Below are 54,887 nucleotides of genomic sequence, written 5' to 3'. Positions count from 1 at the left end.
GCCAGGAGGCGACCGCGGGCGGACGGCAAGAGGCCGTCGCGAGCGGATCGGCAAGAGGCGACCGCGACCACTGGCCCTGCTGCCCCGTTCCGTGAGACAATGACGGCGCGGCGGGGGAGGTGACAGGTGTCGACCCGGCTTGGCTATTTCCTCATCGCCGACATTACCGGCTACACCCAGTATCTGGGGGCGTCGGAGTTGGAGCATGCGCAGCAGACGCTGACGGCGCTGCTCAACCTCCTGATCCACGACACGCGGCCGCCGCTGGTGATCTCGCGGCTCGCCGGCGATGCGGTGATCAGCTACGGGCTGAGCGACAATTTCCTCACCGGCCAGACCTTCGCCGAGACCATCGAGGACACCTATGTCGATTTCCGCAGGGCGATCGAGCGGATGGTGCACAACACCACATGCCCCTGCAATGCCTGCCGCAATATCGGCACGCTGGATCTGAAGTTCTTCGTCCATCATGGCGAATTCGCCGTGCAGAAGCTCGATGCACATGACGAGTTGGTGGGCTCGGAGGTGATCCTGATCCACCGGCTGCTGAAGAACCACGTGACCGAGGCGACCGGCTTCCGGGCCTATACGCTGTTCACCGATGCGGCGCTGACCCGGCTCGGGCTGGGGACCGCGGGGCTGGTGGCGCATCAGGAGAGCTACGAGAATTTCGGCCCGGTCGCAGTGTGGATCGAGGACATGCATCCGGTGTGGGAAGCGAAGCGCCGGCTGACCCGAGTGAGCATCCCGGGGGACAGCGAGCTGCTGCGGGTGAGCGCCGAGATCGCGCTGCCGCGCGAGCGGGTGTGGGACTATGTGGTGCAGCCCGAGCACTACCGGGTGCTGCTGGCGGCGACGCATCTCGATATCAACGGCAAAAGCGCCGGACGGGTGGCGGTGGGCAGCGTGTTCCAGTGCTACCACGGCGATGCGATCATTCCGCTGACGGTGCTCGAATGGCAGCCATTCGAGCAGATGCTGGTCGAGTATGTGTCGCCGGTACCGATCCGTGGGGTGTCGGGGCTGACCGAGCTGCGGCTCGAAGACTCCGGGACCGGCACCCGGCTGACGCAGATCTTCAGCAAATCGAGTGGCCCGTTGCTGGGCCGGATGATGTCGGATGCCGGGCTGAAGTCGTCGGCGAAACAGTTCCAGCACGATATCGAGCAGTTCGCGAGGCATATCGAGGCCGACCATGCGCAGCATCCGCCGGAGGACGCGATGCCGACGATCGCTGCGGCGGAGATCGGCGCGGCGGCGCGCCAGAGCCTTGGCGAGATCGGCGCCTAGAGCCTTTCACCGCCGATCCGACGAGCGTTAATCCCAGCTCTTGACGCTGCGCAGCTTCTTGGTGGCGCCGCGCTGCGACTTGCCTTCGAGGCGGCGTTGCTTCGAGCCGAGGGTAGGGCGGGTCGGGCGCCGGGGTTTTGGCGGGACCAGGGCCTCGCGCAGGATGGCGACGAGGCGGTCGATGGCGTCGTCGCGATTCATCGGCTGGCTGCGCAGGCGGTTGGCGGTGATGACGATGACGCCCTCGGTGGTGAGCCGGCTGCCGGCGAGAACGGCGGCGCGGTGCTTCAGCGGCTCGGGCAGGGAGGGGGAACCCATCAGGTCGAAGCGGAGCTGCGCCGCGCTCGACACCTTGTTGACGTTCTGGCCGCCCGGGCCGGGGCTGCGGATATAGTCGATCGAAATCTCCGACAGCGGGAGATGCACGGCGCCGCCGATGTGGAGAGAGTCGGGAATGGGGGAGGGCTCCGCAGGTTGGAGGCGGAGGTTAGCACGGACGCCTGAGCGTGTGGCCACCCCCACCCTTGATCCCTCCCCACAAGGGGGAGGGAGAAGCAGAACTGAGATCGTGCCGTTAGCGCCTCCCTCCCCTTGTGGGGAGGGCCGGGGTGGGGGTGGCCACACGCTCGAACTAGTCCGCGTCCAGCACCGAGCCGCAGGTGAGGTTCATGATGGCGCCTGATATCGCGGTGGCGCGGTCGGAGGCGGCGAAGGCGGCGGCGCTGGCGACTTCGGCGAGGGTAGGCATGCGGCCGAGAATGGTGCCGGCTGTCATGTAGGCCTTGATCTCGCGAACCAGCTCGGCGTGCTCTGGGGCGGAGGGCCAGGTCTCCGGGATGGCTTCGGAGCGGAGGCAGACAACGCGAACCCCTTTGGGGCCGAGTTCGGCGGCGAGGGTGCGCGACAGCGCTTCGATGGCGGTGCAGGCGATGCCGAAGCCGCCGGCGCTGTGCTCCATCTGGTCGCGGCCCGAGAGGTGGGCGCCGGTGGACGACAGGGTGAGAATGACGCCGGAGCCCTGCTTGACCATATGGCGGGCGGCGGCGAGGCCGGTGAACAGGTGCGTGCGGACGCCGGCAGTGATCGGGGTGAGCACGTCCGCGCTGTTCATGTCGATGAGGCGCGTGCCCTGCAGGTGGCCGAAGATCGAGATGGCATTGAAGGTGATGTCGATGCGGCCGGCTTTGGCGGCGATGGCATCGGCATGGGCGCCAACCGCGGCTTCGTCGAGGGCATCGACTTCGGCGGCCTCCGCCTCGCCGCCCGCGGCGTTGATGGCGTCGGCGACGGCCTGGACTTTGGCGAGTGTGCGGCCGGCGAGGAACAGGCGGGCGCCATCGGCAGCGAACTGCCGGGCGGTGGCGGAGCCGATCCTGCCGGCGGCACCGTGGATGATGGCGGTCTTGTTGGCGAGCATGGGAGGCCTTTCCGGTTGAGAGGCTGGTGCGTGCTGACCCCCACCCCTGTGAGGGAGACCAAAACACAATGTCCGTGCGGGCGTCTCCCTCCCCCTTGCGGGGAGGGATCAAGGGTGGGGGTGCACAGCCACCGGCGCTGGTGATGAGGTCATGTCAGCTGTTGCAGCTGGATGCCCTTGGCCAAGGCCGCGGCGTATTGCTCTTCCTTATTGAAGAGCGAGTTCCAGCCGCCGACATGGCTGTCGCGCGAGGCGACGGAGGTGAAGGGGGTCTGGTGGAAATGCTGGGTGGTGCGGCCGGCGCGTTCCTCGAACTGCACCGTGATGGTGGTCGGCACGGTTTCGCCGGCCCCTTCGTCCCAGGCGAAGCTGAGGACGATGCGCTTATGCGGCTCGATCTCGAGATACTCGCCACCCGACCAGCTCTTGGGGAACATCGACGAGGTCATGCCGACCCGCCAGGCGCCGCCGGGGCGGAAGTCGGAGCTGAGGTCGGTGACGGTGAAGCCTTCCGGGCCCCACCAGCGGATCATGTGCTGGGGTTCCTGCCACATGCGCCAGACGATCGACAGCGGCGCATCGAAACTGCGGGTGATGAACAGCTCGTCGTCGCGCAGCTTCAGGGCCTCAGTGCGCATTTCAGTTCTTTGAGCCATTGTCATCTCCCTTGGTGATCTCGTCGAGATAGGCGCCCATCTTGTCGAAGCTGCCTTCCCAGAACATGCGGTAGCGGGCGAGCCAGCCATCGACTTCTTGCAGCCGGGCGGTTTCGAGTTTGCAGGGCCGCCACTGCGCCTCGCGGCCGCGGCTGATCAGGCCGGCGGTTTCGAGCACCTTCAAATGCCGCGACACGGCCTGCAGCGTAATGTCGAATGGTTCGGCCAGCTCGTTGACCGTCGCCTCGCCTTGGCTCAGCCGGGCCAGCAGGGCCCGGCGGGTCGGATCGGCGAGGGCCGACAACGTGGTGCTGAGCGGGTCGGTGGCGGAGTACATATTCAACACTTTCGTTGATTAACGTTTGTGTTGAATATGCCCTCCGTTGTCGGCTGTCAAGCGGCGCCGCGGCGGCGGCGGAGCAGCAGGATGAAGAAGCCGCCACCGACCAGCCCGGTGATGATGCCGATCGGCAGATCCTGCGGCGGGATGATGGTGCGGGCCAGCATATCGGCGAGAACGAGGAAGATGGCGCCGAGCAGAGCCGACAGCGGCAGCACCCGGCGATAGTCGCCGCCGACCACCAGGCGGACGATGTGCGGGATCATCAGCCCGACAAAAGCGATGACGCCGGAGAAGGCCACGGCGGCGCCGGTCAGCAGGGCCGAGACGATGAACACCAGCATGCGGAAGCGCCCGGCCGGGATGCCGAGCGTGGTGGCGCTTTCGTCGCCGAGAGTCATGGCGTTGAGGTGGCGCGCGTTGGCGATGAGGTAAGCGCCGCAGGCGAGGAGCGCGACGAGCGGGTAGGGCAGTTGCGCCCAGGTTGAGAGCCCGAGGCCGCCGAGCATCCAGAAGATCACGGTGTGGGCGGCGCGCGGATCGCCGAGAAAGATGGCGAGGCTGCCGCCGGAGGTGATGATGAAGCTGACGGCGACGCCGGCGAGGATCAGCCTGCTGGCATCGGTGGAGCGGGTGAGATTGGCGACGCTGACCACGATGGCGGTGCTCAGGAGCGCGCCGCCGAAGGCGAAGAGCGGCACGGTGGCGAGGCCGAGGAACATGCCGGTATGCAGCAGCACGATGATGGCGCCAAGCGCCGCGCCCGAGGAAATGCCGAGCAGGTGCGGATCGGCGAGCGGGTTGCGAGTCACCGATTGCAGCGCCGCGCCGACCAGCGCCAGGCTGGCGCCGACGGCGGCGCCGAGGATGACGCGGGGCAGGCGGACCTCCCAGACGATGTTGTCACGACCGGCCGACCAGCTGACCTCGACGCTGCCGGGGGCGAGATGGTGGGCGACGACCGACCACACGGTATCGAGCGGAATGGCGATGGCGCCGACGCTGACGGCGACCAGCGCGGTGACGAGGAGCAGCGCGGCGAGCGCCAGCACCAGCGCCGGGGTGGCGTGGACGAGGGCGTGGCGCGGGCCGGAGAGGTGGCGGTGGGACATGGGGGCTTGCTTGCTAACTTGGACCGCCGGCGCGGGCCGACCCCCACCCCTGTCCCCTCCCCCTCAAACAGGGGGAGGGAGACGCTGTCCTCGATATCTGTGGGAGGGTCTCCCTCCCCCTTGCGGGGAGGGGACAGGGGCGGGGTCAGCCCGCGCCGGCTTCGCCTACTCCGCGAACGCCGCCGCCAGGTGCTTGATCGCCGCGATGTTGCGCGGGCCCGGGGTGGCCTCGACATATTGAAGCGTAACGAAGCGGTTATGCCTTACCGCCGGAATGTCCTTGAAGGCCGGGTTGTTGCGCATGAAGTCGGCCTTCTGCTCGGCGGTGACTTCGCCGTAGTTGATGATGACGATGACGTCGGGGTTGCGCTCGATCACCGGCTCCCAGCCGATCTCGACCCAGCTCGAGTTCACGTCGTCCATGATGTTGGCGCCGCCGGCGGCTTCGATCAGTGCGGTGGGGATGGCGTAGCGGCCCGCAGTGAAGGGCTTTTCCTCGCCCGAGTCATAGATGAAGACCTTTGGCGGGGTGTCGCGCCTGGGTAGCGTCGCGGTGAAGGCGGCGAGCTCGGACTGGTAACCGGCAACCAGCGCTTCGGCGCGTTCGGAGACGCCGAAGATTTTTCCCAGATTGAGCAGGTCGACATAGAGGTCGTCGATCGCGGCCTTGGGCTTGTCCATGATGTGGATGCAGCTTTCGGTCAGCTCGTAGACCTTGATGCCGAAGGCACCGAGGGTCTCCGGGGTGATTTCGCCGCCGACCTTCATGCCGTAGTTCCAGCCGGCGAAATAGAAGTCGGCATCGGCGCCGAGCAGCACTTCCTTGGTGGGATAGTCAGGCGACAGCTCGGGCAGTTCGGCGACGCCGGCGCGCAGCGTTTCGTCGAGCGTCTTCCATTCCGACACTCCGGTATAGCCGGCCATCGAGCCGGTGAGGCCGAGGGCCAGCATCATTTCGGTGAGGTTGACGTCGTTGGAGACGGCGCGGCTCGGGGCGGCCTCAAAGGTAACGTCACGGTTACAGCTTTTGACGGTGACCGGGAAGCCGGAGGCGAAGGCGCTGGTCGCGGCGAGCGCGACAAGCGGGGCGGCGAGGAGGCTGAGGCGCATGGAATTCTCCCTTAGCGGCGCGGGTCGAGATGGAAGGAAAAGCGGGGGCGGCCGGTAGCCGGATGGCTGTCGATGGCGGTCTCGACGGCAAAGGTCTCCCGGATGGCCTGAGGCGTCAGCGTCTCCAGCGGCGGGCCGAGCGCCGCCTGCCGGCCATCGGCGATGACCAGCACGCGATCGGCATGGGCCGAGGCGAGCGCCAGGTCGTGCAGCGAGACGATGATGGTGGTGGGTAGCGCCGCCAGCAGCGCCAGCACCTCAAGCTGATGGCGGATATCGAGGTGGTTGGTGGGCTCGTCGAGGATCAGCAGATCCGGTTTCTGCACCAGGGCGCGGGCAAGCATGACGCGCTGCTTCTCGCCGCCAGAAAGCGAGGCAAAATCGCGGGCAGCCAGCGGCGCGAGGCCGAGCAGATCGAGGGCGGCTTCGACTGACGCGTAACCGCGCGGTGACCCATCATGCTGATGCGGGGTGAGGCCGAGCTCGATGATTTCGGCGACGCTGAGACCGAAATCCGAGGCCGGCTCCTGCAGCACGGTGGCGATGCGGCGGGCGGTGGCGCGGGGCGGCAGCGACCAGAGGTCGGCGCCATCGAGGCGGACCGTACCGGCGGTGGGGCGGTGGTAGCGGTAGAGGCAGCGCAGCAGGCTGGATTTGCCGGCACCGTTGGGGCCGACCAGCGCCAGCATCTCGCCGGGCGCGACGACAAAGCTCAGATCGCGGACGATCGGGACGCGATGCGACGGCCCCCAGCTCAGGCCTTCGACCGAGAGGGCGGCCGGGCTAGAGCCGACCAGGGATCGGGCAAGCTCCATGGGAGGCCTCCGCGCATAGGCGAGGGCTGACGGGCGAACCGATCAAAATGCGAGCTGCGATGCGTAGTCGTAGCGCCATCGACGTTCCCCTCGGCACACCCCGGCCGGGTTACAGTGAGCTGTCGAGGCAGGTCTCCTGGCTCGCGGGTCACAGCGCCTCCGAACCTTCCCAACCCGTCGGGTCAGTGGTGTCTACGGAAGAGCTCGCCGCTTACAGTTGCGGGGGCAGCCACGGTTTTGCGCCCTGATGGGTACGTCGCACCGTGTTCCCTTTTAATCCCCGTTGGCTTGGCGGCCGCCGAGGAACCTTGAACGGGCGCATAGAGCGTGGACTCGGGGGCGATGTCAATTGGCAGGGAGGTGGTCTCAGAGCATGGCGCTCCGGCGGTGCAGTGATCGCCTTCTCCCCTTGTGGGAGAAGGTGCCCGAAGGGCGGATGAGGGGTTCTCTCCGCGGGCTCCGTCGCTCGTCGCCTACGCTCCGATCGCGCTACACTTCGTTGCGCGGACCCCTCATCCGGCGCTGCGCGCCACCTTCTCCCACAAGGGGAGAAGGCAAGAGGGTGGCCATCGCTGACATGCGTGCATTGGCACTGCCGGGAAGTGGCAATCCAAAAGGGATCGCGGACCCGACACCGTGCGGCGGGCCGGGTCCGCGTCGTGAGGGAGGGGAGGCGCCCCGCCTCACGGGCTATCGAGCGTCGCAGCCCGATGGGAGAAATGAACTGAGATGTGCCCCCTCAGTGCCACCGACTCGGCAGCTTAGGAGCAGTGCATCACAGCCCAGCTGACAGAGCGCTGAACGTCGGTTGCAGAAATGGTTCAGAAACCGCATCCGACCGTCCGTTCCCCGGCAAGGCGATTGTGCGGGCAAAAAAAGCTCACGAACCCAGCGATCGGCGCAAAGCCATCAGTCGACATTGTATATTGAATTAGTAGGCTAAAGTCTCATTGCCGAGCATGGAGCGCGGCACCGGGGACCGATGTCGAAATGACCACCGAGGACAGACAGCTCAAACTCGGCGCCTTCATTATGGCGACCGGGCATCATATCGCGGCGTGGCGGCACCCGGATTCGGACGCCGACGCCGGACACAGCATCGACCACTATCGCGGCCTCGCCGAGACGGCCGAGCGCGGCAAGTTCGACCTGGTGTTCGTTGCTGATAGTCCCGCTGGCTGGGATGGCGACAAGGATGCCGAGACGCGCAGCCGGGTCAGCCATTCGGCGCATTTCGAGCCGGTGACGCTGTGGTCGGCGCTGTCGCAGGTGACCGAGCGGATCGGCTTCGTCGCCACCGCGTCGACCACCTATGAGGATCCCTATCTCCTCGCCCGCAAATTCGCCTCGCTCGACCATATCTCGAAAGGCCGCGCCGCCTGGAATGTGGTGACGACCGGCGCCGACGTGTCGAAGAACTTCTCGATTGCTGGCCATCCGGCGCATGCCAACCGCTACGAGCGGGCCGAGGAAGTCGTCGATCTGGTGCTCGACCTGTGGGATTCCTACGAGGATGATGCGCTGATCCGCGACAAAGCGAGCGGGATCTTTCTCGACCCTGACAAGGTCCACAAGGTCAATCACCACGGCAAGTTCTTCGATGTCGCCGGGCCGTTGAACGTCGCCCGCTCGCCGCAGGGCAGGCCGGTGGTGGTGCAGGCCGGCGCCTCGGAGCCGGGTCGCGAACTGGCGGCGCGCACCGCCGAGGTGATCTTCACCGCCAACCAGACGCTGGAAGATGCGCAGGAGTTCTATTCCGACATCAAGGGGCGGCTCGCCAAATTCGGCCGCCGGCCGGAACAACTGCTGATCATGCCGGGCATCTTCGCGGTGCTGGGTGGGACGGAGAAAGAGGCGCAGGAGAACTACGAGTTCATCCAGTCGCTGGTGCACCCGACGATCGCCTGGTCGATCCTCAAGCAATATTATGTCGGGGTCGACCTGTCGGGCTACTCGCTCGACGACAAGGCGCCGCCGCTGCCAACCAATACCGAACTCAACAAGAGCCGGCTGAAGCTGGTGTCGGACCTCGCGGCGCGCGGGCTCAGCCTGCGAGAACTCTATTTGTCACTGGCCACGGCGCGCGGCCACCGGACGGTGGTCGGGACGCCCGAGCAGGTGGCCGACGCCATCGGCGAGTGGTTCCACGGCGGGGCGGCTGACGGCTTCAACATCATGCCACCGGTGCTGCCCACCGGGCTCACCGACTTCGTCGACCAGGTGGTGCCGGTGCTGCAGCGGCGCGGCTGGTTCCGCACCGAATATGAAGGCGCGACGCTCAGGGAAAATCTCGGGCTCGCGCGGCCGGTCAATCGTTTCGTCGAACGCGCTGCGGCGCAGAGCCAGAGGAGCGCCTGATGGCCGGGCTGAATATTGTCGGATTTGCCGGCAGCTCGTCGCGACCGTCGCGGACGCGCAACCTCGTGGAAGCGATCGCCGAAGCGGCGGCGCAGCGTTCGGGAGCCAAGGTCTCGATCTTCGATCTGCAGGAGATCCAGCCCTCGCTGGGCTCGACCCTCGATCCGCGCTCGGCGCCGGCCGATCTCGCGCAGCTGATCGCAACGATCACCGCCGCGGACGCGCTGGTCGTTGGTTCGCCGATTTACAAAGGCACCTATACCGGGCTGTTCAAGCACCTGTTCGACCTGATCGAGCCCAAGGCGCTGAAGGGCAAGCCGATCGTGCTCTCGGCAACCGGCGGCAGCGAGCGGCACGCGCTGGCGATCGACCATGGGCTGAGGCCGCTATTCGCGTTCTTTTCGGCCGATATCATCGCCACCGGCATCTATGCCAGCGAGCCGGATTTCGCCGACTACCAGCCGCATAGCCCCGGCCTGCTGAAGGGGATCGAACGGGCGGCCGAGGAACTCGACTGGCGGCTGCGGGGCAAGCGCGTCGAGGCGGCCGAGCCGCAGCGCGCCATCGCCTGATTTCAACCTGTTTCTGATGGAGACGACGATGATCGATCGCAGATCGACACTGAAGCTATTCGCCGCGGCGTCGGCGCTGAGCCTCGTGCCAGGCGTGGCACGGGCCGAGGATACGGCCAGGGAATTCCGCATCGGCTGGCAGAAGGGCGGGGTCTTTGCGCTCGCCAAATCGTCGGGGGCGCTCGACAAGCGGCTCGAGGCGCGCGGCGTCAAGATCACCTGGTCCGAGTTCACCTCGGGGCCGCCGCTGCTCGAGGCGCTGGGCGCCAACGCGATCGATTTCGGCTCGACCGGCGACATCCCGCCGCTGTTCGCCCAGGCGGCGGGTGGCGACCTGGTCTATGTGGCGGCCAGCAAGAGCAGCGTCGCCGGCTCGGCCATTCTCGTCAAAAAGGACTCGCCGATCCAGTCGATCGCCGACCTGAAGGGCAAGAAGGTGGCGTTCAAGCGTGGCTCCAGTGCGCATAATTTTGCAGTCAAGGCGCTGCGCACGGTCGGGCTGACGCCGGCCGATGTCGAGGCGCTGGATCTGGGGCCGCCGGATGCGGCGCCGGCCTTCGCCAGCAACCAGATCGATGCCTGGATCATCTGGGACCCCTATTATGCGATCGCCGAACAGGCGCCGGATACGCGCGTGCTGGTGACGACCGAAGGCATCGTCGACTCCTGGGGCTACTACCTGGCCAATGGCGGCTACGCCAAGGAGAACCCGACCATCCTCGCCGAGGTGATCGACGAGCTAGCGAGGGTGGGGAAGGCCGCGCAGGCCAATATCGAGGCCACGGTCGGCGAGATCTCGGCGGTGACCGGGGTGCCCGAACCGATCCAGAAGATCGCGCTGACCCGCAAGGGTGCCGACCTCGGCGCCATCCAACCGCTCGACGACAGCATCCTCACTTACCAGCAGGCTCTGGCCGACGAATTCTTCGGGCTGGGGATCCTGCCCAGGAAGCTCTCGATCGCCGAGGTCTTCTGGCACGCGCCGGAGCTCTAGAGCATTCCGCCGTTTCGCTGAAACGACGAAATGCCTGAGGCCTTTGATTTGTCGCGCTTTCAGGGAGACGCGAAATGACGCTGGTTGCCGAGCTTCCCAAACCGGCCGCCTTGCCGGGCGGGCCAAACCTGCGCCAGGCGGGACGGTGGATTTCGTCCCGGCTGAGCGGCGCGCTGCCGCTGCTGCTGCCGGTGGCCATCGTCGTCGCCTGGCAGACGGCATCGAGCCTGGGACTGATCGGCAACCGGCTGATGCCGGCGCCGCTCGATGTGCTCAGGGCCTTCTGGGACAAGACGGTTTCGGGCGAGCTCGGGGTCAATATCGCGGTCAGCGCGCAGCGAGCGCTGTCGGGGCTGTTCGTCGGCGGCTCGATCGGCTTCCTCCTGGGGATCGCCAACGGTGTTTCCAGCCTGTCGCACCGGCTGACCGACACGACGCTGCAGATGATCCGCACCATTCCCAACCTGGCGCTGATCCCGCTGGTGATCCTGTGGTTCGGCATCGGCGAAGAGGCGAAGCTGTTCCTCACCTCGCTCGGGGTGTTCTTCCCGATCTATCTCAACACGCTGCACGGGGTGCGGACGGTCGATCCGCAACTGATCGAGATGGGGCGGGTCTATGGGATGAACGGCTGGGCCTTGTTCCGCAAGGTGATCTTCCCAGGCGCGCTGCCCTCGATTTTCGTGGGCCTGAGGTTCTCGCTCGGCATCATGTGGCTGACGCTGATCGTTGCCGAAACCATGGCGGCCTCGTCGGGCATCGGGCACATGGCCAACTCGGCGCGCGAGTTCATGATGACCGATGTGGTGGTGCTGGCGCTGGTGATCTACGCGCTGCTCGGCAAGCTGGCCGATGCGACGGCGCGGTTCCTCGAGCGGCGGACGCTGCAATGGCACCCGGCGTTCCAGACGCCGGCGAAGGGGTGATCCGATGAGCCAGATTCAGCAGGCCCGCAAGTTCAACGCCTGGGGCAAGGGGATCGAGCCGGAGTACGGTCCGCAGGCACCGGCGCCCACGGCAGAGCGCGGCAGTGCGGTGGGCATCCGCATCGAGGGGCTCGATAAGTCGTTCGGCAGCGTGCCGGTGCTGCGCCAGCTCGATCTCGAGGTGCCCGCAGGGCAGTTCCTCGCCATCGTCGGCAAGAGCGGCTGCGGCAAGAGCACGTTGCTGCGGCTGCTCACCGGTCTCGACGAGCCGACCGGCGGGCGCATCACCTTCACCGGTCCGGGCGGCGAGGCAGTGACGCCGAATGCCCGGATCGTGTTCCAGGAGCCGCGGCTGCTGCCGTGGGAGCGCGTCGCCGGCAATGTCGCGGTGGGCCTGGGGCCGGGCCAGGGCGGCCGCCCGGCCAAGGAGAAGTCGCTGGCGGCACTGCGCGAGGTGCAGCTCGACGAGAAGGCTGGCGACTGGCCGGCGCAACTCTCCGGCGGGCAACGGCAGCGCGTGGCGCTGGCCCGTGCGCTGGTCAGCCGGCCGGACTTTTTGGCGCTCGATGAGCCGCTGGGCGCGCTCGATGCGCTGACCCGCATCACCATGCAGGGGCTGGTCGAGCGGGTGTGGCGGGAGCAGGGGTTTACCGCGCTGTTCGTCACCCACGATGTCGGTGAGGCGGTGGCGCTGGCCGACCGGGTGATCGTCCTCGACGAGGGCCACATCGTGCTCGACATCCTGGTCCAGCACGAGCGTCCGCGGTTGCGGGGCGCCGAGGACCTGGCGCGGATCGAGCGACAGTTGCTCGACGCGATCTTCCGGCGCTAGGTGCAAGAAGCAAAACGCCGCCCCGGGGCAATAAGCCGGGGCGGCGCTTTGTGTTCAGTCAGGCGGCGCTCAGCGGACGCGCAGCGAGCTGATGTTGTCGTTGGCACCGCGCAGGTTCGGCACGCTGCGTGAGATCACGATGCAGCGGCCGTTGAAGTTGGCGCGCTCGCAGACCAGGGCCTGCGCATCGCCGCGGATTTCGATCGAGCGGATCGAATCGTCCCAGCGGCCGAGACGGGCCAGCCGCTCACCCGGACGAGCGCAGAAGCTGTCGCCGCGGAAATTGGTGTTCTCGTAGAAGCAGACGCGGTCGCGGTTGCCACCCGGACGGCCAGGCCGCATGTCGAAGCCGCCCGAACCGATCTGGAAGCTGAAGCCGGGGACGTCGAAGCCGATGCTCACATCGACATCCGGCCGGCTCGGGCCCGGGGCCGGACGATCGGGGACGATGACGCGAGTATCGATATCGTCCTCATCGTCGAAGCCGGAATCGTCGTCGCTGAGGAAGCTGGCGGAGACCCAGCCATCCGGACCCTGCTTGATCACGTAGCACCAGCCCCCGGAGCAGCGATCGATCTCGACCTGCTGGCCGGGGCGCAGCACATCGACCACGGCGCCGTTCACCGGCGCGGCACGAACATTGACGGTGCTGGTGGCGACGGCGGCGTTGGCCGCACCGGCGAAGAACAGCGAGCCGAGCAGCACGGTGGCGGCTCCTGCCAGTTTGATGGGATGCATGAATAGTCCTCTCTTGGTGACGCTTTGGGGCATTTATCGATTGTCGCCGCGAGGCCGAAACGGCCCGAACGCAAGGGAGTTCCATGCATCGTGTCGATTGCGCCTAAAATGCAACCGCCGCCCCGGGAGTTCCTCCCCGGGGCGGCGTTCGGCTCTCAGTATGGTGAAGCGTCAGTTAACTTCGTAGGACGAGATGGCGTTGTTGAGCTGCTTGGGCAGCGAGGCCTTGGACGAGCTGATGTCGGCGCAGATGCCTTCGAGGTCGAAATCGCGGCAGACCAGCACGTCGGCATCGCCGAACACCTCGATCGAGGAGATCGAGTCGTTCCAGCTGCCGCCCAGCGCATCGTCGCTGTCGCCGGGCTCGACGCAGAAGCTCGCGCCGTTGAAATTGGCGTTCTTGTAGAAGCAGACCTGGTCTTCTTCTTCTTCCGGCTCCGGCAGGGGCTGCGGCTTGGGCTGGTTGCCGATGCCGATCGAGATCGACGGCTTGCCGTCGCCGCCGACACCGAAGCTGAAGCTGAACGGCACGTTGGACGCGGGCTTACCCTTGTTGAGGCCGCCGAGGCGGTTCTGGCGCACCCAGCCATCGGGGCCCGGGATCTGGATCAGGCAGACGGTGCCCTGGCAATCGAGCACGGTGACAAGCTGGCCTGCCGCGACGGAATTGACCACCGGCGAGTTCGGGTTGGCGGTCTTGCGGACGTTGGAGTCCTGCAGCATGTGGGCATTGGGCGCAGCGAAGGCAGGCGCGACGGCAAGGCCGACAAGCGCGGCCAGCGCTGCGGCGGCGACGAGGTGGAGACGCTTCATGAGGATGTTCCCTGATTGACGGCACCGGGATCGGTGCCGCGGCGCGAGATCAGCAGGGCATCAGGTGCCGCGCGCCGAACGCTGCCGACAAACAGCAGTATTCGCGATTCGAGGCGAAATCGACTGAATTGCAAAACAAACGGCCCGCGCCGGGGGAGGCAGCGGACCGGTGGTTACTGAGCCTGGCAGGCGAAACTCAATAGACCCACATCGAACTCACGTTGTTGTCGAGGAAGCCGTGCAGGCTGGTCTGGCTGTCGTTGACGCGTTCGCAGTAGCTGTGGAACTCGCGATCGCGACAGAGGTCCACCGAGACGTTGCCCTCGATGCGGACCGACGAGTAGCGGTTGTCGGTGTCGAGCAGCAAGAAATCGCGGACGTGGGTGCCGGGCTTGGCGCAGAACGAGGCGCCGGTGAAGTTGTGGCCTTCGTAGAGGCAGACGATGCCCGGGCCGCCCCAGTTGTAGGGAATGGGCGCCAGCTGCCAGGGGTGGCGGATCACCTTGCCGAAGGCGATGTCGTAGAGGCGGGTCCAACCGGCGTCACGCCCGGCATGGACGTGGCACCACTGCTTGGAGCAGCGATCGACATAGATGCGGACGTGGCCGTCGATCTCGCCGGTGACGTCATAGGCCTTGCCGGGGCCTTCGAACAGCACGAGCGGACGGACCGACCAGGCGGGCGAGCCCACCGGCGCCGCGGTCGCGGCGGCCGTGCCGAGAGCGAGAAGGGCTAGTGCAGACAGGCAGGCGAGCAACTGCTTCATCGAAAATGCCCCGTACCAAATAATCAGAGACGAAGCGTAGCGCCGCTGCATGACGGTTGGAAGGGTGCGCCGGCAACAGGGTGGGGGAAAGTTGGCGGGGTACCGGCCGCAAAAGACTGTGGCTCCGCACACCCCCCTCCGAGCTGCGTCAGGTCGCTGCCGCTCCCAAGCTTCGCTTGCCTCCCCCGTCGAGGGGGAGGTGGGCATCGAGTCTTGGGCTGGACCGGTCGGAATGGAAGAGGATCAGTAGCGGAAAGGCGCCGCGCGGAATCCCTCGCGCAGCGCCTCCCTCATCGTCCCGGGGAAGAGGCCACCCATCCCGGGACGGGATAGGTGAAGCTTTGCGATTGTGGTGCTGAACGGGTGCTGAACGGCTGTCGGTTCAGCGTGGGATGACGCGCTTCTGGCCCTTGTCGTCGAGGGCGACGTAGACGAAGCGCCCTTCGGTGACCTTTACGCGGTCGGCGAGCCGGTTGCGGCGAGCCCAGGCCTCCATGGCGATGGTGATCGAGGTGTTCCCGACCCGCTCGATCGTGGTGTAGACGCACAGCACATCGCCGACCTTAACCGGCGCGATGAAAGTCATGGCTTCGACTGCCACGGTGGCGACGCGACCCTGGACGCGCTCGACGGCGCAGATCGAGCCGGCAATATCCATCTGGCTCAGCACCCAGCCGCCAAAGATGTCACCGGCCGGATTGGTGTCGGCCGGCATGGCGAGGGTGCGAATGGTCAGCGCACCATTGGGCTCGGCGGTGGAGGCTGCGTCGGTCATGCGCGAGGTCCTTTCGGCGGCCAGCGGCCGATTTCTTCTTCCCAGTGCCGGCGGCAGAGCGAGACATAGACCGATTTCTCGATCGACACCTGGTTGCCCTCGGTGAGCGCGCCGCCTTCGGTGTCGCGGCGCACCACCATGGTGGCCTTGCGGCCGCAAAAGCAGATAGTGCGGACTTCGCGCAGCTCGTCGGCGACGGCGAGGAGCTCCGAGGAGCCGGGAAACAGCTTGCCCTGGAAATCGGTGCGGAGGCCATAGCACATCACCGGCACATCGAGCCGGTCGGCGACGCGGGCGAGCTGCCAGACCTGGTCGGCAGTAAGGAACTGCGCCTCGTCGACGAAGACGCAATCGACCTTCGATTCCTGCAGGTGATCGTTGACGCGCTGGAACAGGTCGTCCTCGCCGTTGAACATTTCGGCCTCGGCGGAGATGCCGAGCCGCGAGGTGATGCGGCCGACATCGCCTTCGGCATAGAGCGAGGAGGTGAACAGCAGCGTGCGCATGCCGCGCTCGACATAGTTGTAGGATGCCTGCAGCAGCAGGGTCGACTTGCCGGCGTTCATCGCCGAGTAGGAGAAGTAGAGCTTGGCCATGCGGCTGTTCATGCCGCAGGCGAGGGGCGGCGGCGAGGCCAATCGGTCGCTCTCAACAAAAAATCGGCCGCCTGGCGGGGGCGGCCGATAAGAATGCCGAATTGGGGCTCGGCGCAGGACATACGAATTAGCGGCGATGTCCTGCTCATAAGGACCGTCCGGCTGCCGATAGTGGCGGGTGCAACCGGGTCTAGGCCGGAACAATGGGGACGCTCCGGACACCCGCAAGCTATTGAGCCGACGTGACAAGCAGATGACGAACGGTTTCATATTGGCGACATTATCGCACCGTAGCGGAGAGCTGCGGGCAGGGCTGCTGGAGAGGCAAATGAAGACCTTCTGGAAGGCTGGATTGGGTTTGGCGATGGCGGCGGCGATGGCCGCGCCGAGCATGGCGCAGGGCGTCGATGTCACCGGCATGTGGCGTCCGGACAAGAACTCCGACTACGAGATGAGCATGTGCGGCAAGGACAATGCCCAGCTGTGCATCAAGGTCGTGGCGCTGCGCGGCAACATGGATAGCGACAAGAACCGGCCGTACCTCAACACCTACCTGATCGACAAGGCGAAGCCGAGCGGGCAGGGGCGCTGGAAGGGCAAGCTCAGCCTGTTCGGCCAGACCGGCGATGCGACGCTGACGCTCAATGGCGCCAACACCATGAACGTCAAGGCCTGCGCCTATATCGTGGTGTGCCGCGAGATCACCCTTACGCGGGTGCAGTAGCTCTCAGGCTGGCTTTGTTTCCCGGCGCTGCTGCAGTGCCGGGATGGCCTCCACCATGATGATGGCGAAGAAGATCAGCGCCGCGCCGGCATAGCCGATGAGGGGCAGGCGCTCGCCCAGCAGCAGGGCGCCGCCGAGCGCGGCGAACAGGCTTTCGGCCGAGAGGATGATCGCCGCGTTGGCAGAGGGGACGTGCTGCTGACCGATCGCCTGCAGGGTGAAGGCAACGGCAGTGGACATCAGCCCGACATAGAGGATCTGCACCCAGCCGCCGAGAATGCCTTGGAGGTCAGGGACCTCGAAGACGAAGGCAAAGGCGATACAGACGACGCCGACACTGAGCACGGTGATGGCCGAGAGTACGATCGGCAGGCCGGTCTGGCGGGTAAGCAGGCCGAGCATGAAGACGTGCCCGCCCCAGAACACGGCGCTGATCACCACCAACAGATCGCCGAAGTTGAAGCTCTCGAAGCGACCGCCGTTGAGGTAGAAAATGCCGACCAGCGCCAGCGGGGCGCCGAGATAGATGATCGGGTGCGGTTTGGCCCGGATCACCAGGAAAGCGATCAGCGGCACGAACAGCACGTAAAGCGCAGTGAGGAAGCCCGAATTGGTGACGCTGGTCTGGGCGAGGCCGTATTGCTGCAGCAGCGAACCGGCGAAGAACGCGCCGCACAGTACCGCGATCCGCAGCCAGAGACCCGGAGTGAATTGGGCAGCCAGCGGAGCCTTGCGGCGGAGCTCGATGAGCGCGAACGGCAGCAGCGCCACGCCGCCGAGCAGAAACCGCGTGCCGCTGAAGGTCAACGGTCCCATATGCGCCATGGCGGCCTTCTGCGCGACGAACGCCAGACCCCAGATCGCGGTGGCAATGAGCAGCAGCAGGACGGCGAGCGGGCGGGACATCGGCGCTGTGTAGCCGGAGCGACGGGCCCGCGTCGAACGGATTTTGGCGATGGGAGCGATCAGCCGGCGTGATGGGGGCGGCGAAGCGGCAGTGGGTATCACTTGCCCACACTCCGGTTATATGTCAGCAATACTGACATAAAATTGTCGACTGGGAGAACCGCTCGATGAACTCTGCTGACCAGGCATTTGCCGAGGAATGGGTCGCCGCGTGGAACGCGCGGGATCTCGATCGGATCCTCAGCCACTACGCGGCCGAGATCGTGTTCCTGTCGCCGTTCGCGCTGCGGCGACTGGGTGATGGCCGTGTCGTCGGCATTGCGGCGTTGCGCGAATACTGGCGCGGCGGGCTCGCGGCGATACCGGATCTGCGGTTCGAGCTCGAGGCGGTGCTCTCCGGCCACCAGTGCCTCACTATCCTCTACCGCAACCAGAGCCGGCAACTGGTTGCCGAAACGGTCGAATTCAACGCGGCTCGCCAAGTGGTCCGTTCGGCGGCCTGCTACAGCGCCTGACCGGCTGCCTTACTTCAGCTCCGCATCCAGCGCTTCGATCAGCCGCTGCACTTCGGCTTCGGAAGTGTAGTGGGTGAACGAGACGCGCAACACGCCGTGGCCAGGGTTGAGGCCGAGGGCTTCGAGCAGGCGGTAGGCGTAGAAGTGCCCGCCTGAGGCCATGATCTTGTGGCGGGCCAGGCGGTCGGCAGCTTCGACGGCAAGCTCGCCGAGCGCCAGCGAGATAGTCGGCGCGCGCTTCGCCGGATCGGTGGGCCCGATGAGGCGGACATTGTTCTTGGAGCGCAGGAACTCCATCAAGGGGGCGAGGAGGATCTCCTCCTGCAGCCGCATCGCGGTGTGGGCCTTGCGGAACGGATTGGCGCCTTCGACCCGATCGCCGGCGAGCTCGGCAACCCGCTCGAGATAGTCGGCGACACCGGCGCTGGCGGCGATCTGGGCGTGGTCGGGGCCGGCCGGCGTCAGCCGCTTGCGCGGCTGGGTATCGTTGAAGAAGTGCCCCTGGTTGGGGAGCTCCGAGGCCAGCGAGGGGCGGATCGCCATGACGCCCTGGTGTGGTCCGAACACCTTGTAGGCGGAGAACAGGTAGACGTCGCAGCCGAGCTCGAGCAGGTCGGGCAGGCCATGTGGTGCATAGGAGACGCCATCGACCACGGTGACGGCGCCAAAGCTCTTGGCCTTCTGGACGATCTCGTGGACCGGGTTGATCTCGCCGACGATGTTGGAGGCGTGCGGGAAGCAGACGGCGCGGACCTTGCTATCAAGCAGCTTGTCGAGCGCGGCGGGATCGAGATGGCCGGTGACCGGGTCGACCTGCCACTCGCGGATGACGATGCCCCGATCGGCCAGCCGGCGCCACGCGCCGCCATTGGCCTCATGATCCTGGTTGGTGACGACGACGGCGTCGCCGGGCTTCAGCCAGCCGGCAAAGGCATGGCCGAGCGTATAGGTGTTGCCGGAGGTGGAGGGGCCGAAATGGATCCAGTCCATGCCGACATTGAGCGCCTGCGCCATGCGGCGATGCGCCAGATCCATGGCGGCGCCCGCCTCGCGCGAGGCGGGGTAGAAGCCATAGGGCTGCACCTTGGTGGCGCGATAATAGTGGTCGAGCCGGCCGAGCACCTGCTGCGACGTGTAGGAGCCGCCGGCGTTCTCGAAAAAAGCCCAGCCATCGAGGCTCGGTTCGCGAAACGCCGGGAACTCGGCGCGGATCAGGTCGGTGTCGAGGGGCAGGGCGGTCATAAGTGGCGCTCGGGAGATCAGATGCCCGATGGTTAGCGGAGCGATGTGACCGCGGCAATGCGGCGTGTGGATAAAGGGGGCGGTACAGCCGTGCGAAAAAGGGAAGAAGTCCCGGCGGGAGGGGCGCCGGGACTTCTCTTGGGGACGGCGTCGCGGCCGGTCGCGTTGGGGCTCGGACCGGCGGGGACTGGGGTCAGCCGTCCAAACCAGGGGCCGCGGGGCGGTGGGTCAGGTGCTTGCCTTGATGCTGGAACTTGCCCTGCATGTGGCCGCGCGGGGCGAGCTCGCGCTTCTGGGTGTCGGTGAGGCTTTCGTAGAAGCTCCTGAACTGCGGCAGCAGTTCGCTCATCGCGGCGAGGCGGGCTTCGTCGAACTTGAGGCGCTGCTCGAGGCGCTGGATCAGGTCCGGACGCTCGCCCCGGTTGGCGTTCTTGCCGGGGCGGATGGTGTCGCACTGGTCGGCGAAATCGGTCTGCGCGGTCAGTGCCGAGGTGCGGAAATCCTCGAACAGCTTTTCCTGGTCCCTGGTCAGCTGAAGCTTGTTGGCCATGCGGTCGAGGCGGCGCTCCAGCCGGTCGGCGGCGCGGTTGTTGCAGGAGAACTCGGCGAAGCGGAAGGCGCCACCGGCGGCATCGCGGCGGAACTCGAGGGTGCGATTGTCACTGCGCGGGCGATCGGGACCGGCAGCGAAAACCGGGCTCATGGCGGTGAGGCCAAGGGCGGCAACGAGGGCGGCGAGGATGGTGGCTCGGGTCGGGGTCATCGGGGTCTCCCATCGGTTGAGTGGCAACGGGAAAAGGATGTGCTGCGTCGGCTTGCCGGGGTGTTGCGGCAAGGTGAAATCGCGGCAAGGTTGGAAAGGTGGGGCGGTTCGGCCAACGGCGACATCGCGGTCGTGGCGCACCCCCTCCGAGCTCTGCCAGGTCGCTTCACTCCCAAGCTTCGCTTGCCTCCCCGTCGAGGGGGAGGTGGGCATCGCGCATGTGGCTGGATCACGCCAAGGTCACCGGCGGACACCCTCCCCTTGACGGGGAGGGATGGGGTGGGGTGCGCAGCGCGCACGTTTTTGAGATGATCGCCGATCGCTACGACGCGATGTACTCTTTCAGCGCCAGGGCTTCCTGTTCGGCTTCTTCGATCTTGCGCTTCACCACGTCGCCGATCGAGACGATGCCGGTCAGTTTGCCGGCTTCGACGATGGGGATGTGGCGGATGCGGTGGCGGGTCATGGTTTCCATGAGGTCCGAAACCGAGCTGGCCGATGTGCAGGTGATGACCTTGCTGGTCATGACGTTGCGTACCGGACCGGCGAGAACCGCAACGGGGTCCTTTTCGAGGTGACGGACGACGTCGCGCTCGCTGAGGATGCCCGCGACCTTGCCCTTGGCGTCGACGACGACCACGGCACCGATCTTCTTGGAGTTGAGAATGCGGACGGCTTCGGAGAGCGGCGCGCCGGCTTCCACCGTGAAGACGGTGTGGCCCTTGGATTGAAGGATAGTCTCGACTTGCATCGTTGTTCCTCCTCTCAGGCGGTCATAGTGCGCCAAAGGTGAGGAACGGACAAGAGTCCGAAAGTCTGGGGGTGGATAAGCCTTGAAGCCGGTGCGTGGGGACCCCCACCCCTGTTCCCTCCCCGCAAGGGACGCAGTAGCGCCCTGAGGGGGAGGGAGACGCTGACGGAGAGGTCTGGTTACTGCGCGGCGGGGGCCTTGAGGTCGCGCTTTTCGTCCTGGGTCGACGGAGCGGGCGTGTCGAGCACCGGCAGCTCGACCGGCTCGCCGCTGGCTTCGGCGACGACGTTGAGCTTGCCGGCCAGCGCTGCCGGGTTGGTCTCGGCGGCGGCGAGGTCGGCGAGGCCGATGCCGGCTTCGTCCTTGGCCGTGATGGTCAGCTTCAGGTGCGAAGCGCCGCTGAGGAAGGTGCCGAGCTGCTGGGCAGCGGTCAGCGCCTCGGTGGTGTTGCCGAGGAAGGCGAGCGTCATGCCCTGGGCCATGCCGGCGACGGCAGTGCGGAAGGCGGCCTCGGACTGGCCGGCATCCTTGGCGCCGGCGGCGAAGGCGAGCGCGCTCATGCCGCGGTCCTCGATCTCGATGGTGACATCACGCAGGGTGAGCAGCATCGCGGCCATGGTGGCTTCGTCGGTGTTGTCGGCGAACAGCGACTCAGTGGCGTTGCCGAAGGTGCCCGAGAGGTTGACGCGGCCGAGCGCGCCCATGTCGATCAGCACGTCATCGACCTTGATGGTTGACGTCGCCTGGTCCCAGGCGAGCTTGGTGCCGAGCGAAATATCGAGCTTGTCGACACCGCGGGCGAGCAGATCCGCGACCGGCAGGTCGGTCATGTCGGCGGTGATCGGCAGGATGAAGTTGGAAAGGTTCAGCGCGATATCGGCCGGAATGCCGTTGATGTAGTTGCCGAGTGTCGCGTCGAAGGCGCCGAGCGTGCCGGTGATGCGCTTGCCCGAGGCTTCCGGATCGGGCACGTCGATGGTGAGATCGGCAAGGCTCATGCCGTCGAGCGCGGGAACGAGCTTGCGCCAATTGGCAGTGAAGTAGGCCTCGTCGAGCTTGGTGGCCGCTTCGATGGCCGCGACGGCGGCAGTGAAGTCCATCTTCTTCCAGGTGAAGTTGCCGAACTTCAGCAAGCCGTCATTTTCGACGGTCATGTCGAAATCGTCGAGCGAGATTGCCGGATAGATCGCCGGCTCGAAGCCGCCGACGGTGATCGGGCCCGAGGCGACGGTGAGCGGGTTGCCCTTGTCGTCCTTGCCCGAGCAGTTGAAGCCGCTGAAGGTCATCGGCGTCGAGGAGAAGGCGGTGAACATGTCGGCGTAGAAGCGGACGAGCTTGTCGACCGTTTCGGGCGCCACCTCGGTGCCGGCCTTCTGCGCCGCATCGGCTTCGACGATCAGCGCGTTGATCTCGGTGAAGTTCTGCTTGAGCGGCCGGGCGCTGAAGCTGCCGAGCTCGCCAGTGCCGAACTCGCAGCTGAAGGCGTCGCCGCCCTTCAGCGAGCCGCCGGAGAACTTGAAGTCGGCATAGACCTCTTTCATCTCGGTGCCGGCAGCAGGGGCAGCGGTGAGACCATAGAAACCGAGCAGGGCGGCGAGATCGAAGCGGCCGACCGACATTTCGCCGAAAGTGCCGGTGACGCTTTCGGCGCCGCTGAAATCGGCGCCGCCGACATGAGCGGAGGCCGCGACGCCATCGGCGACATCGGTGAGGGTGATGTCGCGATAGGCGATCACCGACGGGCCGGCGCCCTCGACATAGCTGGGATAGCTGACCTTGATCTCGGGGATGGTGACCGACTTGGCATCGAGGGTGGCCAGTGCATCGAGCGCGCCCGGCGCACCGGTGAACAGCCCACGCACCGCACCTTCATTGATGTTGCCGTCAACCACTTCGACACTGGGGACCGACAGCTCGTAGGGGCCGGTAGCGGCGCCCTGGGTGATGCCGGTGACCGAAAGGGTTTCGGCGGAGGCGCCGGTGACGGCAAGGCCGGCAAACACGGAGCCGAGCAGAAGGGCGCGCAGCGGACGCAGGCGGCCGAGCGGAGCAGAAGCGATACGGGTCATGTCGGTTTCCTCAGTCGCAAAATCATGAGACGCCGCGTCCCGCGCTCACCTTTGGGTGAGGAAGGACACGGCGCGGGGAACGGCCCGAAGCGAGCGTCACCGGCTTCTAGACTACCCTAGCTAACGGGAAGATGAACGGCGGAGCGCGAAACGCGTTGAATTATGCCGTTTCAGCCTTCGCCGTGACCGGGCTTCCAGGCGGAAAGTGGATTGGACTGCTGGGCTTTGGGCGGCTGCAGGCCTTCGCGCAGAATGGCGCGGACCACTTCGACGAGGATGGCGAAGAGCAGGGCGCAGAGCGGCACGAACAGCAGCACCACGGCAGTGTCGATCTCGCCGGCGCCGATGATGGCGCGCGGCGGGATGAGGCCGAGCAGCAACGCGATGCCGGCGCCGACGAAGGTGAGCGAGAACGAGATGGCGGTCGCCGCACTCAGGGCATTGCGGAACAACGGCCGGCGCAATGACGGTCGCTTCGGCTGGGGAAGCTTGGTGGGAGACATGAGGACTCGCTGGCTCGGCAGATCACAACGCAGTGATAGAGCTCACTGAATGCGCGGATGTTTCGTTGCTAAAGGGGTGAAGCGGGTACGATTTGAAGGCGATCGTGTGGCGAAAACCCGCCAGGCGACATGGGGAGACGGGAGCATGCGACTGTTCGTAACGGGGATCAGGCTGGTGCTGGTGGGGCTGTTGGCCGCCTTCCTGATGATTGGAGTGGCGGCGCGAGCCGAGGATCAGGCCAGCGAGGCCGCGGCGCTCGAGCCGTGGCAGAGCGTGATCACCAGCCAGATCGAAGCGTTTCGCAGCAAGGATGCCGCCGGGGCGTTCAGCTATGCCGGGGCAGGCTTTCAAGTGACGTTTCCAAGCGCCGAGGCGTTCTTCAACGCCATCGTGACGGCAGGCTACGCGCCGATCATGGAATCGCGCTCGCACAGCTTCGGCAAGTTCCAGAAGCTTGGCGACAAGGCAGTGGCGCAGGAAGTGAAGTTCGTCGGCAACGACCAGGGCCTGTACAGCGCTATCTATATGCTGGCCGAGGAGGCCAATGGCTGGCGGGTGCAGGGCGTGCAGCTCGCCAAAGCGGCCGGCGTCGGAATCTGAGCTTTCCTGAGCCGAGGATGAACGGCGGTATCAGTGAATGTTCAACGGCTTGGCGCGAAAAGCGGATATTCAAAGCCCCGCGTTGTCCAGGATGTTTCCGTTGAAGCTTCTCGCCCTTTCCGCCGTCCTCGCCGCCATTCTGGTCAGCCTGATGCCCGATGGCGAACAGGCGATGGGCGGCAGCAAGAGCAGCGTGCGGGCCGACGGGACCGAAATCGTCCTGCCGGCGCATGCGCCGGTTCCCGCTCGCGCCGTGTGAGCACGGCATCTGACCTCTGCCATCTGACCAAACGTCCCGGTTGTCTCTGGGCAATCGAAGCCGTAGAGCTTTCCCGCCAATTCCAGGGAGATGATCTTGGCTTTCCTGTCCGACGCCCTCAGCCGCATCCAGCCATCCGCCACCGTGGCGATCAACTCCAAAGCCGTGGAGATGAAGCGGCAGGGGCAGGACGTGATTTCGCTGGCCGCAGGCGAGCCGGATTTCGATACCCCCGAGCATGTGCGTGAGGCGGCGATCCGGGCGATCAACTCGGGCAAGACCCGCTACACGGCGGTCGACGGCATCCCCGAGCTCAAGGAAGCGGTGGCGCAGAAGTTCAAGCGCGACAACGGGCTCGATGTCACGGCGGCGGATTGCTTCGTTTCCTCGGGCGGCAAGCAGATCATCTTCAACGCCCTGATGGCGACGCTGAACCCCGGCGACGAAGTGGTGATCCCGGTGCCGTACTGGGTGAGCTATCCCGAGATCGTGCGGCTCTGCGACGCCGATCCGGTGTTCGCGGTGGCCGATGCCTCGACCGGCTTCAAGCTCAGGCCCGAAGTGCTGGAAGCGGCGATTTCGCCCAGGACCAAGTGGCTGATCCTCAACACGCCGTCGAACCCGACCGGCGCTGCCTATACGCGCGACGAACTGCGCGGGCTGGCCGACGTGCTGCTGCGGCATCCGCACGTCCACATCCTCACCGACGATATCTACGAGGTGCTGGTCTATGACGGCGGCACGTTCGCCACCATAGCCGGGGTGGAGCCCAAGCTCATGGAGCGGACGCTGACCATGAATGGCGTGTCGAAGTCGCACGCCATGACCGGCTGGCGCATCGGCTATTGCACCGGGCCGCGGCCGTTGCTCGCGGCGATGAACAAGCTGCAGAGCCAATCGACCACCAACCCCTCCTCGATCTCGCAATGGGCGGCGGTGGAAGCGCTGAACGGGCCGCAGGAGTTCTTGAAGGGCTGGCGTGAGGTGTTCCAGGGGCGGCGCGACCTGGTGGTTGCCGGGCTCAACGCCAATACCGGGCTCGACTGCCTGACCCCGGAGGGGGCGTTCTACGTGTTCCCGTCGGTGAAGCGCCTGCTCGGCAAGACCTCGGGTGGCCGCCGGGCGCTGACCGACGACGCGGCGTTCGTTCTGGCGCTGCTCGAAGAGACCGGCGTGGCGCTGGTGCATGGCAGCGCCTTCGGTCTCGCCGGGCACATGCGGCTGAGCTATGCGGCGTCGAACGCGCAGCTCGAGGATGCAGTGAGCCGCATCCAGGATTTCTGCGCCAAGGTGAGCTGATGGCATACCCGATCACCGAGCCGGTCGCGAGCGGCTGGCTCGAGGTCGGGGATGGCAATGCGCTCTGGTGGGAAGAAGCCGGCCGCCCCGACGGGGTGCCGGCGCTGATCCTCCATGGCGGGCCGGGCTCTGGCTTTTCGGCCTCGATGCGGCAGTTCTTCGATCCCGAGCGCTATCGGATCATCGGCTTCGACCAGCGCGGTTGCGGCAAGAGCACCCCGCATGCCTCGGGCGAGGGCGTCGATTTCTCGGTCATCACCACGGCGCACCTCGTCGCCGATATCGAACGGCTGCGAGCGCATTTCGGTGTCGACAAATGGGTGATCTATGGCGGCTCATGGGGCGCCACGCTGGGGCTCGCCTATGCCGAAGCGCACCCCGAGCACGTCGCGGCAATGGTGTTCGGCGGGGTGACGACGACGCGGCGGCGCGAGATCGACTGGCTCTATCGCGGCATCGCGCCGCTCTACCCGGCGGAGTGGGAGCGGTTCGTCGCCGGCGCCCCCGTGGGAACGCCGGACGACGGGCTGATCGCGGCCTATAACGTGCTGCTGTTCGACCCCGATCCGGCAGTGCGCGACAAGGCGGCGCGGGATTTCCACGATTGGGACAACGCGACGGTCTCGGTCACGGCGCAGGTCGGCCGGGCATCCGATGGGGTAGACCCCAAGCGGCTCCTGGCGCGTAGCCGGATCGTTACCCATGTCTTCCGCCACGCAGCGTGGATGGAAGACGGCAGGCTCCTGGCCAATGCGCATCGGCTGCGCGGCATCCCCGGCGTGCTGGTGCAGGGTCGGCTCGACCTGCAGGGGCCACTGGTCACCGCCTGGGAGCTGTCGCGGGCCTGGCCGGAGGCGAAGCTGGTGGTGATCGACGGGGCAGGGCACTCGGCCGGCGATGCCGGCATGCCGGAAGCGATCACCGCGGCGCTGGATCGGTTTGCCGGGGTTGACCACTGATAGAGACGGCCCCCTCCCGGCCTCCCCCATGAAGGGGGAGGTGAAGAGGAGCCGGTGCTCTTGATCAGATCGAGCCCCAAACTCGATGCGGCACCTCCCCCTTTATGGGGGAGGATGGGAGGGGGCCGTCTGCCGGGGTTCTGCTCAAAGGTAATCCATCAAACTCATCGACCCACCGTCGCTGCCACCAAACGCCGACGACCCGGTGGCCTGACTCAGCAGGGAGCCGAGTTTGCTGGCGGTCTGGTAGTTGGACACCGCGGCGGCATAGAGGTTTTCGGACCAGCCGGCGGCGGCGCGTTCTTCGCTGCTCATCGCGCCATAGAGCGAGATGACGTTCTGGGCGAAACCGGCCGGGTTGCCGGTGCCGGCGGATTTGAGGCTCTGCAGCAGCGCCGTGCCGGAGCGCGAGCGCATTTCCATCGAGGCGGTGCGGACTTCGGTGGCCGAGAACTTGCCGTTGGAATTGAGCGCTACCGAGGCCAGCGAGCGGCTGTCGAACTCGGAATAGTCGGGCTTCGAATTGCCGCTGGCCTTGTATTGCGCATCGAGCGTGGCGCGGGCGTCGCCGGCCACATCCTTGATGTCGCGCGGCTTGCCGGTTTCGCCGCCAGCGAGGCGCTCCATATAAGCGTTGACCGGGTCGTTGGGCACGGCGCCCGGCAAGGTCGAGGGCTTGGCTTCGATCTGCTTCAGCATCTCCTCGAGTGCGGCGCGCTGGTCGACATAGGCGGCGGAGGCTTTCTCCTCGGGGCCCATGGCGTCGAAATAGGCGAGGGCGGCGACGTAGAGGCCTTTGACGCTGCCGGTGACGCGACCGACGGCGGTGGGGCCGGCCATTACCTGATCGAAGCGGTTCTGCAGTTCAATGGCGGCGGCCTTCTGCTCGTCGGCGGTGAACAGCTGGTTGGAATTGGTGCTCATCGCGTAGAGCTCGCGTCGATCGACCTTGCTGAGATCGAGGGCGAGCTTGCCATCCTTCAACGGCGTGGTGAGCTTGGCGTCGGCGAGCAGCTTGTCGAGGATGGCGCGGGCCTCGGTCGTGACGGTGGCGAAGTCCTTGATGGTGGTCAGCGCCGCTTTGGCGGCATCCGACAGGGTGACGTTGGTGGCGCCGGACTCGCTGGAGCCAGGCGCGGGCGGATTGGTCAGCGCCTGCTGCTGGGCCTTCTGCGCATTGGCGATGATCTGCGCGTAGGTCAGTGAACTGGTGCTGGTCGCGGTGCCGACGCTGGTCATGGGTGCCTCCGGGCGGTCGCGCCTTACCATGCAGGTGGCGTGCCAGCGCGAAGGGCCGGGATTCCGGGCGTTCGGACGGAGCGAGAACGGGCAGGCGGCAGGAAATGCCGAGTAAGGATTGCTGGTTGCGCCGGACACTCCGTGATCCTCCCCCGCCACGCGGGGGAGGATCACCGCTCGGCCGGTGGTTCCCTCGGCAGCTATGACCTCAGATCATCTCCAGCGCCTGCTTGCGGCGTGGCGGTGGGAAGGCGGCGTCGAGGGCGGCGTGTTCTTCGGCGGTCAGCGTGAGGTCGGCGGCGGCGCGGTTCTCGGCGACGTGGTCGAGGCCGGTGGCCTTGGGGATGGCGATGACTCTGGGCCGAGCCAGCACGAAGGCGAGGGCGACCTGGGCGGCTGTGACGCCGCGGGCATTGGCGATGCGCTGCAGCGACGGGTGGCGGAGCATGCGGTTGTCGTTGCCGAGCGGCGAATAGGCCATGATCGGCATGGCGTGTTCGGCAGACCACGCGAGCAGGTCGTACTCGATGCCGCGGGCGCTGAGGTTGTAGAGCACCTGGTTGGTGGCGCAGGCATTGCCGCCGGGGACGGTGAGCAGTTCTTCCATATCGTCGACATCGAAGTTGGAAACGCCCCAGCCGCCGATGGCGCCGGAGCGCTGCAGGGTTTCGAAGGCATCGACCGTTTCAGCGAGGGGATGCCGGCCGCGCCAGTGCAGCAGATAGAGCTCGATATGGTCGGTGCCGAGGCGCTTCAGGCTGCGCTCGCAGGCGGCGATGGTGCCGCTGCGGCTGGCATTATGGGGCAGCACCTTGCTGACCAGCTGCACCTCGTCGCGGCGGCCCTTGATCGCCTCGGCGACCACCAGCTCGGCGCCGCCATCGCCATACATCTCGGCGGTATCGATCAGCGTCATGCCGAGCTCGATGCCGCGGCTCAGCGCCGTGATCTCGTCGGCATGGCGGCGGCGATCTTCGCCCATGCGCCAGGTGCCCTGGCCGAGAACAGGCACGGATTTGCCGGAGGGGAGGGCAATGGTGGGAAGAGTCATGAGCGGCCTCGCGTTGGTCGAGCAACCTAGCGCGGCTGGTGCGCGGGGCAACCGGAGAGCCAAAAGAAAAAGGCTCCGCTCGAGGGGATGAGCGGAGCCTTCAAAGGCCGGCTCGCCGAAGCGGGCGACCCATCGAAGCGCAGCCAGGGAGGAGGAGCGGCTGCAATTCGTTGAGATGACTATCGGGTGATGCGGCGAAAGGAACAATCGCCAAGTCGGAACGTCAGCCATGCGCTGGGCGCGAGGCGCCGGGGCAACCAAGATGAGCCGAAGCAAAAAAAGAGGCCCCATCCGAAGATGGGGCCCAATGAAAAGGACCGAAGTCCAAATCTAAAGTGGTGGCAAATGGACGAGGGAGGAGGATACGCCATTTGCCGATGGCCCTAAGTCGAGGGAGGAGGATACGACTTCGGACCGGTGTCGCAGAGCAGGACCGAGGGAGGAGGATACGGTGCGGCTCACATCGACAGTCACAATATGCACTTTGACCGTTTGGTCCACAATGCGGAGTTCAACATGCCAGCTATGCAGTTTGTGCAGGCATAGGTCAGTCATGCTGCCGTGACGCATGCGTCAATCGCCTGCAGTTCGAGCGGCTGGTTCGGGGGTTCGTGCGGCGGAAAAAAACAAGGCCCCGCTCGAGGGGAGAGCGGGGCCGAGTAGCAGCCGTTGCCGGCTACAGGGAGGAACAAACAACGAGCGCGAGGAGGAGGAGGGAGATGCGCTCAGCTGCTGTCGAGCGGGGATATATGGGGTGAGTGCCGACCCAGCAACCGAGGAGTATCGAATGAGGGGCATGCGTTTTTCGCATGGCTGTTAAGTCGATGAGTTTGCTCGTGTATTGCGGTTTCCGGCGTGCGTCGTGGCGTCGCACGCCGATGTGAACGCGACGCCAAGTGCTTGATTGTGACAGTTTTTTGTCAGATTCGACGGCGAATCCCTGGAGCTCAGAGCCAGCCGCTGCGCTTGAAGAACAGGTAGGGCACCGCCGCCGAGAGGACCATGAGCCCCAGCGCGAATGGATAGCCCAGAGGCCAGCTCAGCTCGGGCATGAACTGGAAGTTCATGCCGTAGATCGAGGCAACGAGGGTCGGGGGCAGGAACACCACCGCGGCCACAGAGAAGATCTTGATGATCTGGTTCTGCTCGAGGTTGATCAGCCCGAGCGTCGCATCGAGCAGGAAGGTGATCTTGTCCGAGAGGAAGGCCGCGTGGTCGCTGAGCGCGGCGGCGTCGCGCTGCAGCACCTTGATTTCCTGCTTGCGGTCGCGCGCCGATTTCTGGTCCTCGGCGCCGCTCGACTGGTGGAAGCTGACGAGCCGGCTGATCGAGACCAGGCTCTCGCGGGCGAGGGTGAGGACATCGCCCTTCTTGCCGATGCGCTCGATCAGCGACTGCAGGTCGCGGGTCTTGCGGGTCGGCTTGGTCGATTTGTTGCCGAACACCTCGCGCGAAATCTGGTCGATGCCGTCGCCGGTGTTCTCGAGCAGTTGCGCCAGGCGGTCGATGAAGGACTCGAGCAGACCGATCATGACGCGCTCGCCGCCGATCTCACCGGTGGCAGGGCGGGAGACCAGGCGCTCGTAGAGGCGGAAGGGCTTTGGATCGGCATAACGCACGGTGACCAGCTGGTCGTTGCGCAACACGAAGGTGATCGGGGTTTTGACCACCTGATCTGCCTCATCCTCGATCAGCGCAGTGATGGTCATGAACTCGGCGCCTCCCTCGCTGTAGAGGCGGGCGGAAGGCTCGATGTCCTGCATTTCGCGGCGGGTGGGGATGTCGATGCCGAGACAGGCCTCGACGAACTTATCCTCTTCGCGCGAGGGGTCGGTGAGCGAGTACCAGACCGCGCCGGTCAGCTGGGTGCCGGCGGCGGGGTCGAAATCGTTGGGAACGAGGCGGTCGCCTTCGCGGATATAGGCACGCAGCATAGCGGGGCTCCAATAGATGGCCGCGCCGGCGCGCCTGGCCCACCTGTTTGCCGCGAGATCGAACCGGAAAAGTCTGCAACTTTTCCTGATCTTGCTTCTGGAGCCTAGAGCGCCGGCAAGATCGAAGATCGACTTCGACTGTCGGGGTTCATTTTCAGTCCTTGATGAAGGTCCTGACGCAAGCGTCCGGAACAGAGCCGCAATGCGCCTTTGCGCGTGGGGCGTCAAGGGCGAAGCAATGGGTGGCGAGACACTAGTTCGCGAAGGCGGAGACCAGTACCGAGCGCAGGTCGCCTTCGGTGGCGTAACCTAGGTTCTCGATGCGCCAGAGCGGTTCGCTGAGGTTGGGCTGAGCCACGAGGATCAGCTGCAGGTGATCGGTGAAGTTGGCATCGGGATAGTCGGGGAAGCCGTAGGCGATATCGACGACGGCGCGATCGGCCTCGAGGGTGACCCCGCCGACCTTGCACTCGGCCGCGTAGTCGGGGAAGGCCTGCCACGGGATGCCGTCGCCGAGCGGCGGCTTCTCGTCGGGGTGGGCCTGCTGGATGGCGTCGTTCCTGGCTTCGGCTTCGGCGATCGCCGCGGTGAGCTCGGTGGTGAGCAGGCCCTCAACCGGCGCCATGTCGTTGCCGAGGCGCGAGATGCAGAAGATCTCGCCGATCTGCTCGGGGCTGATGGTGACCATCTGGGCCAGGCATGGCGTGGCGACGAGGCAGAGTGCGGCAGCGACGACGAAGCGATGCATGAGGGTCCCCTCAGGTTTTCTACGTTCTAGCCGAGGCCGCTGAATCGCCGATGAACACCGGGAGTTGGGAACTCGCCGCCGCGGTGGTAGAGGCGTGACGCGAATTCGAAGGACTATTGGAATGATCGACTTCTCCGTGCTTGACGATCCGGCGTGGCATGCCCTGACCACCGACCAAGCGGCGCTGGGCCAGCGCAACGGTGCGGCGGCGCGCTTTCGGGCCGAGCTGACGCCGATCGGCGGGCTCGCGCGCTATGACGCCGAAGCGTTTGCCGAGCTGCGGCCGCTGGTTGCGCCGGAAGACGCAGTGGGGCTGGTGTCGGCGACGCACTACCGGGTGCCCGCGGACTGGGAGGTGCTGCAGGCGGTGCCGGTGTTCCAGATGGTTTGCGAAGCGGCGCAGCCGATACCCGATATCGTGCCGGTGCAACTGACGGCAGCGGATGCCGAGGCGGCGCTGGAGCTGGCGACGGCGACCGAGCCGGGACCGTTCCGGACCGGCACCCTCGGCATGGGCCGCTATTTCGGGCTGCGCTCGGAGGATGGGCGGCTGATGGCGATGACCGGCGAACGGATGCAGCTCGGGCAACTGACCGAAGTGAGCGCGGTGTGCACCTGGCCGGAGTTCCGGGGCAGGGGGCTGGCCAAGGCGCTGGTGTCGTACGTCTCGGCGCTGATCGCGGCGGACGGGCGAGTGCCGTTCCTGCATGTGAAGACTGAGAACGCTGGCGCTATCGCGCTTTACGAAAAGCTCGGGTTCGCTGTGCGGAAAGAGCTGACATTCACCGTGGTGCGGCCGCGCTGAAGGTGGCTTCGGTTATTACCGGTGGGACAGGCTACGGATGGACTGTCCCACACTCGATGTCATACCCGCGAAAGCTGGGACCTATCTCGCCGCCCGCGCCAGCTGACAGTTGGGTCCGTGCTTTCGCAAGGATGACACCCGGTGGGAGGCGCAAAGCTACGGGCTATACCCAGCAGCCGTGCGAACTCATCGGCGAAGCGCTCGAACTAGAACGACCACTCCCGGGCCTTGCCGACGAGGAAGTCGCGGAAGACGCCGACGCGCTTGGAGTTCTTCAGCGCCGGGGGATAGACGAAATAGGCTTCGTAGGCCGGCAGCTCGATGCCTTCGAGCACGCGCCGCAAGTTGGTTTCGCCCTCGGTGACGTAGTCCGGCAGCATGGCGATGCCGATGCCGGCGCGGGCGGCCTGCATCATGCCGTAGATGGCGTTGACCTTCATCGAAGCGCGGCGCGGCGAGGAATCCGGGCGGCCGAGGCGCTCGAGGTAGTTGATGTCGCCGAGATAGGACGGCACCGGCTCGCCGAACGAGATGACGCGGTGGTTGTCGAGATCTTCGACCGCCTGCGGCTCGCCGAACTCCTTGAGGTACTGCTCGGAGGCGTAGAAATGGTTGTGCACGGTGAACAGCTTGCGCTGGATCATCTCGGACTGGTTCGGCCGATGCAGCCGAATGGCGACGTCGGCCTCGCGCATGGCGAGATCGAGCTCGGCGTCGTTGAGCTTAATCTCGATCTGGATTTCGGGATAAAGGATCAGGAACTCGTGGATGCGCGAGGACAGCCAGGTCGAGCCGATACCCACCGTGGTGGTGACGAGCAGGGGGCCGGTCGGCACCTCCTGGCTCTCCGACATCTGGGTCTCGACCTGCTGCAGTTCCCAGTGCATGCGGTGCGCGGTGCGGAACAGCTGCTCGCCCACCTCGGTGAGCACAAGGCCGCGGGCGTGGCGGATGAACAGCTTTAGCCCCAGATCCTCCTCGAGCGCCGAAATCTGCCGCGATACGGCAGACTGGCTCATGTTGAGCTTTTCAGCGGCGTGGGTGAAGGACCCGGATTCGGCGGCGGTGTGGAAGATGCGGAGCTTGTCCCAATCCAGCATCGGCTATTCCGCCGCTTCTGCGAGCTCGAGCGATGCCAGATATTCCTCTGCGTCCAAGGCTGCCATGCACCCCATCCCTGCGGCCGTCACCGCCTGCCGGTAAACGTCGTCGGTGACGTCGCCGGCCGCGAACACACCGGGCACGTTCGTGGCGGTGCTGCCCGGCTGCACCTCGAGATAGCCGCCCGGCTTCATGTCGAGCTTGCCCGAAAAGATCGAGGTCGCCGGCGAGTGGCCGATGGCGATGAACACCCCGTCGACCGACTTTTCGGTGACGTGGCCGGTCTTGGTGTCGCGGATCTTCACGCCCTGAACCGAGCGCGGCATGTGCTGGCCGTAGACTTCCTCGATCTCGGCGTTCCAGATCACTTCGACCTTGGGGTTCTTGAACAGCCGCTGCTGCAGGATGCGCTCGGCGCGGAACTCGCCACGGCGGTGGACCACGGTGACCTTGGACGCGAAGTTGGTGAGGAACAGCGCCTCCTCGACCGCGGTATTGCCGCCGCCGACGACGATCACTTCCTTGCCGCGATAGAAGAAACCATCGCAGGTGGCGCAGGCCGAGACGCCGAAACCCTGGAACTTTTCTTCGGACTCGAGGCCCAGCCAGCGCGCCTGCGCGCCGGTGGCGACGATCACCGCATCGGCCGTGTAGCGGGTGCCGCCATCCCCGATGAGCACGAACGGGCGCCTGTCGAAATCGACCTCGACGATGATGTCGTTGATCATCTTGGTGCCGACATGCTCGGCCTGCGCCTTCATCTGCTCCATGAGCCAGGGGCCCTGGATGACGTCGGCGAAGCCGGGATAGTTCTCGACATCGGTGGTGATGGTGAGCTGACCGCCGGGCTGGATGCCGGAGATCATGACCGGCTCGAGCATGGCGCGCGCCGCATAGATGGCCGCCGTGTAGCCGGCAGGACCCGATCCGATGATGACGACTTTGGCGTGCACCTTACGCTCCACTTACTCTGAGACCTAAGCCCAAGACAGATAGGTATGGACCAAAATAGGAGGTTCGGCGCGCACCTTTCAAGGGCACGACCATCGCCCTGAGGCGATGGAGCGCACGGACTCACCGAAAAGTCACAGCCGCCGGGCGCCACAAAGCGCCCGCAGCGGCTCTAGACGAACTTCACGTCGAGGATTTCGTAGGTCTTGGCGCCACCGGGGGCAGCCACTTCGACCGAATCGCCGGCTTCCTTGCCGATCATGGCGCGCGCGATCGGCGACGAGATCGAGATGCGGCCCTTCGACAGGTCCGCCTCGGCGTCGCCGACGATCTGGTACTGCTTTTCGGCCTCGGTATCCTCGTCGACCAGCTTCACCGTGGCGCCGAACTTGATGGTCGAGCCGCTGAGCTTGGTGACGTCGATGATGTCGGCGAGCGCCAGCAGAGACTCGAGTTCCTTGATGCGGCCTTCGTTCAGGCTCTGCTGCTCCTTGGCGGCATGATACTCGGCGTTTTCGCTGAGGTCGCCATGGGCGCGCGCTTCAGAGATATCGGCAATGATCTTGGGGCGCTCTTCAGACGTGCGGCGACGATATTCCTCCGACAGGGTCTTGTGACCGCTCGGTGTCATCGGAATTTTGTCCATGGCCGTCTCCAACTCAAAGAAAGGCTCCCCTGCCAAAGTCATTCGGCGTCGTCAGCATGCTGACCTGAGGGGGAGCGTCTGGGTAAACTGCCTTCGGCGAAGGCTTCGGTCAAGCGGGGCGTATCCCCGTTGCGCGAGCGGTGCATATCGTTGCGGATTGCCTGCCGGTCAAGGGGGAAGGCCAGCACTGGAAAGGCAAAAGGCGCAGTCCGGAGACTGCGCCCTCGTGATCTACGCCGATCCCATCTGGATGCCTTGCAGCATCCGATCGATCAGGATGCCTTGCGGCACCCTGGTTCGGGATCAGGACGCCTGGAGGTTGTCGGCGGCGTTCTTGCCGGTCCGCTTGTCCTTGACGATCTCGTACGTCACTTTCTGGCCTTCATCGAGGCCCGAAAGCCCCGAGCGCTGGACAGCGGAGATATGCACGAACACATCAGCCCCACCCTCGTCGGGCTGAATGAAGCCATAGCCCTTCTGGCCATTGAACCATTTCACAGTGCCGGTAGCCATAAATAGTCCCTTTCGCAGTCTGCCGTGGCAGTTCCCACCCCAATGGAAACTCCGCCAATCGAATTCTTGGTATGACCTCAGCAGGCGCGTTTGAGACGCCAGGCACGAAGTGTCGGCCGCAATATTCGACTATTAACTTGTAGACCGAAAAATTCCGCCTATCAATACGGCGCCGTGAACTGCTTTTGCCCGGCGTGCGGGGTGCACGTCGGGTTGAAATTCGATCTGACTAGCAGGCCATCGAGCCCGGGGAGTGGGGCGCCGAAGGCGTAGAGATACCGGGCGACTCGGCCCGATGGGCAGGCGTCCGCTTCCGCGGGATGCCCATAGCTCAGTCTATGCCTCGGCAATGTGACAGCAAAGTGGAAATTCCGGCTCTTGCCCATCTTCCCCGCGGCAAGCCGACGCGCTACACGCGTGCGGTCCCAGCCCGGTGCCAAACAACCTTGCGCGAAATACAGTATTCGTCCGGCGACCTCGTCGCCGATCGTCGTGCGTCCTACGCCGCGGCGCTCGCCGCCGAGCGCGCTTTTGCGGAAGCAGCCGATCTCATGGTGCAGGCGCTGGAAATGGTGCCGCAATGGGTGGCCGGCTGGAGCCTGCTCGGCGGCTATCGCGAGGCAGCGGGCGATATCGCCGGGGCGGTGGCGGCATGGACGCAACTGCTGCAGCTCGATGCCAAGGGGCTGTTCGGCGCGGCGCTGAAGCTGGCGGCGCACGGGGCGGGAGGATCGTCGGTGGCGGCGCCGGCCTATGTCGAGGCGCTGTTCGACGACTATGCACCGCGCTTCGAAGACTCACTGGTCGTGCGGCTGGGCTACCGGACGCCGGAAATGCTCGAAGTGGTGATCCGCAACGCTCTCACCGCACGGGGCGTAACGCGGTTCGAGCGGGCGCTGGATCTCGGCTGCGGCACCGGGCTGATGGGGGAGCGGCTGCGGCCGCTGGTCGATCGGCTCGAGGGCGTCGATCTTTCAGCCAGGATGCTGGCGGAGGCGCGGCGCAAGGGGATCTACGACCACCTAGAGAAGGCGGACCTGGTGAGCTATCTGCTGGGTGAGCCCGGGTCGGCCGACCTGATCGTTGCAGCGGATGTGTTCAACTATGTCGGTGTGCTGCACGGGGCGTTGACGGCAGCCAGCGGCGCCCTGCGCCCCGGTGGGATTGTGGCCTTCTCGCTCGAGACGCATGCGGGGGAGGACGCGGTGCGGCTGGGGACCACGTTGCGGTTCCAGCATGCGACCGAGCCGACCCTGGCGATCTGCCGATCGGTGGGGTTGCGGACCGTCATGGTGGAAGCCACGACGATCCGCATGGATCGCGGCCTGCCGGTCGAGGGCGCTATCGTCCTCGCCGAGCGGCTGTAATCGGGTCAGGCGAGTGCCTGACGGATGGCGATCTCGACCGGTGAATAGTCGCCGTCGGCGCGGTCGAGGCGCAGCGGCTCACGCGGCAGCAGTGGCGGCTGGGCCATGAAGCGCGGCTCGGTGCCATGGTGCGGCTGGGCGGCGTGCACCAGGAACGGATGGCAGAGATAGACCGTGCCGGGACTGCCGGTGGCGAGAACTTCCGGCCGATGCGCCGAGGCGGCAAAGTTGTCGGCGGCAAGCTCGCGCAGCGTCAGCCCGGCTTCACCGGCCGGCGCCAGCTGTCGCGCGATATCGAGGTGCGAGCCGACGCGGATGCGGGTCGGTGCATCCTCGGCGCCGACCTCCGAGAACAGGAACAGCATCAGCAGCGCCCGGCCGCGCGAACTGACATTGGCGCGCCAGCTCAGGAAATCGGTCGGGTTCTCCTCCCAGCCGAAACTCACATCGATGTGCCAGCCGGCATCGCCAGGATCCTCTGGCGAGGGGAAGCGGACCGGGAAGGTGCCGAGATTGCCCTGCGGCAGCCAGCGGCCGGGGCCGACCAGCTGATCGAAGGCGGCGCGGAGCAGCGGCGTATTCGCCGCGGCAACAAATGGCGGCTGGCTGTAATTGCCGAGGCGGATGACAGGTTTGGTCCAGGTCGTGGGGTCGTTGGGGTCGCATCCGGTGTCGGCCCAGAGGATGGCGCGGCCTTCTGCCGCGAGATCCGCGGAGAAGGCATGGTCGATGCGGACGAAGCCGTCGGTGATGAAGGCGTCGATTTGCGCTGCGGTGAGCGCGGGAGTGTTCACAGGCATTGTGGTTTCCGAATTCGCATAAGCTCGCGACGCCCTGACCGGCAAAGCCGACGACGGGCGAGCAGGGCGCCCTCAGGCGCGGTGGTGTGCCTCATGGCTCGCTCAGGCGAGGAGGAACACCGATGCGAAATTGCGGATCATCATCATGATGCGGGGAACATAGCGGACGAGGCGACGAGGTCAACCCGTTGCCTTGTTCAGACAGCCGCTTTGGCCCGGCGGCGTCGATCGGCGGCAACGAGGGCGAGCGCCACGCCACCGAGGATGCCGATGGAGGCGATGACGAGGCGCAGCGTGAGCGGCTCGGCGATCAGCAGCACGCCGCCTGCGGCAGCGATGGCAGGGACGGTGAGCTGGACAATGGCCGCCTGAGTGCGGGCGAGGCTCGGGAGGACGGCGTACCAGACCGCGTAACCGAGGCCTGAGGCCAGCGCGCCGGAGGCGACGGCGTAAGCCGCAGCGCCGGGATCCACCGGATGGAGCACCAGGCCGGCAACGACGATGAGCATGGCGACCGGCAGGCAGCGGATGAAGTTGCCGGCGGTATCGACCAGCGGAGCTTTCGAGCCGCGGCCGAGCAGGGTGTAGGCGGCCCAGCAGAGGCCGGAGCCGACCATCAGGAGCGTGCCGAGCGGATGCGGGGCGACGAGACCGGGAGAAACGAGATAGGCGAAGGCGGCGAGCGCCACGGCAAGGCCGAGCCATTCGAGCATGCCGGGGCGATCGCCTTTGAACACTGCCCAGCCGAGCATGCCGATCTGCACGCTGGCAAACAGGATCAGCGCTCCGGTGCCGGCGCCGACGAGGATGTAGGCGATCGAGAAGGCGAGGGCGTAGCCGAACAGCGCCGCAGCAGCGCGCCAGCTGCCGCCGACGGTGACCGGCATCCCGGGCGCGCGGCGGAGGAGGAGCAGGGCCGCAAGCACGACGGCGCCCGCGGCAAGGCGGATGCCGGTATAGCTCAATGGCTCGGCATTGGCCGTCGCAAAGGCGAGGCGCGCCAGCACCGAGTTGGCGGCGAAGGCGAACATGGCGATGGCGGTGAGGACGACGATCTTCACGCGAGGTGCTTCCGCGGGCAGTGTCGTCACTATGCGCCGGTTGCGGCTACCAGTCGATGCTGCGGCCGGGGAGGGCGCGCTGCAGGTTGCGGCGGGTGGCGGCTTCGAAGGCGCTGGGCCACTCGACGCCGAGCGAGGCGCACAGGGTTTTGGCACGCGGCATGAAGGTGCGGGCAAGAGCGAGGTTCGACGCGATAGCGGAGTCGGCGGTGAGTTGCGGCAGGGGCGCCGCGGCCAGCACGGCCATGCGCTCGGGATCCAGCACGCGGCTCAGATGCAGCATGCCGCCGGGAATGCGCGGGTTGACCTCGATGGTCAGGAGGTCAGTGAGGAAGCGGCGGAGGAAGGTGTTGCCGACGGTCATCAGTTCGACTTCGCCGCGACCGATGGCCACCGGCGTCAGGCCGAGGATGCGGATGAACTCGCCGACCATCCAGCCGAGGCGCCCTGGGTTGCGGGCGGGCTCGGGCGTCTCGGGGCGGAGCGTGGCATGGAGGTTGTCGCGATCGACCAGTGGTTTCAGGCAGTCCTGCGCCGTGTTGGCGAGATGCTCGGGGCTGGCGATATGCAGGTCGATGCGCAGCCAGTCATCGGTGATGGCGTTGAGCACCAGGGCGTGCGGCAGGCGGTTGTAGTGGACGATCGGGGCAATGGTCTCGAGCGTCTTGCGCCAGTCGGCTGCAAGCGCCTCGTGCTCGGCAGGGTCGGCGATGGCGAGCAGGTCGACATCGCTGAACGCGTCGGCGGTGCCGGTGCCGAAGCTGCCCGAGAGGAACAGCGCCGCGATGCGCGGATCGCCGCCAAAGCTGTCGGCGACCCGCGCAATCAAGGTTTTCTGGTCCATGACGTCCTCTCCCACTGGTTTTCGCAGTATTGAGAGAGGGAGGTCGAGCGGTCCAGAAGACCTATGTTTATCTTGTCAGTATTTTGGACTGCCAATATACATGAAGATCCGCGATGCGGTTCGAGGTGAACAGCGGCATCGCCCCGGCGAGTTGTTCGTCGGTCCAATCCCACCAGTGCATTTCGAGCAGCATGGCGATCTCCGCCTCGGCGAAGCGCTTGCGGATCGGCTTGGCCGGATTGCCGCCGACGATGGTGTAGGGCTCGACGTCCTTGGTCACCAGCGCCCGGGTGCCGATCAGGGCGCCGTGGCCGATGGTGATGCCGGGCATGATGATCGCCTCCGAGCCGATCCACACATCGTTGCCGATGACGGTGTCACCGGCCGGCGCGAAGCCGTCGGCGGCGCCGGCAAAGGCCGCAATCTCCGGCATGTAGTGGAACGGGAAGGTGCTGACCCAGTCGTTGCGGTGGCCCTGGTTGCCCGCCATGATGAAGGCGGCGCCCGAGCCGATGGAGCAGAAGCTGCCGATGATCAGGCGGTCGACATCGGTGCGGTCCGGCATCAGGTAGCGGGCGCAATCATCGAAGCTGTGGCCGTGGTAATAGCCGGAATAATAGCTGAAGCGGCCGACCCGGATATTGGGGTTGGTCACCTGCTCGTCGAGCCGGATGCCCTTGAACGGGCTTTCGAAATAATTGGTCATGATGCTGTCTCGATAGATGGCCGGCGCCGCACAGGCGGACGCTTCAAGCCATGTGGTTGTGGAGAATGAGCAGCCGCACTCACCCGGCGCGACGCGCCGGGGGCAGCAACATCGCCACGCCGATCAGGCGCGCGACGCGATGGAGGTGGTTCGGTCTGCCAGCTTCATGATGGGCCGGGTCTAGGTGATGGACGAGGCGGTGTCAAACAGCCGGCCTCGTGCACCTCACAAAGGCATCTCGGCCGCCAGCCGTTCGTCGATCTCGATGATGCGGGCGCACAGGTCACTGACACCGGAGGCGTAACCGTCGAGCTTGAGCACATCGCCATCGGCAAAGCCGATCAGGATGTTGCCGGTCCAGCGCCGCTGCATTCCTACCACCTGCGCGAGGTCCTTGGTGATCCGGCTGCCGTTCGCCCCGGCGTAGTCGAGACTGGTGCCGCGCCAACGGACATCGGTGCGCACTACGGAGCGAATTGTCGCCACGCCGGTCAGCACGCACAGCGCGAAGGCGAGGATCAGCCAGGTCAGAATCTGCATCTGGTTTTCCGCGTCGGCTCGCGCCGACCCGACGAAGAGACGAACATAGAGCATCAGGCAGACAAGCCCCGCGCCCAGGACGATGCCGGACCAATGCATGCCGCTTGGTGCGATCCGACGCCAGCCGTGGCGCTCGGGCGACGGCCGAAACAGGGCGCGTACCAGCAGGCCGGTTGCCGCCGCGCCAGCGAGCCCCGCTGTGATCGGGCCGAAGAGATTGATCCACCACTGCATGGGAGGAGATCTAGCCGACGACGGCTGCAGATTTGCTAAGGTTGTCGGACGAATGCTCAGGATGAAGACGGTCGGGCCATCGACGGTCGACCGATGCAAGGAACACGGAGGTTGTCCCAGTGCCGACCTATGCTGCTGGGCATTGCCAGCTATTGCGGATGATCGCTGCCTCGGCTGGTGCGCTCGCCTTGGCTGGCACGCCTGCGCTCGCCGCGACGTCTTACACCTGCTCCAATGCCGAGCTGCTGCGCGTCGCCTGCGCCGATGCAGCGTGCGAGGTGATGGATGAGGCGATCCTGACCGTGGCGATCGACGGCTACGATCGCTTCACGGTATGCGGCGAGGCGCTGTGCTGGAGCGGGCCGGGGACGCGCCAGGTGTCGGGCGCTTACGAAATCGTCACCGGCGTCGGGCTCAAATCAGAAATGGGCGATGGCGGCGCGCCCAATGATGCGGTGCTGGCGTTCGACCCGAAGACCGGAATGGGGACGATCCTCGCGCCCCCGTTCTATTCGCCGATCCAGTGCCTCGTTCACCCCGGAGAGTGAGGATCAGGCTGCTAGGCACTGCCCCGTGGTCCGAGCGTGTGGCCACCCCCACCCTTGATCCCTCCCCACAAGGGGGAGGGAGAGACGACTGACGGTTTGGCGGCTCAGGCGGCGAAGTAGCTCTGCAGCGGGCGAACCTGCAGGTTGCCTTCGCGGTAGGCGATGATGCCTTCCACGGCCGCCACGGCGCCCGGGATGGTGGTGTAATAGGGGATCTTGCCCATCAGCGCGGTGCGGCGGATGTCGCGGCTGTCCGAGATCGACTTGGCGCCATCGGTGGTGTTGATCACCAGCTGCACGCCGCCGTTCTTCATCGAGTCGACGATATGCGGGCGGCCTTCCAGCACCTTGTTGACCTTGGTCGCGGCGATGCCGTTCTCGACCAGGTATTTATGGGTGCCGGAAGTGGCGACGAGCTTGAATCCTGCATGCTCGAGATGGCGGCAGAACTCGAGGATCAGCGGCTTGTCGTCGTCGCGGACCGAGACGAACACCGTGCCCTCGCGCGGCACTTTCGAGCCGGCGCCGAGCTGCGACTTGGCGAAGGCGATCGGGTAGTTGGTGTCGAGTCCGATGACTTCGCCGGTCGACTTCATCTCCGGGCCGAGCACAGTGTCGACGCCGGGGAAGCGGTTGAACGGGAAAACCGCTTCCTTCACCGCCACGTGGTTCAGCTTCTTCTCAACCAGGTTGAAGCTCGCAAGGCTCTCGCCGGCCATGACGCGCGAGGCGATTTTGGCGATCGGCTCACCGATCACCTTGGCGACGAAGGGCACCGTGCGCGAGGCGCGCGGGTTCACTTCGAGGATGTAGATGGTGCCGTCCTTGAGCGCATACTGAACGTTCATCAGGCCGCCGACCTTGAGGGCCAGCGCCAGTTCGCGGGTCTGGCGCTTCAGCTCGGTGATGACCTCGTCGGAGAGGTGCTGCGGCGGCAACGAGCAGGCCGAGTCGCCGGAGTGAATGCCGGCTTCCTCGATATGCTCCATGATGCCGCAGACGAACACGTCCTTGCCGTCGCTGAGGCAATCGACGTCGATCTCGATGGCGCGGCTCAGGTAGCCGTCAAACAGCAGCGGGTTATCGGAGAGCACCGAGTTGATCTGGCCGGTCTTGTCGTTGGGGTAGCGGATCAGGATATCCGGCGGTACGAGGCCGGTGAGGGTATCCTGCACATAGCGCTCGAACTCGTTGGGCGAGTGGACGATGGCCATGGCGCGACCACCCAGCACGTAGGACGGGCGGATCACCAGCGGGTAGCCCAGGCGCTCGGCGACGAGGCGGGCCTGCTCGAGCGAGTAGGCGATGCCGTTCTTGGGCTGGGTCAGGTCGAGGCGCGAGATCAGTTTACTGAACAGGTCGCGGTCTTCGGCCAGGTCGATCGAGCCGGGCTGGGTGCCGAGGATCGGCACGCCAGCCTTCTCAACCGCGTCGGCGAGGTTCAGCGGGGTCTGGCCGCCGAACTGCACGATGACGCCGTGTAGCGTACCGTTCTGCTTTTCGGTCTCGAGGATCTCGATGACGTCTTCCTCGGTGAGCGGCTCGAAATAGAGGCGATCCGAGGTGTCGTAGTCGGTCGAAACGGTTTCCGGGTTGCAGTTGACCATGATGGTCTCGTAGCCGGCATCGGCCAGCGCGAAGGCGGCATGGCAGCAGCAATAATCGAACTCGATGCCCTGGCCGATGCGGTTCGGGCCGCCGCCGAGGATCACCACTTTCTTCCGGTCCGAGGGACGCGCCTCGTCGTCGGGCTGGCCGTTGAACGGCGCCTCATAGGTCGAATACATGTAGGCAGTGGGCGAGGCGAACTCGGCCGCCGAGGTGTCGATGCGCTTATAGACCGGACGAACGCCGAGCGACTTGCGTAGTGCCCGCACCTCCTTGGCCTGCTTGCCGGCGAGGTCGGCGAGACGGCGATCGGAAAAGCCCATGGCCTTGAGGCTGCGCAGTGCGCCGGCGGTGTCGGGCAGGCCGAGCTCACGGACCTTCTTTTCGGTCTGGACCAGGCCGTGGATTTCTTCGAGGAACCACGGATCGATCTTGGACGCATCGTGGATGTCTTCGAGGCTATAGCCGAGCCGCATGGCTTCGGCGACATGCAGCAGGCGCTGCGGCGTCGGGGTGGAGATGGCGGCGAACACCGCGTTCTCGTTGTCGTCTTCCGGCGCGCCGGTGGCGAAGCCGGGGATGCCGATCTCGTTGAGACCGGTAAGGCCGGTTTCGAGCGAGCGCAGCGCCTTCTGCAGCGATTCCTGGAAGGTGCGGCCGATGGCCATGGCTTCGCCGACCGACTTCATCGAAGTGGTCAGGCGGTTATCGGCGCCGGGGAATTTTTCGAAGGCGAAGCGCGGGATTTTGGTGACGACGTAGTCGATGGTCGGTTCGAACGAAGCCGGGGTGGCGCCGCCGGTGATGTCGTTCTCGAGTTCGTCGAGGGTGTAGCCGACGGCGAGGCGGGCGGCGACCTTGGCGATCGGGAAGCCGGTGGCCTTCGAGGCGAGGGCGGACGAACGCGAGACGCGCGGGTTCATCTCGATGACGATCATCCGGCCATCGGCCGGGTTGATGGCGAACTGCACGTTCGAACCACCGGTCTCGACGCCGATCTCGCGCAGCACCGCGATCGAGGCGTCGCGCATGATCTGGTACTCTTTGTCGGTCAGCGTCAGGGCCGGCGCGACAGTGATGGAATCGCCGGTATGGACGCCCATCGGATCGAGGTTCTCGATCGAGCAGATGATGATGCAGTTGTCGTTCTTGTCGCGAACGACTTCCATCTCGTACTCTTTCCAGCCGAGCACGCTCTCCTCGATCAGCACTTCATCGGTGGGCGAGGCGTCGACGCCGGTCTCGACGATGGCGAGATATTCTTCCTTGTTATAGGCGATGCCGCCGCCGGTGCCGCCCAGCGTGAAGCTGGGGCGGATGATGCAGGGCAGGCCAATCACCTCGAGCGCCTGCAGCGCCTCGATGGTGTTGTGGGCGAGCATGGAGCGCGGGGTTTCGAGCCCGATCTTCTTCATGGCGTCGCGGAACAGCTCGCGGTCCTCGGCCTTGTCGATGGCCTCGGCATCGGCGCCGATCATTTCGACGTTGTACTTGTCGAGGATGCCCATCTTCTTGAGGCTGAGGGCGCAGTTGAGCGCCGTCTGGCCGCCCATGGTCGGGAGCAGCGCGTCGGGGCGCTCCTTCTCGATGATCTTGGCGACGATCTCGGGGGTGATCGGCTCGACGTAAGTGGCGTCGGCCAGGTCCGGATCGGTCATGATCGTCGCCGGATTGGAGTTCACCAGGATGATCCGGTAGCCCTCGTCCTTCAGCGCCTTACACGCCTGGGTGCCGGAGTAATCGAACTCGCAGGCCTGGCCGATGATGATCGGACCCGCACCGATGATGAGGATCGATTTGATGTCGGTGCGTTTTGGCATCTCTGGCTCTCGGTTCTCATTTGCGCTTCGGCTTGTCCGAAAAGTCCTGCAACTTCTCGGGCCTCAGCATTGCGCGCGCGGAAAGACGCGCGGCGGCGGCGCGGGCTTGGGCGGCAGACTCTGTGGGCTAGGCGCGTCCTGTAACCGAAGCGGTGGGGGAAGGGAACCCCCAGCGCGAACGAAGCGTGTGCAAGTTGTCGCGGCCGCTAGCGATCAGGCCTCAACGGGCCAGCGCTTCAGTGCCTCGGCGCCGGCGTCGCTCAGTCCGTAAACGCCGCGATCGATGCGGTCGAACCAGCCATAGACATTGTGCAGGAGAATCTTCGCGGCGATCGGGGTGGTGGTCTTGAGGTCGCGCGGACGCAGCGGGCCGGCCTGCAGCGCCGCGGCACAGGCGAGGGCCTGCTGCCGATAGGCGGTCATGATCGGCTGCCGCGTGCTGCCGCCGGAAGTGGGGTCGCCCTTGCGGCGGCGATGTTCCTCGACCAGGCGGTTGCGCTTGCGCGTGTTCTTTTTCGGCATCGGCGCGAGCGGGCTGACGATGATCTCGACATCGTCGGCAGCGCTGACGCCGAGCATGCCGAGGCCGAGGCGGCGGCAGAGATCGCGGAAGCGGCGGTCGCGCTCGCGGCCCTTGCCGGTCAAGGAGGTGCGGGCGGCGATCCAGACTTCGTCGCTCTGGGCCTGCCGATCGACGGCCTGCAGCACCAGCTCGAGATTGAAGGCCTGCTTCAGCTCACAGATCACTACCAGCGGCGGCTCCCCTTCGAGCAGCCCGACCAGGTCGCAACCGCCGACCTCGCCTTTGACAGCGTAGCCGGCGGCCTCGAGGAAGCTCTTCACAGGCGGGTAGAGGGTGGTTTCCAGGGCAGGGCGTCCGAGTATGATTCTCGGCGCCGATGTTAGCTCAATGGCGGGCGTCGAGCGCGTCCCTGACGGCATCGATGCTGATGCCGAGATCGTCGAGACGCCAGGCATCTATTTCCAGCAGGCTGAGCATGGCCAGCCGGCGGGCGCGCTGGGCGCGCCAGGCGATAAAGCTCGAGGCCAGGGCACGTAGGGCAACGGCGGCAAGGCTGGAACGCGGGGCGTCCTGGTGGGCGACGGACAGCAGGCTCATTTCGATCTCTCCTCGGTTTCGACATCCGGCTGAGTGGCCGTTCGACTTCATGACGAGCGAGCGAGAGGCGGATCGACAGTGCCGGAGAAAAAAGTTGCGAGGTCTGGTGGCCACACCCGGGCGGAAGGGTGTCGAACTTGTCGGCGCTGCAGCGACTACCTAGGTGGACGGGTGAGGGCAAAGCCTTGTCGAGGTTCGCGCGAGGTGCGAGCCTTCGGCTCGCCATCGTATAGGGAGACGGGTGCCATGTGCCGCAACATCAAGCCGCTGTTCAACTTCGAGCCGCCGGCCAGCAAGAACGAAATGCATGACGCAGCGCTGCAGTTCGTGCGCAAGATTTCGGGCTACACGCACCCATCAAAGGCCAACGAGGCAGCCTTCGACGACGCTGTCGCCGACATCGAGCGGGTGGTGAAGCGGTTGCTGAAAGAACTTGAGACCGACGCGCCCAAGCGCGACCGCGAGGTGCTGATCGCGCGGGCGCGGGAAAAGGCGAAGCTCAGGTATGCGCCGCGGGTCGAGGCGTAACTAGACCGCCGGACTGTGCGGGCGCGGGATGGCGGTGTAGACGCGCTCGATGAAGCCGTAGAACTCGGCCATGTAGTTGCGGAGAAACTCGGCGGTCGCTTCGTTGGTGACGTCGCCATCGTCGGTGATCAGGCCGGGCTTGAACTGGATGTAGGCCTCGATCGAATTCATCAGCGGCGAGTTGCAGAAGGCCATGACGCTCCTCAGGCTCTGCTGGGCGACCGCGGTGCCGATGGCGCCAGGCGAAGTGCCGATAATGGCAGTGGGCTTGCGGGCGAAAGAGTTCTGGCCCCAGGGGCGGCTGGCCCAGTCGATGGCATTCTTCAGCCCGCCGGGGATCGAGCGGTTGTATTCGGGGGTAACGAACAGCACCGCTTCGGCATCGGCGAGCGCGGCCTTGAAGGCGCGGGCGGCCGGCGGAAAGTCGGCGTCGTAATCATAGCTGTAAAGCGGGAGATCGGCGAAGCCGATCTCGGTCAGCTGCATCTCGTCGGGCGCAAGGCGCACCAGCGCCTTGGCCAGTTTGCGGTTGATCGACGCCTTGGCGAGGCTGCCGATCAGGTATCCGACCTTCACGTCGCGCATCTGCTGCTCCTCGGTAAACCGAGGACAACGCGCGGGCGCGCCGGGCGGTTCAACCGCCGGAGCGGCTCAGCTCTTCTTGAAGCTGATGGCTGAGGCGGTGGTCTGGCCCTTCTTGTCGACCAGGGTGAAGCCCAGCTTGATGCTGCTGCCGCTCAGCGTCATCACCGAAGAGGCAAGGCCATAGCTGGTTTTGATGCCGGCCGAGGCGAAGACGATGGTGCTGCCCGCCCGCTTGCCCACGGTGGTGGTGTTGGCGCCCTGCGCTGAAGACGAGGCTTCGAAGCGCTTGGTCGCGTCGTTGTAGACCATGCTGCCGCGGAAGCTGGCTGCGCCCGAGCCGCCGAACGAGCAGCGGCCGGAATAGGTGAGCTTGCCGGCGCTTGCTGCCTTGAAGGTCAGGCGGCAGACCACCGTGCCGGGGTCGGGGCCGGTGACCTTGCCGCTGCCGCGCCAGTTTCCCTCGTATTTGGCGAGGAGCGCATTCTCTGCCGGACCGGCGACAGCCGGCAGGGCGACGGGCAGGGCGAGGACGGATGCGAGGGCGAGGACCTTGAGGCTCGTCGGCAGGCGCAGCATTAGGCATCTCCGGAATCGGGCGTTTCGGTGAAAGCAACGGTAGCGCGGCGGCTAAGGTTGCGGGAGGGGCTCGCGGAGTTTTGCGAGAACGCGATGAAGCTGGGATGAACGGCCCGAAACATCAGCATTCACGGCGGGTTCAGCCGCCGGAACGCTTGTCTTGCTGCCGTATGCAGGGAAACGCATTCCCCGCAGAGGAGAGGGATGAGGGAAATGACCATCAAACGGGCTATGGCTGCCGCCGCCATGATTGCGGCGAGCCTGCTGGTCTGCAGCACCGCGGCGCTCGCCGTGGAGGCCGCAGCCAAATCACCGGTCAATGTGCGCACCGGACCGGGCAAGACCTTCGGTATCGTCGATCAGTTGACCGCCGGCGAGGTGGTCAATGTCACCGAGTGTGCGCCATCGAATTTCTGCTTCATCGAGCATGACGGCCCCGACGGCTGGGTCAGCGCCACCTTCCTGACCAGCGTCGAGGACGACGAGGAAGAGCCGGTCGAAGAGGGGGCTGGCTCCAATCCGGATTGCAGCTTCGGCTTCACCATGACGCCGAGCGGGCCGAGCATGTCGATCAATTGCGGCGACGACGCAGGTCCGGGCCCGGCTCCCGAACCGGAACCCGAGCCCGAGGAAGACCCCGGCGCCTGCTTCTATGTCGGCAGCAATTTCGGCGGCGATGATCTCTGCGTCGCGCTTGGAACCCGCAACGCGCTCAACGGCACCTTCAACAACAAGATCTCGTCGGTGCAGCTGTTCGGCGGCGCCAAGGCGAAGCTGTGCGAAGACCCCAACCTAGGTGGCTATTGCCGGACTATCACCGGCGATACCGACGTGCTGCATAACTCGATCAACAACAAGGCTTCGTCGCTCGCGGTCTATGTCGGCGCCCCGCCGATGCCGGAGCCGCCCGAGCCGCCGGAAGTGCCGGACACGTTCTCGACCGGCCCGATCGAGCTGATGCAGACCTATACCGCCAACCTCGACAACGGCAATGTCGGGGGGGCAGGCACCGACATCTGGTACGAAGCCGAGACGGCGGTGGAGAAGTACATTACGCCGCAGAACGGCGCGTCGATCGCCGTCGGCGACGGTTCGAACCGCGGCTATGAGGGGTGTTTCGAGGAGAGCTTCTCGACCGCACGCGTGCCGCTCGCCGATATCCCGCCGGGCACCTATGTGTGCGCCAGGACCAACCAGGGCCGGATCTCTCAGTTCCGCGTCAACGGTTTTGTCGGCACCACGATGAAGCTTGGCTACACCACCTGGTCGAACTGAAACGACCGTCAATGAACGGCGAGGGGCCCGGAGGCATCTCCGGGCCCCTCGCTTTTTTCTGAAGTTTTTCGTCGCGGCTGTCGATTCCGGCTGGCGTGCTTCGTCGTGAAGTCGAACAGGCAGTTCGAACCGAGGAAACCAAAATGACCACGAAGCTCGATATCACTCCCGACAACGACAACCAGCTGGTGCTGGCCCGCATCATCGATGCCCCGGTGGAGCAGGTCTACCGTGGCTGGACCGACCCGGTACTGATGAAGAAGTGGTTCGCGCCGCGGCCGTGGACGACGCCGAAGGTGGTGACCGATGTGCGGCCGGGCGGCAGCACGCTGGTGGTGATGGCCGACGAGAACGGCACCGAGTATCCCAACCCAGGCCAGTATCTCGAGGTGGTGCCGAACCGGAAGCTGGTGTTCACCGACGCCTATACCGGCGACTGGCAGGCCAGCGAGAAGCCGTTCATGACGGTGACCCTGACCTTCGAGGATATCGGCGGCAAGACCCGTTACATCGCCCGCTGCCAGCATTGGAACGCCGAGGACAAGGCGGCCCATGAGCAGATGGGCTTTCACGAAGGCTGGGGCATGGTGACCGAGCAGCTCGAGGAAGTGCTGAAGGCGCACTAGGCAAAGCGAATAGCGAATAGGAGGGGTTGCCGTGACAACGAGCCCTGGCAACCCCTTTCGCTACTCGCTACTCGCTACTCGCTACTCGCTACTCGCTACTCGCTACTCGCTACTCGCTACTCGCTATTCGCTATTCACTGCCCCAGGCAGCCGGAACAGCGCGTCGGCGATGTTGGCTTCGCGCAGCGGATCGAACGGTCCGTCGGTGGGCAGGGCGATCGAGACGCGGTCGACGCCGAGATCGGCCAGCTGGTAGGGCGTGCCGTAGCCATATTCGAGATGGCCGCGGCCGATAATGCCGATCACCAGCGGCGCGGCCGGGCCATCGAGGGCGCGGGCGATGTTGCAGGCGAAGGCGCGATCCCAGGTCTGCTGGGCGCGGACGAACCGGTCGGAGGTCATCGCGTCGCGCGAGCGGCTCGCGGGACCAGCAAAGCGGCTCAGATAGTCGCGATAGGCAGGCAGCGCCGGACGCGCCGGGGTGAGGCCGTCGCGTTCATCGACCGGGATAGCGTCCCAGCCTTCCTTGCCGACGCGGGTGACCAGCGGGCGGTGGCAGTTGAGCGCCAGCATGGGCAGGCGGAATTGCCGGCAGAACTGGAACAGCGGCAGGTAGAGGGAAGGATCGAAGCGCCAGACTTCGGTCCATTCGGCGGCCTCGAGGAAATCGGTGGTGGTAGCGAAGGCGCCGGCGATGAAGGCATCGAGCACCGGCTGCAGGCGGCGCGGAAACATCTCGAAGCCGAGCGCGATATCGGAGCGGTACGCCATGATGCCGGCGGCGACGTGCAGCTGCCAGCGATGCACGTCGAAGCGATCGTGGGTCTCGCCGAGCAACACCACCTGCTGCAGCGCCAGGTGGCGCATCAACTGCGGGTGCGCGATGGGTTCGGCAGTGCGCGGATCGAGCCAGGTGCCCGGGGTGATGGAAATCGTGGGGGTGGTCGTATCAGCCATGCCAGCTCTCGTGCGGTTCGGGGGCGCTGGCTGGCAGATGCTGGCTTGCTGAGCGGGTGGTAGCCGCTGCCGGACGACCGGTCAACCGGTCGCTCACAGGCGCTAAGTTACGGTCGTACCCCACCCACCGGGTCATTCCCGCGAAAGCGGAACCACTGTCTTTTTGGCCTTTGCACGATCGCAAACGGGGTTCCCCACTTTCGCGGGGATGACACCGAGTTTGGGGGACTTGCGGAGCGTCGGTTCGCATACCCGGCGTCACCCATGGGGCGAAAGCTCGGATGACACCCGGTGGGCAGGTCCGGATCGAGCCCCAATCGGCTTCGCCGGCGAAATGTTCTACTCTTCCGGCTCGGTGGTGAAGAGCAGCGGGTAGCCCTCGTTGCGGGCCATCTCGGTGGCGCGCGTTGCCTTGGTCTCGGCGATCTCCTGGGTGAACACCGCGACGACGCACGAGCCCTTGGTGTGGGCGGTGATCATGATGCGATGCGCCTGGTCCTCGGTAATGCGGAACTCGGCCTTGAGCACACGGACCACGAATTCCCGTGGCGTGAAATCGTCGTTGAGCAGGATGACTTTGTGCAGCGGCGGGCGCGCCACCTTGGGTGCGGTCCTGGTACGCGGCTTGGTGTCGGTGTCGTTGGCCATGGTGCTGACAATATAGTGCAGCCTAACCGGCCCCGCACCCTTTCGGTTGGACGATAGCTGACGGCGGTGCAATGAAGGACGTCAGATTTCATCAGGGTCATATTGCATGCGCGTTATTGGGTTGGTTCTGGCCGCAGCCTGGCTTGTGCTGGGCGGTGCTGTGGTTGCTGCCGGCGATGAACTGCCGCCGGTGGTGCAATACCGGCTCGATAACGGGCTCGAAGTGCTGCTGTCGCCCGACAGCAAAGTGCCCAAGGTCGGACTGGCGCTGGTCTATCGGGTGGGCGGGATGAACGAGCCGGCCGGGCGCTCAGGTTTCGCACACCTGTTCGAGCACCTGATGTTCTCGGGCACGACGAAGTACCCCAAATTCGACGACACCTATTCGGCGCTCGGGGTCGAGAACAACGCCTTCACCGAGGAAGATCGCACCATCTATGTGGCCGATGCCCTGGCTTCGGCGCTGCCGGTGCTGCTGTCGGTTGAAGCCGACCGGATGGCCAATCTGGGTGGCGAGGTCGACCAGCACGAGCTGGATGTGCAGCGCGACGTGGTCAAGAACGAGATGCGGCAGACGGTGCTCGACAGCGCTGGCCAGCCAGGCATGCAGGCGCTTCGCTCGGCGCTGTTTCCGGCGCCGCACCCCTATGCCGAGGCGGTGATCGGCTCGATCGCCGATCTTGATGCGGCAAAGCTCGACGACGTGAAGACGTTCTTCGATCGCTACTATGTGCCCAACAATGCGGTGCTGGCATTGGCCGGAGATTTCGATGTCGAGGCGGCGAAGGCGCTGATTGCCGACACATTCGGCCGCGTCCCGCGCGGCGCCGATGTAACGCTCCCTGAGGCGCAGGAGCCCAAGGCGGTGGCGCTGCGCATGGAGGTCACCGACCGGTTGCAGTCGCCGACCGTGGTGCTGGCGAGCGCGGGGCCGGCCATCGGCACCATGGACAGCGCGGCCCTGATGGTGGCGGGCGATCTGCTCGGCAATTACGAGTATGGCGTGCTGCGGCGCGAACTGGTGAACAAGGGGCTCGCCATCAACGCTACGGCGGGCTGGGACCCGGGCCGGCTCGGCGGACGGTTCATGATTTCGGCCACGGCGGCGCCGGGTGTGACGCCCGATGTGCTCGAGGCGGCTTTGCGGCAGGCCGTGGCGGAGTTCGTGGTGGCGCCGCAGGACGTAGCCGGGGTCGAGCGGGCCCGGCAGACGCTGCGGCTCGGCCGGGCGCTGAGCGGCGAAGCGATGCTGGACCGGGCGCGATCGCTGGCGACGCGCTATGATCTCTACGGCGAGGCCTCACCCGGGCTGGCGGACGATCCGAAACTGCTGGCGCTGAGCGCTGCGGATGTCGAGGCGGCGGTGCGCAAGCGCCTGGCGCCGGAGGCGCTGAGCGTTCTGACCATGCTGCCGGGCGCGGCGCGGAGCGAGTATCCGGCCGTGCTGCAGGCGAGTTCGGGCACGGCTGTGCCGATCGTCGCCGAGCCGCGACCGGTGGTCGATGTGCCGGTGCTGGCGGCAGGGGAGCCCGGACGGGCGGCGCTGCCGCCGATGGAGACGGCGACGCTGTCGAACGGCATCCGGGTGGTGCATTACCAGACCGCCGGCTCGCCGCTGATGCTGCTTGCCGCCTCGGTCAGTGGTGGGGCAGGCAGCGACGTGCCGGGCGAGGAAGGGCTGATAGAGCTCACCACGATGATGATGTCGCGTGGCGCGGGCGAGCGAGGCTTCGAGGCGTTCAGCAAGGCGGCCAAGGATATCGGCGCCGACATTTCGGGACAGACCGGGATGGAGCAGTCGGCGGTCGTTCTGGGCGTGCCGCCGGAGAACTTCGCGGCCGGCGTCGACCTGATGGCCGATGCGGTGCAGCGGCCGCGCTTCGAACAGCCGGAATGGGATGCGCTGCGGGGTGAGGTGCAGCAAGGGCTGGCCTATCGCAAGATGGACCCCGGCGCGCTGGCCTATTACGCGATGGAGGAACTGGCGTTCCCGATCCCTCAGGGCAGGGCGGCGTTGGAGCCGACGCCAGCAGGGGTGGCGGCGCTGACTGTCGCGCAGGCCCAGGCGACGCATCTGAAACTGTTCACGCCCAGGACCATGACGATCTACAGCGTCGGCTCTGTGAGCCTCGCGACCGTCAAGGCGGAGCTGGAGCGGGCGTTCGGCGGGTGGAGCAATGACAGCCCCGGCATCACCCCGGTGCCGCATCCCTCGGCAGTGCTGCCCGAGGGGCTGAAGGTTTATGTGACGCCGAGTGCCGGCAACAGCCAGGCGATCATCAACCTGTCGCGGCCGGCTCCGGCGTTCAACGACAAGGGCGTGCTGGAGGCAATCGCGGTGGCGCGGCTCTTGGGCGGCGATTTTACCAGCCGGCTCAACCAGGTGATGCGCGAGGCGAAGGGCTATTCCTACGGCGTTGGCGCTTCGGTGTGGACCAATATCCCGACGGGCGGCATGCTGACCGTGTCGTCGGCGGTGGCGGCGGACCAGGTGGGGACGGCGATTGCCGATATCCGCGCCGGCTTTGAGGGGCTGACATCGATCCCGGTCGAGCAGACCGAACTCGATCGCACGGTGATGGCCACCGCATCGGGCACTGCCGGGACGGTCGAAACCTCGAGCGGGCTGTTCGGGCTGGTGATGAGCGCCGCCGGAGCCGGGATGACCGCCGAGGAGATGAACGGCAAGCTCGACGAGATCGTCGCGCTGCAGCTGCCGGCGGTGGAGGCCGCAGCGCAGTCGCTGGCTTCGCTCGACCGGGCGCTGGTGGTGATCTCCGGCGACCCGCAATCGATCCTGCCGCAATTGCAGGCGATCGGCATTACCGATGTGACGGTGCTCCCGCCGGCGGAGTAAGGGCGGGCGCTTTCTATCAGTCGGCGACCCTCCCCCGCTGCGGGGGAGGCCGATGAGCCCGGCGGCCCTCACGCGAGGGCGCAGACCGCTAAGCCTTGTAGGGCAGGGTGCTTCACCACCCACCGGCTGTCATCCCAGCGAAAGCTGGGACCCATCTGACCGCCTGCGCTGGGGGATAGTTGGGTCCCAGCTTTCGCTGGGATGACACCGAGTATTGGGGAGCAGCTATGCTCACCACACCCAAGTTGGGTAGATGGCACCGCCGGGGGGCATCCGTAGCCGCGATCGAACCCACTTCCTGCAAATGATACGCACTTGCAGCGATCTAGCGTTCTGTTAGCATTGCGAATGCGAACCATTCGCAAGTGGAGGATGATGTGTCGTTGGATTCGGTGCGGCGGCGGGATTTCCTCCGGGCAGGGCTGGTGGCTGCAGGCGGAACGGCGATCGCGCTGAACGAGGCGATGGGGCAGGAGGGGCATGCGGGCCATGCCGGAG

At 65.8% G+C, this 54,887-nt stretch carries 58 protein-coding genes and 1 riboswitch (1 of these 59 only partly in view); of the genes, 20 read left to right on the top strand and 38 right to left on the bottom strand.

Going from position 1 to position 54,887, the window contains the following annotated elements; all coding sequences use genetic code 11:
- The first annotated feature begins 126 nt into the window (after positions 1-126).
- Entirely contained in the window at positions 127-1,290 is a 1,164-nt protein-coding gene (locus ASC68_RS14695; RefSeq protein WP_055880607.1) for a DUF2652 domain-containing protein, read from the top strand.
- Between the two features lie 27 nt (positions 1,291-1,317).
- Here ASC68_RS14695 and arfB read toward each other — a convergent pair whose 3' ends face one another.
- The 7 genes from arfB to ASC68_RS14660 form a co-directional block, all read right to left on the bottom strand.
- On the bottom strand, positions 1,318-1,806 hold the full coding sequence (gene arfB / locus ASC68_RS14690; RefSeq protein ID WP_349236243.1) for an alternative ribosome rescue aminoacyl-tRNA hydrolase ArfB: 489 nt from the start codon (positions 1,804-1,806) through the stop codon (positions 1,318-1,320).
- A 115-nt stretch (positions 1,807-1,921) separates the two neighbouring features.
- A complete protein-coding gene (locus ASC68_RS14685; protein ID WP_055880605.1) occupies positions 1,922-2,707 on the bottom strand; it encodes an SDR family oxidoreductase in 786 nt (261 codons plus the stop codon).
- A 149-nt stretch (positions 2,708-2,856) separates the two neighbouring features.
- Positions 2,857-3,363 carry an SRPBCC domain-containing protein gene (locus ASC68_RS14680; RefSeq protein ID WP_248310544.1) on the bottom strand — a complete coding sequence of 169 codons (507 nt, stop codon included), beginning with the start codon at positions 3,361-3,363 and terminating at the stop codon, positions 2,857-2,859.
- A complete protein-coding gene (locus ASC68_RS14675; protein ID WP_055880601.1) occupies positions 3,347-3,700 on the bottom strand; it encodes a metalloregulator ArsR/SmtB family transcription factor in 354 nt (117 codons plus the stop codon). The genes ASC68_RS14680 and ASC68_RS14675 overlap by 17 nt, the downstream gene beginning before the upstream one ends.
- A 56-nt stretch (positions 3,701-3,756) precedes the next feature.
- Positions 3,757-4,815 (bottom strand): iron ABC transporter permease, encoded by a 1,059-nt coding sequence (locus tag ASC68_RS14670; RefSeq protein WP_055880598.1) that lies wholly within the window; start codon positions 4,813-4,815, stop codon positions 3,757-3,759.
- Between the two features lie 165 nt (positions 4,816-4,980).
- A complete protein-coding gene (locus ASC68_RS14665; RefSeq protein WP_055880595.1) occupies positions 4,981-5,925 on the bottom strand; it encodes an ABC transporter substrate-binding protein in 945 nt (314 codons plus the stop codon).
- Positions 5,926-5,936: 11 nt separating this feature from the next.
- On the bottom strand, positions 5,937-6,740 hold the full coding sequence (locus ASC68_RS14660) for an ABC transporter ATP-binding protein (protein ID WP_055880593.1): 804 nt from the start codon (positions 6,738-6,740) through the stop codon (positions 5,937-5,939).
- A gap of 108 nt (positions 6,741-6,848) precedes the next feature.
- Positions 6,849-7,066, bottom strand: a riboswitch (cobalamin riboswitch).
- Positions 7,067-7,730: 664 nt separating this feature from the next.
- On the opposite strand from ASC68_RS14660, the gene ASC68_RS14655 reads away from it, so the two are divergent.
- From ASC68_RS14655 to ASC68_RS14635, 5 genes are all read left to right on the top strand, one after another.
- Positions 7,731-9,098 carry an LLM class flavin-dependent oxidoreductase gene (locus ASC68_RS14655; protein WP_055880590.1) on the top strand — a complete coding sequence of 456 codons (1,368 nt, stop codon included), beginning with the start codon at positions 7,731-7,733 and terminating at the stop codon, positions 9,096-9,098.
- Complete coding sequence (locus ASC68_RS14650) at positions 9,098-9,670, top strand: NAD(P)H-dependent oxidoreductase (protein ID WP_055880587.1); 573 nt, start codon at positions 9,098-9,100, stop codon at positions 9,668-9,670. Before ASC68_RS14655 ends, ASC68_RS14650 begins: the two co-directional genes overlap by 1 nt.
- A gap of 28 nt (positions 9,671-9,698) precedes the next feature.
- A complete protein-coding gene (locus ASC68_RS14645; RefSeq protein WP_055880584.1) occupies positions 9,699-10,664 on the top strand; it encodes an aliphatic sulfonate ABC transporter substrate-binding protein in 966 nt (321 codons plus the stop codon).
- Positions 10,665-10,738: 74 nt separating this feature from the next.
- Positions 10,739-11,590 carry an ABC transporter permease subunit gene (locus ASC68_RS14640; protein ID WP_082528184.1) on the top strand — a complete coding sequence of 284 codons (852 nt, stop codon included), beginning with the start codon at positions 10,739-10,741 and terminating at the stop codon, positions 11,588-11,590.
- Between the two features lie 4 nt (positions 11,591-11,594).
- Complete coding sequence (locus ASC68_RS14635; RefSeq protein ID WP_055880582.1) at positions 11,595-12,422, top strand: ABC transporter ATP-binding protein; 828 nt, start codon at positions 11,595-11,597, stop codon at positions 12,420-12,422.
- Positions 12,423-12,491: 69 nt separating this feature from the next.
- On the opposite strand, the gene ASC68_RS14630 is transcribed toward ASC68_RS14635, so the two are convergent.
- The 5 genes from ASC68_RS14630 to ASC68_RS14610 form a co-directional block, all read right to left on the bottom strand.
- Complete coding sequence (locus ASC68_RS14630) at positions 12,492-13,160, bottom strand: SH3 domain-containing protein (RefSeq protein WP_055880579.1); 669 nt, start codon at positions 13,158-13,160, stop codon at positions 12,492-12,494.
- Positions 13,161-13,331: 171 nt separating this feature from the next.
- Entirely contained in the window at positions 13,332-13,973 is a 642-nt protein-coding gene (locus ASC68_RS14625; RefSeq protein WP_055880577.1) for a peptidase inhibitor family I36 protein, read from the bottom strand.
- Positions 13,974-14,169: 196 nt separating this feature from the next.
- Positions 14,170-14,739, bottom strand: coding sequence for a peptidase inhibitor family I36 protein (locus tag ASC68_RS14620; RefSeq protein WP_055880574.1), 570 nt, complete (start codon positions 14,737-14,739; stop codon positions 14,170-14,172).
- Positions 14,740-15,121: 382 nt separating this feature from the next.
- Positions 15,122-15,514, bottom strand: a complete 393-nt coding sequence (locus tag ASC68_RS14615; protein ID WP_055880571.1) for an acyl-CoA thioesterase — start codon at positions 15,512-15,514, stop codon at positions 15,122-15,124.
- Entirely contained in the window at positions 15,511-16,110 is a 600-nt protein-coding gene (locus ASC68_RS14610) for a thymidine kinase (protein ID WP_055881262.1), read from the bottom strand. The genes ASC68_RS14615 and ASC68_RS14610 overlap by 4 nt, the downstream gene beginning before the upstream one ends.
- Before the next feature lie 328 nt (positions 16,111-16,438).
- Between ASC68_RS14610 and ASC68_RS14605 the strand changes: the two genes are divergently transcribed.
- A complete protein-coding gene (locus ASC68_RS14605) occupies positions 16,439-16,834 on the top strand; it encodes a DUF2147 domain-containing protein (RefSeq protein ID WP_055880570.1) in 396 nt (131 codons plus the stop codon).
- Positions 16,835-16,837: 3 nt separating this feature from the next.
- On the opposite strand, the gene ASC68_RS14600 is transcribed toward ASC68_RS14605, so the two are convergent.
- Positions 16,838-17,842, bottom strand: a complete 1,005-nt coding sequence (locus ASC68_RS14600) for a DMT family transporter (RefSeq protein ID WP_156387339.1) — start codon at positions 17,840-17,842, stop codon at positions 16,838-16,840.
- Positions 17,843-17,907: 65 nt separating this feature from the next.
- On the opposite strand from ASC68_RS14600, the gene ASC68_RS14595 reads away from it, so the two are divergent.
- Complete coding sequence (locus ASC68_RS14595) at positions 17,908-18,255, top strand: nuclear transport factor 2 family protein (protein WP_055880565.1); 348 nt, start codon at positions 17,908-17,910, stop codon at positions 18,253-18,255.
- A gap of 9 nt (positions 18,256-18,264) precedes the next feature.
- Here ASC68_RS14595 and ASC68_RS14590 read toward each other — a convergent pair whose 3' ends face one another.
- From ASC68_RS14590 to ASC68_RS14570, 5 genes are all read right to left on the bottom strand, one after another.
- On the bottom strand, positions 18,265-19,497 hold the full coding sequence (locus tag ASC68_RS14590; protein ID WP_197421227.1) for an aminotransferase class V-fold PLP-dependent enzyme: 1,233 nt from the start codon (positions 19,495-19,497) through the stop codon (positions 18,265-18,267).
- Between the two features lie 193 nt (positions 19,498-19,690).
- A complete protein-coding gene (locus ASC68_RS14585) occupies positions 19,691-20,260 on the bottom strand; it encodes a Spy/CpxP family protein refolding chaperone (protein ID WP_055880562.1) in 570 nt (189 codons plus the stop codon).
- A gap of 322 nt (positions 20,261-20,582) precedes the next feature.
- On the bottom strand, positions 20,583-21,011 hold the full coding sequence (locus ASC68_RS14580; RefSeq protein ID WP_055880559.1) for a CBS domain-containing protein: 429 nt from the start codon (positions 21,009-21,011) through the stop codon (positions 20,583-20,585).
- Between the two features lie 179 nt (positions 21,012-21,190).
- Positions 21,191-23,080, bottom strand: a complete 1,890-nt coding sequence (locus ASC68_RS14575) for a hypothetical protein (RefSeq protein ID WP_055880557.1) — start codon at positions 23,078-23,080, stop codon at positions 21,191-21,193.
- A gap of 170 nt (positions 23,081-23,250) precedes the next feature.
- Complete coding sequence (locus ASC68_RS14570) at positions 23,251-23,583, bottom strand: hypothetical protein (protein WP_156387338.1); 333 nt, start codon at positions 23,581-23,583, stop codon at positions 23,251-23,253.
- A gap of 145 nt (positions 23,584-23,728) precedes the next feature.
- On the opposite strand from ASC68_RS14570, the gene ASC68_RS14565 reads away from it, so the two are divergent.
- The 4 genes from ASC68_RS14565 (at position 23,729) to pip (ending at position 26,701) form a co-directional block, all read left to right on the top strand.
- On the top strand, positions 23,729-24,184 hold the full coding sequence (locus ASC68_RS14565; RefSeq protein WP_055880552.1) for a DUF4864 domain-containing protein: 456 nt from the start codon (positions 23,729-23,731) through the stop codon (positions 24,182-24,184).
- A 100-nt stretch (positions 24,185-24,284) separates the two neighbouring features.
- A complete protein-coding gene (locus ASC68_RS28685) occupies positions 24,285-24,443 on the top strand; it encodes a hypothetical protein (RefSeq protein ID WP_156384693.1) in 159 nt (52 codons plus the stop codon).
- A 96-nt stretch (positions 24,444-24,539) separates the two neighbouring features.
- Complete coding sequence (locus ASC68_RS14560; protein ID WP_055881257.1) at positions 24,540-25,742, top strand: pyridoxal phosphate-dependent aminotransferase; 1,203 nt, start codon at positions 24,540-24,542, stop codon at positions 25,740-25,742.
- Positions 25,742-26,701: a prolyl aminopeptidase gene (gene pip, locus ASC68_RS14555; RefSeq protein ID WP_055880550.1), complete on the top strand. Its 960-nt coding sequence runs from the start codon at positions 25,742-25,744 to the stop codon at positions 26,699-26,701. The genes ASC68_RS14560 and pip overlap by 1 nt, the downstream gene beginning before the upstream one ends.
- 144 nt (positions 26,702-26,845) lie before the next feature.
- Here pip and ASC68_RS14550 read toward each other — a convergent pair whose 3' ends face one another.
- The 4 genes from ASC68_RS14550 to ASC68_RS14535 form a co-directional block, all read right to left on the bottom strand.
- Positions 26,846-27,940: a hypothetical protein gene (locus ASC68_RS14550; RefSeq protein ID WP_055880547.1), complete on the bottom strand. Its 1,095-nt coding sequence runs from the start codon at positions 27,938-27,940 to the stop codon at positions 26,846-26,848.
- A gap of 208 nt (positions 27,941-28,148) precedes the next feature.
- Entirely contained in the window at positions 28,149-28,991 is an 843-nt protein-coding gene (locus ASC68_RS14545) for an aldo/keto reductase (RefSeq protein WP_055880545.1), read from the bottom strand.
- Between the two features lie 947 nt (positions 28,992-29,938).
- Positions 29,939-30,925, bottom strand: a complete 987-nt coding sequence (locus tag ASC68_RS14540; protein WP_055880542.1) for a magnesium transporter CorA family protein — start codon at positions 30,923-30,925, stop codon at positions 29,939-29,941.
- Between the two features lie 253 nt (positions 30,926-31,178).
- Positions 31,179-31,673 (bottom strand): hypothetical protein, encoded by a 495-nt coding sequence (locus ASC68_RS14535; RefSeq protein WP_055880539.1) that lies wholly within the window; start codon positions 31,671-31,673, stop codon positions 31,179-31,181.
- 121 nt (positions 31,674-31,794) lie between these two features.
- Between ASC68_RS14535 and ASC68_RS14530 the strand changes: the two genes are divergently transcribed.
- Positions 31,795-32,478, top strand: a complete 684-nt coding sequence (locus ASC68_RS14530) for a GNAT family N-acetyltransferase (protein WP_055880536.1) — start codon at positions 31,795-31,797, stop codon at positions 32,476-32,478.
- 206 nt (positions 32,479-32,684) lie between these two features.
- Here ASC68_RS14530 and ASC68_RS14525 read toward each other — a convergent pair whose 3' ends face one another.
- The 4 genes from ASC68_RS14525 to ASC68_RS14510 form a co-directional block, all read right to left on the bottom strand.
- Positions 32,685-33,578, bottom strand: a complete 894-nt coding sequence (locus ASC68_RS14525; RefSeq protein WP_055880534.1) for a LysR family transcriptional regulator — start codon at positions 33,576-33,578, stop codon at positions 32,685-32,687.
- A gap of 3 nt (positions 33,579-33,581) precedes the next feature.
- A complete protein-coding gene (gene trxB / locus ASC68_RS14520; protein ID WP_156387337.1) occupies positions 33,582-34,544 on the bottom strand; it encodes a thioredoxin-disulfide reductase in 963 nt (320 codons plus the stop codon).
- Between the two features lie 158 nt (positions 34,545-34,702).
- Positions 34,703-35,176, bottom strand: a complete 474-nt coding sequence (gene greA, locus ASC68_RS14515; protein WP_055880529.1) for a transcription elongation factor GreA — start codon at positions 35,174-35,176, stop codon at positions 34,703-34,705.
- Between the two features lie 303 nt (positions 35,177-35,479).
- Entirely contained in the window at positions 35,480-35,689 is a 210-nt protein-coding gene (locus ASC68_RS14510; protein ID WP_055045318.1) for a cold-shock protein, read from the bottom strand.
- A gap of 446 nt (positions 35,690-36,135) precedes the next feature.
- On the opposite strand from ASC68_RS14510, the gene ASC68_RS14505 reads away from it, so the two are divergent.
- Positions 36,136-37,056 carry a methyltransferase gene (locus tag ASC68_RS14505; protein ID WP_055880526.1) on the top strand — a complete coding sequence of 307 codons (921 nt, stop codon included), beginning with the start codon at positions 36,136-36,138 and terminating at the stop codon, positions 37,054-37,056.
- A 5-nt stretch (positions 37,057-37,061) separates the two neighbouring features.
- Here the strand turns inward: ASC68_RS14505 and ASC68_RS14500 are convergent, their stop codons facing one another.
- From ASC68_RS14500 to ASC68_RS14480, 5 genes are all read right to left on the bottom strand, one after another.
- Positions 37,062-37,856, bottom strand: coding sequence for a phytanoyl-CoA dioxygenase family protein (locus ASC68_RS14500; protein WP_055880523.1), 795 nt, complete (start codon positions 37,854-37,856; stop codon positions 37,062-37,064).
- Between the two features lie 197 nt (positions 37,857-38,053).
- Positions 38,054-38,917: a DMT family transporter gene (locus ASC68_RS14495; RefSeq protein WP_055880520.1), complete on the bottom strand. Its 864-nt coding sequence runs from the start codon at positions 38,915-38,917 to the stop codon at positions 38,054-38,056.
- 46 nt (positions 38,918-38,963) lie between these two features.
- Entirely contained in the window at positions 38,964-39,761 is a 798-nt protein-coding gene (locus tag ASC68_RS14490; RefSeq protein WP_055880518.1) for a nucleotidyltransferase domain-containing protein, read from the bottom strand.
- Positions 39,762-39,828: 67 nt separating this feature from the next.
- Complete coding sequence (gene catB, locus ASC68_RS14485) at positions 39,829-40,467, bottom strand: type B chloramphenicol O-acetyltransferase (RefSeq protein ID WP_055880515.1); 639 nt, start codon at positions 40,465-40,467, stop codon at positions 39,829-39,831.
- A 225-nt stretch (positions 40,468-40,692) separates the two neighbouring features.
- Complete coding sequence (locus tag ASC68_RS14480; RefSeq protein WP_055880512.1) at positions 40,693-41,241, bottom strand: hypothetical protein; 549 nt, start codon at positions 41,239-41,241, stop codon at positions 40,693-40,695.
- Between the two features lie 119 nt (positions 41,242-41,360).
- Between ASC68_RS14480 and ASC68_RS14475 the strand changes: the two genes are divergently transcribed.
- A complete protein-coding gene (locus ASC68_RS14475) occupies positions 41,361-41,789 on the top strand; it encodes a hypothetical protein (RefSeq protein ID WP_156384692.1) in 429 nt (142 codons plus the stop codon).
- A gap of 104 nt (positions 41,790-41,893) precedes the next feature.
- Here the strand turns inward: ASC68_RS14475 and carB are convergent, their stop codons facing one another.
- The 3 genes from carB to ASC68_RS14460 all read right to left on the bottom strand — a co-directional run bounded on the left by carB (position 41,894) and on the right by ASC68_RS14460 (position 46,337).
- Positions 41,894-45,217 carry a carbamoyl-phosphate synthase large subunit gene (gene carB, locus ASC68_RS14470; protein WP_055880507.1) on the bottom strand — a complete coding sequence of 1,108 codons (3,324 nt, stop codon included), beginning with the start codon at positions 45,215-45,217 and terminating at the stop codon, positions 41,894-41,896.
- Between the two features lie 213 nt (positions 45,218-45,430).
- On the bottom strand, positions 45,431-46,084 hold the full coding sequence (locus ASC68_RS14465) for a DUF2161 family putative PD-(D/E)XK-type phosphodiesterase (RefSeq protein WP_055881254.1): 654 nt from the start codon (positions 46,082-46,084) through the stop codon (positions 45,431-45,433).
- Positions 46,085-46,124: 40 nt separating this feature from the next.
- Positions 46,125-46,337, bottom strand: a complete 213-nt coding sequence (locus ASC68_RS14460) for a hypothetical protein (protein WP_055880504.1) — start codon at positions 46,335-46,337, stop codon at positions 46,125-46,127.
- Between the two features lie 246 nt (positions 46,338-46,583).
- Here ASC68_RS14460 and ASC68_RS14455 point away from each other — a divergent pair, with 246 nt between their 5' ends.
- Positions 46,584-46,865 carry a DUF2277 domain-containing protein gene (locus ASC68_RS14455; protein ID WP_055880501.1) on the top strand — a complete coding sequence of 94 codons (282 nt, stop codon included), beginning with the start codon at positions 46,584-46,586 and terminating at the stop codon, positions 46,863-46,865.
- Here ASC68_RS14455 and ASC68_RS14450 read toward each other — a convergent pair whose 3' ends face one another.
- Complete coding sequence (locus tag ASC68_RS14450; RefSeq protein WP_055880498.1) at positions 46,866-47,450, bottom strand: NADPH-dependent FMN reductase; 585 nt, start codon at positions 47,448-47,450, stop codon at positions 46,866-46,868.
- A gap of 66 nt (positions 47,451-47,516) precedes the next feature.
- Positions 47,517-48,026 (bottom strand): hypothetical protein, encoded by a 510-nt coding sequence (locus tag ASC68_RS14445; RefSeq protein ID WP_055880496.1) that lies wholly within the window; start codon positions 48,024-48,026, stop codon positions 47,517-47,519.
- Positions 48,027-48,239: 213 nt separating this feature from the next.
- Between ASC68_RS14445 and ASC68_RS14440 the strand changes: the two genes are divergently transcribed.
- Entirely contained in the window at positions 48,240-49,301 is a 1,062-nt protein-coding gene (locus ASC68_RS14440; RefSeq protein ID WP_055880494.1) for an SH3 domain-containing protein, read from the top strand.
- A 143-nt stretch (positions 49,302-49,444) separates the two neighbouring features.
- On the top strand, positions 49,445-49,927 hold the full coding sequence (locus ASC68_RS14435; protein WP_055880492.1) for an SRPBCC family protein: 483 nt from the start codon (positions 49,445-49,447) through the stop codon (positions 49,925-49,927).
- Positions 49,928-50,050: 123 nt separating this feature from the next.
- Here ASC68_RS14435 and ASC68_RS14430 read toward each other — a convergent pair whose 3' ends face one another.
- Together ASC68_RS14430 and clpS are read right to left on the bottom strand one after the other, a co-directional pair.
- Positions 50,051-50,884 (bottom strand): ChaN family lipoprotein, encoded by an 834-nt coding sequence (locus ASC68_RS14430; protein ID WP_082528176.1) that lies wholly within the window; start codon positions 50,882-50,884, stop codon positions 50,051-50,053.
- A 339-nt stretch (positions 50,885-51,223) separates the two neighbouring features.
- Complete coding sequence (clpS, locus tag ASC68_RS14425) at positions 51,224-51,532, bottom strand: ATP-dependent Clp protease adapter ClpS (protein ID WP_055880490.1); 309 nt, start codon at positions 51,530-51,532, stop codon at positions 51,224-51,226.
- A 106-nt stretch (positions 51,533-51,638) separates the two neighbouring features.
- On the opposite strand from clpS, the gene ASC68_RS14420 reads away from it, so the two are divergent.
- Entirely contained in the window at positions 51,639-54,389 is a 2,751-nt protein-coding gene (locus tag ASC68_RS14420) for a pitrilysin family protein (protein ID WP_055880489.1), read from the top strand.
- Positions 54,390-54,853: 464 nt separating this feature from the next.
- On the top strand, positions 54,854-54,887 hold the 5' end (the start) of the coding sequence (locus ASC68_RS14415; protein WP_082528214.1) for a multicopper oxidase domain-containing protein. The gene runs 1,004 nt beyond the window's last position; 34 of the gene's 1,038 nt are visible here — the first part of the coding sequence; it begins with the start codon at positions 54,854-54,856; its stop codon lies off the right edge, out of view.

Origin of the sequence: Devosia sp. Root105, from assembly GCF_001424865.1 — a bacterium.
Lineage (GTDB): Bacteria > Pseudomonadota > Alphaproteobacteria > Rhizobiales > Devosiaceae > Devosia_A.
Note: the sequence above shows the minus strand (reverse complement) of the source record. Positions and strands in the feature narration are given on the sequence as shown.

Bases quoted from the DNA above. Each gene is read 5' to 3' on its own strand.
- ASC68_RS14655 (WP_055880590.1), top strand. From the start codon at position 7,731: ATGACCACCGAGGACAGACAGCTCAAACTCGGCGCCTTCATTATGGCG.
- ASC68_RS14525 (WP_055880534.1), bottom strand. From the start codon at position 33,578: ATGCTGGATTGGGACAAGCTCCGCATCTTCCACACCGCCGCCGAATCC.
- ASC68_RS14620 (WP_055880574.1), bottom strand. From the start codon at position 14,739: ATGAAGCAGTTGCTCGCCTGCCTGTCTGCACTAGCCCTTCTCGCTCTC.
- ASC68_RS14545 (WP_055880545.1), bottom strand. From the start codon at position 28,991: ATGACTCTTCCCACCATTGCCCTCCCCTCCGGCAAATCCGTGCCTGTT.
- ASC68_RS14630 (WP_055880579.1), bottom strand. From the start codon at position 13,160: ATGCATCCCATCAAACTGGCAGGAGCCGCCACCGTGCTGCTCGGCTCG.
- ASC68_RS14435 (WP_055880492.1), top strand. From the start codon at position 49,445: ATGACCACGAAGCTCGATATCACTCCCGACAACGACAACCAGCTGGTG.
- ASC68_RS14640 (WP_082528184.1), top strand. From the start codon at position 10,739: ATGACGCTGGTTGCCGAGCTTCCCAAACCGGCCGCCTTGCCGGGCGGG.
- ASC68_RS14645 (WP_055880584.1), top strand. From the start codon at position 9,699: ATGATCGATCGCAGATCGACACTGAAGCTATTCGCCGCGGCGTCGGCG.
- catB (WP_055880515.1), bottom strand. From the start codon at position 40,467: ATGACCAATTATTTCGAAAGCCCGTTCAAGGGCATCCGGCTCGACGAG.
- clpS (WP_055880490.1), bottom strand. From the start codon at position 51,532: ATGGCCAACGACACCGACACCAAGCCGCGTACCAGGACCGCACCCAAG.
- ASC68_RS14565 (WP_055880552.1), top strand. From the start codon at position 23,729: ATGCGACTGTTCGTAACGGGGATCAGGCTGGTGCTGGTGGGGCTGTTG.
- ASC68_RS14455 (WP_055880501.1), top strand. From the start codon at position 46,584: ATGTGCCGCAACATCAAGCCGCTGTTCAACTTCGAGCCGCCGGCCAGC.
- ASC68_RS14675 (WP_055880601.1), bottom strand. From the start codon at position 3,700: ATGTACTCCGCCACCGACCCGCTCAGCACCACGTTGTCGGCCCTCGCC.
- ASC68_RS14500 (WP_055880523.1), bottom strand. From the start codon at position 37,856: ATGCCTGTGAACACTCCCGCGCTCACCGCAGCGCAAATCGACGCCTTC.
- ASC68_RS14585 (WP_055880562.1), bottom strand. From the start codon at position 20,260: ATGACCCCGACCCGAGCCACCATCCTCGCCGCCCTCGTTGCCGCCCTT.
- ASC68_RS14575 (WP_055880557.1), bottom strand. From the start codon at position 23,080: ATGACCCGTATCGCTTCTGCTCCGCTCGGCCGCCTGCGTCCGCTGCGC.
- ASC68_RS14535 (WP_055880539.1), bottom strand. From the start codon at position 31,673: ATGCATCGCTTCGTCGTCGCTGCCGCACTCTGCCTCGTCGCCACGCCA.
- ASC68_RS14440 (WP_055880494.1), top strand. From the start codon at position 48,240: ATGACCATCAAACGGGCTATGGCTGCCGCCGCCATGATTGCGGCGAGC.
- ASC68_RS14635 (WP_055880582.1), top strand. From the start codon at position 11,595: ATGAGCCAGATTCAGCAGGCCCGCAAGTTCAACGCCTGGGGCAAGGGG.
- carB (WP_055880507.1), bottom strand. From the start codon at position 45,217: ATGCCAAAACGCACCGACATCAAATCGATCCTCATCATCGGTGCGGGT.
- pip (WP_055880550.1), top strand. From the start codon at position 25,742: ATGGCATACCCGATCACCGAGCCGGTCGCGAGCGGCTGGCTCGAGGTC.
- ASC68_RS14590 (WP_197421227.1), bottom strand. From the start codon at position 19,497: ATGACCGCCCTGCCCCTCGACACCGACCTGATCCGCGCCGAGTTCCCG.
- ASC68_RS14605 (WP_055880570.1), top strand. From the start codon at position 16,439: ATGAAGACCTTCTGGAAGGCTGGATTGGGTTTGGCGATGGCGGCGGCG.
- ASC68_RS14615 (WP_055880571.1), bottom strand. From the start codon at position 15,514: ATGACCGACGCAGCCTCCACCGCCGAGCCCAATGGTGCGCTGACCATT.
- ASC68_RS14680 (WP_248310544.1), bottom strand. From the start codon at position 3,363: ATGGCTCAAAGAACTGAAATGCGCACTGAGGCCCTGAAGCTGCGCGAC.
- ASC68_RS14490 (WP_055880518.1), bottom strand. From the start codon at position 39,761: ATGGACCAGAAAACCTTGATTGCGCGGGTCGCCGACAGCTTTGGCGGC.
- ASC68_RS14450 (WP_055880498.1), bottom strand. From the start codon at position 47,450: ATGCGCGACGTGAAGGTCGGATACCTGATCGGCAGCCTCGCCAAGGCG.
- ASC68_RS14460 (WP_055880504.1), bottom strand. From the start codon at position 46,337: ATGAGCCTGCTGTCCGTCGCCCACCAGGACGCCCCGCGTTCCAGCCTT.
- ASC68_RS14510 (WP_055045318.1), bottom strand. From the start codon at position 35,689: ATGGCTACCGGCACTGTGAAATGGTTCAATGGCCAGAAGGGCTATGGC.
- ASC68_RS14530 (WP_055880536.1), top strand. From the start codon at position 31,795: ATGATCGACTTCTCCGTGCTTGACGATCCGGCGTGGCATGCCCTGACC.
- ASC68_RS14420 (WP_055880489.1), top strand. From the start codon at position 51,639: ATGCGCGTTATTGGGTTGGTTCTGGCCGCAGCCTGGCTTGTGCTGGGC.
- ASC68_RS14540 (WP_055880542.1), bottom strand. From the start codon at position 30,925: ATGCTGCGTGCCTATATCCGCGAAGGCGACCGCCTCGTTCCCAACGAT.
- ASC68_RS14660 (WP_055880593.1), bottom strand. From the start codon at position 6,740: ATGGAGCTTGCCCGATCCCTGGTCGGCTCTAGCCCGGCCGCCCTCTCG.
- greA (WP_055880529.1), bottom strand. From the start codon at position 35,176: ATGGACAAAATTCCGATGACACCGAGCGGTCACAAGACCCTGTCGGAG.
- ASC68_RS14430 (WP_082528176.1), bottom strand. From the start codon at position 50,884: ATGGCTGATACGACCACCCCCACGATTTCCATCACCCCGGGCACCTGG.
- ASC68_RS14650 (WP_055880587.1), top strand. From the start codon at position 9,098: ATGGCCGGGCTGAATATTGTCGGATTTGCCGGCAGCTCGTCGCGACCG.
- ASC68_RS14625 (WP_055880577.1), bottom strand. From the start codon at position 13,973: ATGAAGCGTCTCCACCTCGTCGCCGCCGCAGCGCTGGCCGCGCTTGTC.
- ASC68_RS14570 (WP_156387338.1), bottom strand. From the start codon at position 23,583: ATGTCTCCCACCAAGCTTCCCCAGCCGAAGCGACCGTCATTGCGCCGG.
- ASC68_RS14685 (WP_055880605.1), bottom strand. From the start codon at position 2,707: ATGCTCGCCAACAAGACCGCCATCATCCACGGTGCCGCCGGCAGGATC.
- ASC68_RS14610 (WP_055881262.1), bottom strand. From the start codon at position 16,110: ATGGCCAAGCTCTACTTCTCCTACTCGGCGATGAACGCCGGCAAGTCG.
- ASC68_RS14480 (WP_055880512.1), bottom strand. From the start codon at position 41,241: ATGCAGTGGTGGATCAATCTCTTCGGCCCGATCACAGCGGGGCTCGCT.
- ASC68_RS14445 (WP_055880496.1), bottom strand. From the start codon at position 48,026: ATGCTGCGCCTGCCGACGAGCCTCAAGGTCCTCGCCCTCGCATCCGTC.
- ASC68_RS14670 (WP_055880598.1), bottom strand. From the start codon at position 4,815: ATGTCCCACCGCCACCTCTCCGGCCCGCGCCACGCCCTCGTCCACGCC.
- ASC68_RS14595 (WP_055880565.1), top strand. From the start codon at position 17,908: ATGAACTCTGCTGACCAGGCATTTGCCGAGGAATGGGTCGCCGCGTGG.
- ASC68_RS14580 (WP_055880559.1), bottom strand. From the start codon at position 21,011: ATGCAAGTCGAGACTATCCTTCAATCCAAGGGCCACACCGTCTTCACG.
- ASC68_RS14550 (WP_055880547.1), bottom strand. From the start codon at position 27,940: ATGACCAGCGTCGGCACCGCGACCAGCACCAGTTCACTGACCTACGCG.
- ASC68_RS14665 (WP_055880595.1), bottom strand. From the start codon at position 5,925: ATGCGCCTCAGCCTCCTCGCCGCCCCGCTTGTCGCGCTCGCCGCGACC.